This is a genomic window from Paraburkholderia sp. FW306-02-B (genome assembly GCF_058782725.1).
In genome coordinates this window covers 114,856-172,526 of sequence record NZ_JBYSXZ010000004.1, presented here as the reverse complement: position 1 = coordinate 172,526, position 57,671 = coordinate 114,856, and the positions used below count along the sequence as shown (strand labels likewise).

The window sequence follows — 57,671 nt, the reverse complement described above, 5'->3', positions numbered from 1 at the left end:
TTCCCGAGCGATGGCCGTGGTGATCGACTCGCTCCGTTATCGTCCGAAAACGAACTAGGCCTCAGTGCTGTGCCGGTCCGGCAGATGAGCATGCCCGGCACGCGGGCGCTCGCCATGGACCACCGCAATGACTGCAGGCAGCCGTTGCACACGCCTGTCTCCGCCGACGACACATGTCCGTCATAGCGACGCACTTCCCGCGTATCACGGGCAAGCATCCAGCGTCTCGGCCTCCTCAGTAGGGTACTTTGCATCGCCCCGTCGACTGGCACCGAACTTGCCTAATGATGCGCGTGTCGCAGCTTGGGACGGTGCCGGGCGCGAATCTGCAACCCAATGGAGAATGATTTATGAGCAATGCTTCGCCCGCTTCCGCCCCCGCCTCCGAGATCAGCGCGGGTCATCGTAAAGTGCTGGAGTGGCTGGAGTCGTCCGCTCCGAAGCGGATGTTGATTGGGGGTAAATGGGTTGAGGCCGTCTCCGGCAAAACATTCGAGACGATCAATCCCGCTACCGAAGAGCGTCTTGCTTACGTAGCGGAGGCCGATAGTGCAGATGTCGACGCAGCAGTAGCCGCGGCCCGACTTGCATTCGAATCGCCTTCTTGGGCGGGCATTTCGCCACACGCGCGGACACGCTATCTGCTGAAAATTGCCGATGCGGTCGAGAGCCATGCAGACGAACTGGCGGTACTCGAAACGCTCGACAACGGTATGCCGCTTGCCGCCAGTTCCGCGCGGGTCTTTCAGGTCGCGGAGCTATTCCGCTACTACGCTGGCTGGCCGACCAAGATTTACGGTACGACCAATCCGACAGACAGCCACCGCTTCATCTACATGTTGCGAGAACCGATCGGTGTCTGCGGCCTGATTAACGCGTGGAATGTGCCGCTGGTCATGGCGGCCATGAAAATCGCGCCGGCCCTCGCGTGCGGCAATACGGCGGTGCTAAAGCCTGCGGAACAGACGCCGCTGTCTACCCTGCGGCTTGCTGAATTGATCGACGAAGTGGGCTTGCCGCCGGGCGTCCTGAACATCATTCCCGGTTTCGGCGCGACTGCGGGCGGCGCACTGGTGGCTCATCCCGGGGTCGACAAGGTCGCTTTCACGGGATCGACGGCCATCGGTAAACAGATCATGCAGTCGTCGGCGAGCAACATGAAGAAGGTGACGCTCGAACTCGGCGGCAAGTCGCCGAACATCATTTTCCCCGACGCGGATCTGGACACGGCGCTGGCCACAGCGGTGGCGACATTCTGCGGCAACTCCGGCCAGATCTGCTCGGCCGGCACGCGGCTGTTCATCCAGGAGAGCCTGCACGATGAGGCGACAGAGCGCATTGCGCAGATCGCCGCCACGTACAAGGTCGGGTCGCCTTTCGATGCGGATACCAAGCTCGGGCCGCTGATTTCGTCGCGGCAGATGGAACGGGTGTTGTCTTACGTGGACGCGGGTAAGACCGGCGGTGCGCGATTGAGTCTGGGTGGCGACCGGGTTGGCAGCAAGGGCTATTTCGTGGAGCCGACCGTCTTCAGTTCAGTTTCGAACGACATGAAGATCGCAAGGGAAGAAATCTTCGGACCGGTGCTGTCGATTATCCCGTTCAAGGACGAGGACGATGCGGTCTTCAAGAGCAACGATACGGAATACGGTCTCGCTTCCGCAGTCTGGACGAGCGATATCGCTCGTGCGCATCGAGTCGCCCGTTCGCTGAAGGCGGGACGAGTCTGGATCAATACCTATGCGGAAGGCGACCCCGTGATGTCGATTGGAGGCTACAAGCAATCCGGGTTTGGCCGTGAACTGGGATTGGAGTCTATCGATGCCTACACGCAAACCAAGTCGGTTTATATGCGACTGTAGACGCGGCTGACTGAGTAAACGGGAGTTGAAACTAGGGCCGGCCATCCGAAAGATTGGGCGCCCGGTATATCGGCAGAAGTCAAAATCGCCTTCGCACAATGCTTATCGTTAAGGAAACTATGTGTGCGAATCGGTGAGACAGAAAAATCGCGCGCAGACGGGATTCAATTGGCGGTTCACTAATAACATCTGGAGACATTAAATTGAAGTGGATATTTACGCGTTTGAGCGGAAAAAAAACGGCTGCTCTATCGACCCTCGTGGCCGCATCATGCCTCGTAAGTCTTCAGGCTAGCGCCGAGGACTGTGAAGTCAAGATCGGAGTGACCGGCCCGATGACGGGCGGCGGCGCGAGTTGGGGGCTGTCCGAGAAGGCTGCCGCCGAGTTCGAGGTTGCCTGGACGAACGCAAACGGCGGCTTGCAGATGGGCAACCGTAAATGCAAAGTCTCCCTGATTAGCGTCGACTCGCAGTCCACTGCTGCCGGCGGCGCGGCGGCAGCAAATTACCTCGCGAGCCAAGGGGTCCATGCGGTCGTCGGTCCTGTCATCTCACCGGAAATCACGGGCTTCAAGCCCGTTGCCAAACGCAATGGCCTGGTGAACTTCACGCCGTCGTTCGCGGCGGATGTGATAAGCCCGGAGTATCCCGGAACGTTTCACGAAGTACAGTCGCCGCCGGTCTGGGCGCCGGCCGCAGTCAAGGCAGCCAGGGATCGCTTCAAGCTGAAAACCGCGGTCGTCGTCGGTCCGAACGATCAGGGGGGAACCGACCCGGGTAAAGCGCTTGCCAAGGTCTATAACGACACGGGTATCAAGACCACCACCGAGTGGTACCAGCGAGGTACGGCGAACTTCTCGCCGATTGTTGTCCGCCTGATGGGCATGAACGTCGATGCCGTGGAATTGGGCGGAATGCCGCCCGGAGAGGCCAGCATCCTTGTCAAGCAGATGCGGGAAGCTGGCTTCGCGGGTGCTTTTGGGCGACTGGGCGCGGGCGGCGATGTCGTCATCGGCAATTCCGGAGGCGAACAGCAGCAGAAAGCGTTCTACTGGTTCGACCATGTTCCCACTGAAGATCCCGGCATCAAGAAATTGAATGGCGACTATCAGCGTTTGATGAAACGCCCGATTCCCGAGATGGCGCTCTGGTACAACGAACAGATCGCGGCTGAGATGTTGCTCAAGGCAGTCTCGCTGGCCGGCACCGACCAGGACGGCGAAAAGATCGCCGCCGCGCTGCGAAACATGGCGCCTGAGTCGCGCTACGTAGGCAAAGCGGGTTGGCGAGGAATGAAGCAGTACGGCATCAATCAGGAACTGTCATTCCCGGTCGCGATGAACTTCATCGTGGACGGCAAGCGGACGTCCCAGCAGAAAATCGACATTCCCACTGAATCCGCCAAGTAGTCTTCTATCACGAAAGCAATCCCGGCTGCCCGCCTGCATTGCGGGCACGGGTTCGACGACTTTTCCTCATCCTATTCTGTTCAGGAGCGAACCATGGCATTTACCGCAACCGGCGATTCCGTCGGCATCTACAAGCATGTTCCGCAACTCGCACGTATTCGCACCGACGTGCTCTTAGGCGATGTCTGGAAGCAGCCCGAAATGGCATTCCGCGACCGGATCCTCGTGACGCTCGGCGTGCTCGCGGCTGGCGGCAAACTCGAGGAAATGAAAACATGGATGGCGCGCGGCGTCGAGGCGGGCATCACGCTCGACGAGTTGCGCGGCCTCATCGTGCAGGTCACGTTCTATGCGGGCTGGCCGGCCGGATTATGCGCCGGGAAGGCGGCACTCGAGTTGTTCGAATCCGCAGAAAAAAAATAGGCGAGACATCGCCATGAAAATCGGATATATCGGCTTGGGTTCGATGGGTTCCGCGCTTGCACGCCGTCTCGTGGCCGCGCATGACATCATCGTGTGGGATATCAATAGCGCGGCCACGGCGGCTTTTGAAAAGCTCGGCGCAACCGTGGCGCCTTCCGCCGCCGAACTGGCACGACAGTGCGACGTCATCTTGCTATGCTTGCCGCGCACGTCGGACGTCCACGCGTTGATCTTCGGCCAGAATGGTCTCGCCGAAGGTCTGGCCAGCGGAAAACTGGTTATCGACCAGACCAGCGGCGTGCCAGATCAGACCCGCGAAATTGCCGCACGGCTCGCCACGCAAGGTGTCGCCATGATCGACGCGCCCGTCTCCGGCGGCGTCATGGGTGCCAGGGCGGGTACGATATCGATCATGTTTTCCGGTGCCGCAGACGACTGCGACAGAGCATTGCCGGTGCTTCGCGATATCAGCCCGAACGTGTTTCATTGTGGCGACCGCGTCGGCGACGGTCAGGCCATGAAGCTCTGCAACAACTTGCTGAGCGCGGGCTGCCGGGTCGCGACATTCGAGATCGTGGCGATGGGCAGAAAGATGGGCCTGTCTCTCGCGACGATGACCGAAATGATCAATAAGGGCTCGGGCCGGAACCGCACCACCAAAGTGACCTTGCAGGAACTCAGCGAGGGTCGATCGGTTTCGAGTCATTTCGCGATGGCGCTGATGTTGAAGGACATGAACCAGGTGATTCGACTCGGCATGGACTGCGGCGCACCCACCACGCTCACGAATATTGTCCGCGGGATTCTGCAGACGGGTGTCAACATGATGGGCGAGACCGCGCAGTTGGAGAGGGTGATCGATCTCATCGAGAACATGGCTGGAACGCAGATCAAGGATGCAGCGGATACGGCACTGCCTGAACCCGGTGCACCGCAGAGAGATGCCGGCAGGCGGGAATTGCGAGTGGGGTATGTTGGACTCGGTACGATGGGCGGCGCACTCGTGCGGCGCCTAATGCTCTCGCGTACCATGCGCGTGTTCGATGCCAGCGCGGATACGGTACACACTTTCGAAAAAGAAGGCGCCGCTGCCGCTAAAGATTTGCCCTCGCTTGCACATGAGTGCGACGTCATATTTATCTGCGTGCCGACATCTGCGATTGTGCGGGAGGTGATTTTCGGGGAGGGCGGTCTGGCTGCGGGACTTTCACCGGGAAAGATCGTCGTCGACCAGACTACGGGAGATCCGAATGTAACGATCGGGATTGGTGCCGATTTGCAGAAACTCGGTGTAGAGCTGGTCGACGCGCCGGTTGCAGGCGGCGCGCGCGGCGCCGCGGCGGGGACGATCGCCATCATGGCGGGCGGCGTACCCGATGCTATCGCGACCGTATGGCCTCTTTTCGAATCGATCAGTCCAAATGTCATTTATTGCGGGGCACTGGGTAACGGACATATCGCCAAGCTTGTCAACAACGCGGTCGCGACGTGCAATTGCCTTCTCACCTACGAAGCGGCCTCGCTTGCAGTCAAGTACGGCCTCAAGCTTGCGGACGTGTCGACCGTCATCAATAAAAGTACGGGGTGGAGCGCCGCTTCGGAGCGAATCCTGCCATCCCTATCGGAGGGGACGGCAACTGCTGGCTTTCAGCTCGGATTGATGGTGAAGGACCTGAAACTCGCCGGTGTCATGGCGATTCAATGCGGCGCTCCAATGCTTGTTGCACGGACGGTATGCAACTTGTACGAGGCGGGCGCCCATATCCTCGGCAAAACCGGGAACATCGACGAGATGTCGCGATTCTACGAGTCAATGTCGGATATTCAATTCGCCGGTGCGTGATCAGGAAGCCGCGCTACTCGAACGTCGCATTAACCGGGTGTGTAATCACCTGCTACATACGCGCGGCGGCGCGAAGCAGCACGTGTGCGCGCCTCCCGGGCGTGTTGGCGGTATCACTAGGAAAGGCAATGAAAATTCTTGTTGCAGTCAAAAGAGTGGTTGATGCGAATATCAAGGTAAAAGTGAGATCGGACGGTACCGGCGTCGATATTGCAAACGTCAAGATGTCGATGAATCCGTTCGACGAAATTGCAGTGGAAGAAGCTGTGCGTCTGAAGGAGGCGGGTGTGGCGACGGAGGTCGTCGCAGTCTCGTGTGGGGTTGCCCAGTGTCAGGAGACTTTGCGAACCGCGCTTGCCATCGGCGCGGACCGCGCCATTCTTGTCGAGTCGAATGAAGAGCTACAACCGCTTGCGGTTGCAAAGTTACTGAAATCGTTGTTCGACAGGGAGCAGCCGCAACTGGTGATTCTCGGCAAGCAGGCCATCGACGACGACTCGAATCAGACAGGCCAGATGCTCGCGGCGCTGGCGGGTCTGCCGCAGGCAACGTTTGCATCGAAAGTGACGGTTGCGGATAGCATGACCGTCGTCGCTCGTGAAATAGATGGCGGCTCGGAAACTCTCGAATTGAAGTTGCCAGCGGTAATTACCGCCGACCTCCGTCTGAACGAGCCGCGTTACGTGACGCTGCCGAGCATCATGAAGGCCAAGAAAAAGCCGGTCGTGACCATGAAGCCCGAAGAACTTGGCGTCGACATCAGCCCGCGACTGAAGACGCTAAAGGTGAGCGAGCCGGCGAAGCGTTCCCCGGGTGTCATCGTGCCGGACGTCAAGGCGCTCGTCGAAAAGCTCCGAAACGAAGCAAAAGTAATCTGAAGAGAAAAGACATGACGATCCTCGTGATTGCAGAACACGACAATGCTTCGCTCAAGAGCGGAACATTCAATACGATGACGGCCGCAGCAGTTGTCGCCCGTTTCGCTGAGAACGACATCCACATCCTGATTGCCGGACACCGGGCACAAGGTGCGGCCGAGGCCGCGACGAAGATTGCGGGCGTGTCCAGAGTGTTGCTTGCCGATGCCGCGCAACTCGAGACAGGTCTCGCCGAAAATATCGAAGCTACGATAATGAAGGTCGCGCATGAGTACTCGCACATTCTCCTTCCAGCGACGGCGTACGGAAAGAATCTCGCGCCACGCATTGCGGCAAAGCTCGATGTCGCGCAGATCAGCGACGTTACCGCCGTGCTGAGCGCGGATACTTTCGAGAGACCGATCTACGCGGGTAACGTCATCGCCACCGTTCAGTCGGTCGATGCGGTAAAGGTGCTCACGGTGCGGGCCACGGCGTTCGAAGCAGCGGCGGCCGAGGGCGGCGATGCCACATTGGAGCGGATTGAGGCGGTGGACGCGCAGTTGTCGGCGTTCGTCAGCCGTGAGATCGCGACGTTGAATCGTCCGGAACTCACGGCAGCGGAAATTGTAGTGTCGGGCGGCCGCGGCCTGGGCAGCGCGGAGAATTACACGGCGCTACTCGACCCACTGGCCGACCAACTCGGCGCAGCATTGGGCGCCTCGCGCGCCGCAGTCGATGCGGGCTATGTCCCGAACGACTATCAGGTTGGCCAAACCGGCAAAATCGTCGCGCCGCAGCTTTACGTGGCGGTCGGTATTTCGGGCGCTATCCAGCATCTCGCCGGAATGAAAGACTCTAAGGTAGTCGTAGCCGTGAATAAAGATCCGGAAGCACCCATTTTTAGCGTCGCCGACTATGGACTGGTTGACGATCTGTTTGCGGCGGTACCCGAAATGGTGAATGCGCTGAAGGAGACGATCTAGCCCGCTGAAGCTCACTCCAGCAGGTGGAGCACGCCGGCAAATGTTTGGCGGCGTGATTGTCCAGCTTGATCTGAAAACACGGTCTCTAGCAGAACCGGCCACCTGGCAGGCCGATCAGAGGACGAACGGTTCAATGCGAAGGAATGCCCGCCGTCTTACCACCATCAACCGCGAGAACAATGCCTGTAATGAAACTGGCGTCTTCGGACAGCAAAAACGCGACCGCCGCTGCGACCTCTTCCGGTTGACCTTCACGACCGATTGGGTGAGCCGCACGAATACGACCGGCATTTTCTGGATCTTCGAACATGACTTCTGTCATTGGCGTACGGATCATGCCGGGTGCGATTGCATTGACACGGATCCCGATGGGACCCAGTTCGAGCGCCATGGTCTGACTGATACCGACGATTCCATATTTCGACGCGGAGTAGGCGAGTCGATTCGGCACACCGCGAATCCCGGCCGCGGAACTCAGATTGACGATGGAACCTGGGGCCTGCGCATCCTTCATTGCACGGGCAAAGGCCTGGCAGACGTTGAAGGTTCCGTCGAGGTTGACCGATAGCACATGACGCCATGCTTCGGGTTCGACGGTCAGCACGCTGCCTACGCCACGGATGCCGGCACAATTGACGAGTCCCCAGAGAGGTCCAAACCGCTCGATCGCGCCAGACACCAACGTGCCTGTCTGCTCGCGATCTGAAATGTCGACGCTCACGGCATTCACCCGGTCGCTTCCTTCGAATTCGGCCACAACCTTATCGACGTTTTCCTTGTGTACATCGGCGGCGACGATGAATGCGCCTTCGTCGAATAATCTCCTGACGCAGGCTGCGCCGATACCGCTTCCGGCCCCGGTCACTATGACGGATTTGTTTTCAAAACGTTTCATTCTGAAGCTCCTGATTAGACGGTCCGATTCTCACCAGTCTCTACGCGACAGTCGCGACAAGGGTCCAGACAGGTCAAGTGTCCAGACCCTTGTCGTTAGCGCGTGAAAAGCGTTACGGTCTAGAATTTATGGCGTAAAGCGAGCCGGACCAGGACTTGATGGTTGTTCGACGAGTCGCCCAACGAGTCGATATCGGCGACGGCCGGTGTGCCGAGCGACGACGTTCCTGACGCGTGCTGCCAACCCACGCCCAGATAGGCATCGGTCCGCTTGGACAGGAAGTAGTCTGCGAGGAAGGAAACCTGATGATAGTGCTGATTGCCGACCGTTTTGCCCTCCGCAGTCGTGACTCCCTTGCCGATCGCATAGTTGTACGCCACGCCAACGAAGAGAGCAGGACCGAACTGGTATCGAGCCGCCACGTCATAGTTGTTGAAGCGGGCCATGCCGTTTGATAGCGCGGGTCCCAGGTTAGCGTACTGAACGTTAGAGAACGATGCGGCCAGTGTCATGGATCCGATGGTGTAATTGGCCGCGGCCATTGCCACCTGATAGGCTTGGGCACTCGCGTATCCCTTGTTCAGCGACTGCGAGAGTACCGTGGCGCCATTGGCATTTCCGGTGAAGAAGCCGGAGCCGGGAGTTGTAGAGGTTGGATTCTTGAAGTACTCGAAAGCCGCGCCGAGCTTTAACGGGCCATACGCATAGGCCGTACCCAACGAGTATCCACTGTTGCCGGTCACGTTTCCAGCGACCCCGCCGGCGCTATATTCACCGCCGAATGTGAAACCGTGATAACTCTGGCTCATGTAGCGAACCGTGTTATTAACCCGCAACCCGTTGCCGGCGTTGTCGACGTCACCCGGATGGGTGGCATAGTCGCCGCCCAGCAGATTCGATCCGGTAAGTGGGGCTGGGAAATAGAAGATCATGTCGTACTGACGGCCGAACGTCACGTTTCCGAAGCGGTCGCTACTGAGCCCGACGAATGCCTGGCGGCCGAACTGGGCGCCTCCCTGCGCGGCCGTGCCGTTGTTCAGATTGACGCCGGATTCGAGAGTGAAGATGGCGCGCAATCCGCCACCCAGGTCTTCGCTACCCGTCAGTCCCCAACGGCTACCCATGAGACCGCTCAGCGACTCGAGGAAGATTCGCTTGCCACCGCTCGCACCACCGGTGTTTGTCTGGTACATGATGCCTTCGTCGATCACTCCATACAGGGTCACCTGACTCTGTGCGTAGCTAGCGGTCGCCGGCAGTGCCACCACGGCGCAACAGAGAATCGATCGTTTCATATTGAATTTCATGCGGGTTGTCTCCAAACGGATTTGATTAGTTATACGACGTTGAAATGGCTTTTTTACCTACTCGTCAAGTCTTCTTGACGGGCACTAAACGCAACGACCATGCCAACGAGAGTCAAAATGGATTGATCATTAGGATGGTCATTGGTAAGCAGGCGTCGCAGAGGGCAAAGACGCTATTCTCATTGTGTCTAGAACAGAAGTAAGATTACCTAATCAATATAAGTGGATATTTATAAATGGAAGTTCTACGAAATCAGGGGTTGTTACCTGGGTTTGACCGAACGATCAGCACCGTTATGTCTCCGCTGGCGACAGCAGGCGTGCATCCTGCGAACACTTTGTGACCTCACGTACACCGGGTTTCGCGCGATCGGGCAGGCCGCGTGCGAAACGGAAAGTACGAGTGAAGGGGATGGCTCGAACCGATGTTCTTTATCGGTTCGGGCACGCGGAGCATCACGTGCGGAATCGACGGCGAACCGGCGCGATGAAGACCCGAACGGTGGATCCGTGCGGGTGTTCGTCGCGAACGAGGTTCAGGGCAAGTGGGACAGTGAGATGCGATATACTTTGGATGCCGTGCCGTGAAATAGCGCAGCCTTCTCACTGGGTGAAGCTTCTCGCACGATATGTTTCAAGGCATTCCAGATCGGAACGAAGCCGCCCGATCGTCCGTCAGGAGGATAGTTGCTTTCCATCATGCAACGGTTCGCGCCGAAGGCTTCGACACAGGTTTCGACGTGCGGGCGCCACTTCGCAGCGAGTTCCCGGTAGCCGATCGTATCTTCACGCTCTTCAAACCGGAAACCCCAGAACGGCATGCCCAGGCCACCTATCTTGCAGTAGATATTCGGTCTGCGCGCCACCTCGACTATCGCATCGCGATACTGGCGGAATACTTCCGCGCGGGCTTCGTCGTTCTTGTCCATCGCCATGGCATGTCCGCAGTGGTCCAGGACAATCGTAGCTTGCGGGAATGAATCCGCGAGGTCGGTGAGATCGTGCAACTGGTGATGGAACATTGCGGCGTCGAACGTCAACCCGCGTTTCACGAGTTGTGCGAAGCCGGGCCGGAATCCAGGGTGCTTCATGATGCCGCTCGGCGGCCGGTGAGTGATGAAGCGATAAGGTGCTTCGGTCGGGTCTTCGATCGTGACTTGACGCACGCCCCGAAAGCGCTCGGGTGCGAGTTCGAGTGCGCGGTCGAGCAGTTCCGCAACCGGGTCACCAAAGCGGAGGTCGGCATAGCCTACAATCGCCGCGGCGACCCGGCATTCCCCATATACGCCGCTCGCGCACATTGCGCCCACGCCATTGGCAAACTCGACTTCACCGAGCGGGCGCAGCAACTCCGGTCCGTCCGGACGAGCAAACGCTTGCGTCTCAAGATAAACCGACGCCACCACACGATGTCCCGCGCGTACGTCTTCGAGGTAGTCGTTGAGCATGTAGCGTAACGGCGGCCGGTCGAACAGATGATGATGCGAATCGATAATCGGGATCTCGGGATCCAGAATGGGCTCGTCGCGACCTTCGTACAACTGGCGGTGGATTTTCGGTGGGGTGTTGGTTTGCTTCATGAGTTAGAGATACTCCTCTGCGAGCGCAATGTCGCGGATCTCGTCCACGGTGCCACTGCGGCGCACTTCGCCGTTGCGGATGACGTAGGCGCGATCCACCAGTTTGAGAGCGGGGCGTGCCATTTGTTCGGTCATCAGGATGGTCGTGCCGCGTCGCTGCAATTCGCGAATAGCATCGCTGATATGACCGATCCAGACAGGCGCAAGGCCGAGGAACGGTTCGTCGAGCAGAAGCAGCTTCGGCATCGTGCTCGCCGCGCGAGCGATGGCCACGATCTGCTGCTGGCCGCCGCTTAGCTGATTCGCAGGTTGATCGGCGCGCTCGACCAGAAGCGGAAATATCTTCTGAATCCATTCGAGGTTAGCCCTCGCCTTCGCAATCGGAATACCGATTGTGCCCGACAGCACATTTTCGGTCACACTCAGCGAACTGAAAACGCGCCGGCCTTCGGGCGAATAGCCGATGCCAAGACGCGCTCGAGCAGGGCACGACACGCCGGCCAGATCCTGCCCATTGAATACGATTCGCCCGGCTGCGGTCGGCACCAATCCGACGACGGAGTTGATGAGACTCGATTTGCCCGCGCCATTCGATCCGACCAGCAGCACCGATTCGCCCTCTTTCACTTCGATCGACACATCGTTCAATGCCTCGATACCACCGTAGCGAACGCCCAGATTTTCGATTGTCAGCATGTTCATTCCTCAGTAACGCCCAGGTAGGCGTCGATCACGTCGCGACGGGACAGCACTTCGTCGGGCGGTCCTTCGGCGAGAAGACGTCCGGCTTCGAGCACGAGAATGCGAGGACACAGACGGCGGACCAGATCCATATCGTGCTCGACGATCAGCACGCCGCAACCGAGTACCGTTTGCGCGTGCTCGATAAAGCGGTCCACCTGCGTGCGTTCGCGGCGTTCGAGTCCGGCCGCGGGTTCGTCGAGTAGAAGAAAGCGGGGCCGCGCCGCAAGTGCCATGATCAGCCCCAGCATTTTCTGCAAGCCATAGGGGAGCTTGTCGCTGGCCTCGTGTAGATGAGGAGCGAGACCGAACTCGTCGAGCAGCGTGTCGATGCCGAGTGACGGGCCATCGGTGCGCGAGCCGAAGCGCTCGGCACGAAACAGATTCTCCTCGACGCTCACACTGCGAAACGTGTTGGTTTGCTGGAAGCTGCGCGCCACACCCAGCTTGCTGACGGTGTGGAACGGCTTGGCCGTGATCTCCCGGTCACCGAGAAAGACCCGCCCCGACGTCGGCGACAACATACCGCATATGACGTTGATCATGGTCGTCTTGCCGGCGCCGTTCGGGCCGATCACACCGACGACTTCGCCCTGCGGTACTTCGAACGAGATGCCTTCGAAGACTTTTAGACCACCAAAGTGCTTTGAGGCGCCGTCGATGCGCAGGCTGCACGTCCCGACTCTGTCGTTGGTGGCAGATGGAAGAACGCGAGGCAACACGCGAGCCGAACTCATGCTTTTCTCCAATGAACCGGTTTTACTTGCGGCGCGCCCCGGGTTTTCCGGTTCGTAGCCAGCTTGACAAATGTGCCGACGAGACCGCCGGGCGCCGCCATCATGACGACCAGCAGGAGCAAGCCGAACATGCCTCCGGAGAGATCAGCGTAACCACTGAAGATATTCGTCATCACGATAAGCAGCGCGCTGCCCACGACGATACCGAGCATCGAACCGCGCCCGCCGACGAAGGCGTAGGCAATGTAATTGTTGATTGACCATGACGCGAACGAACTCGGATGAGCTGTTGAAAGCATGTTGACGAGTGCGAAGCCGGCGAGTCCTGACACGCCCGCCGACGCCACGAACCCGATGGTTCGATACTTCCAGACTGCAACGCCGAGACTTTCGGCCAGCGTTTCGTTTTCCTCGATAGAAGTAAACTCGGCGCGAAAGCGTTGGGTCACGGCAAGCGTAATGAGCGTTGCAACAAGACACACCGCCACGGTCACCACGATCAGCATAGTGGGTGAGCCAAGGTCTCGGCCGAACAGGGTGGCGGGCGGCACCCCGGCGATGCCATCCGCGCCGCCGGTCAGCGTCGGCGTCTCAAAGATCACCAGTTGGAGGATCTCGTTGAAAAGAAACGTGACAATGATGAAATAGACGCCTTTGAGTCGTAACACCAGCGCGCCCAGTGGAACCGCAAAAAGCGCCGGCACGATGAACGAGAGGCCCATTAGCAGGAGCAGATCCGTCGTTCCGCTTTTGGCCAGCATGGCCGACGCATAGCCGCCGATTGCCATGAACGCAGGCACGGTGAACGACAGCAGACCCATGCGCAGCGTGATGTAGACGGCCAGAGCCGCGCTCACACCAATCGCGCATTGGTATGTCAGCGAATTCAGAAAGGTATTCGCCGTGAGGAGCGGAATGGCGGCAAGCGGAAGGAGCAGTGCCACACCCCAGATGTCCAGCTTAAAGTCGCGATGACGGTTTGATTTCATAAGAATGAGGTCGCATGAAGTAGGGGAATGGCGAATCAGGCCTTGCGTGCGACTGTGCCGAGCAGCCCTTGCGGACGCACCAGCAGGATCAGCACGACCAGCAGAAAGAGGGCGAGCGCTCCTTGGGAGCCGCCGAGATAGACACTCGAATAGGCTTCCACGAGTCCGACGATGAATGCGGCAATCATGGCGCCCGTAACGCTACCCAGTCCTCCCAGAATCACGACCACAAATGCTTTTCCCAGCACTGCTTCGCCGCCCGTGGGTTCGAGAGCCAACATCGGCGTGACGAGCGCGCCGGTGAGGCCGGCCAGCGCCGTGGCAATGGCGAATGCCATCGGGAACATCCGCGCGGGTCGGATACCTTGTGCCTTCGCGACCGGCGCATCGTCAGCCATCGCACGCAGCGCAATGCCGTAGCGGGTTCGGAAAACGAGGTAGTAGACGCCCACGATCGCCGTCGCGCAAACCGCCATCACAATCAGGTTCGGATAGGGGATATAAAAGCCCGCGCCGCGCAACGAACCCGAAATGGGGAATTTGAAATCGACGGGTTCGGCTCCGTAGACGAACGTCACGCCAGTGGTCATGATCTGGTAAATGCCCAGCGTGATCAGCATGGTGGCCAGGTGGTCGGTGACGTATTTCTCGACGAATAGCGCCTGAATGACGTATCCGATTACGCCGGTCGCCGCAGTCGCCAGCAGCACGGCAACCACGAAAGGCAGTCCGAGCGAATGCGACAACGAAAACGCGAAATAGCCTCCGAGAATATAGAAGCCGCCGTGAGCAAAGTTGACTACGCCCATGATGCTGAAGATGAGCGTAAACCCGATGCTAATTAAGGCATACTGAGTGCCTAGAGTCAGGCCGTTTACTCCGGCCGCAATGACGCTTTCCAAGGTATGTCTCCATCTTTATGTTGTAGTTGAGCAGACGCTCAAGCCTGGGCGCTAATTCGCAACAGTCGTGCCAACTTTTCTTCCGCTGGAGTGCGTCGTGGCGAGGCCTTATTGCCACACAATCTGTCCATGATGAAAACAGGTGTTCGTGAAAACGACGTCACTGATTTTCATATGCACATGCGGCCATGGGACTCCCCGCTTTGTCCGGCACTCGGATGACAAGATAACTATCCACTTCTGCTTGCGCAAAAACCCTCACCTATCGTCTCGATGTGCATAGGATCTTGATCTAGGCACCCGAGTGATGAAGTTGTGTTTGACAGCGACACTGCTGTCGAGCGAAACGACAGCCGCGTACATTTCCGCACGCCGACGGCAGCGCCTCCGGCAACACCCCAAGCCACCTGTAACGCCGCGCCAACCGGTCTCTGCCCACCCTCACGGCCCCCTGCGACCTGACAGCTTCCCAATGCGATTCTGTTGGCATAGGAGTTGCAGTATCGAGTGCTGAATGTCACGGAGATCACGATGGAAGACACCGCACCGCTGCCTTTGCCATTGCCCAACGCCGACTCGCTTCCCTATTGGAATGCGGCACGGGAAGGCAGGCTGACGATCCGCAAGTGCTCTGCATGCGAATCGCTTCACTTCATGCCGCGCTATCTGTGTCCGGTCTGCTGGTCCGACCGGCTCGAATGGGTCGACAGCAAAGGCACGGGTAGCGTACATAGCTTTTCGATCATTCGCCGGGCACCGATGGCGGCCTTCGCTGCCCGTGTGCCCTATGTCGTCGCACTGATCGAACTGGATGAAGGGCCGCGCATGGTGGCCAACGTGATTGGCGAGGACGCGCTGTCAGTGCGCATTGGGGACCGTGTCAGCGTGACGTTCGAGGATCGTGGCGACGGCGCGATGCTCCCACAATTCAATCGCGTACCGGCTGAAGGTTAAATCCATGAAAACAGCGGCATCGCTCAAGAATAAAGTCGCCATTGTTGGCGTGGGTGAATCGGAGATCGGGCGCGTTCCTCACATGTCCGGACTCGGCCTGAACGCACAGGCAGCGAAACGCGCACTCGACGACGCGGGTCTGCAAGTGTCGGATATCGACGGTGTACTGACTGCGTATTCGTTTACCGAGCCTTATTTCATGCTGGGTTCGGTGATCTGCGAATACCTGGGTATCAAGCCGAGATTCAACGCGTCGCTTATCACGGGCGGTGCAAGCCCAGGCGTGATGCTCAAGCATGCAGCGGAGGCGATCGCGTCCGGTCAGTGCGAAACCGTACTGGTTTGCGCAGGTGAGAATCGCGCGACGGGTCAGACGCGGGATGCTGCGGTTGCCTCGCTGATGGCGGTGGGGCACCCGTACTTCGAGCAGCCCTACGGGGCGTCGATTCCCAGCTTCTACGCCATGATCGCGCAGCGTCACATGCACGTATACGGAACAACGCGCGAGCAAATGGCATCGGTGGCGGTCAATACGCGCTCGCACGCTCTGCTACATCCCAATGCTCACATGAAGAAGCCTTTGACAATGGACGAGGTGCTCTCGGCGAAGCCGATCGCCGATCCGCTCGGCATGCTCGACTGCTGTCTGATCTCAGACGCGGGTGGTGCGTTTATCGTCACCTCCGCCGAGCGCGCCGCGGACCTCAAGTGCAAACCGATCTACCTGCAAGGAATCGGCGAGTACCACACGCATGAGCATCTGATGTGCGCACCGAGTCTGACCGAGTTCGGTGCAACGGAGTCGGGGCGTATTGCATACCAGATGGCGGGGTTGGAGCCGCGTGATATCGACGTGGCTGAACTATACGACTGCTTCACCATCGTGCCCATCATCGAACTGGAAGAACTCGGTTTTTGCGAACCGGGCGAGGGCGGTGCTTTCTTCGCTGGCGGTCACGCGCGAATAGGCGGCGCACTACCGGTCAATACGCATGGCGGAATGCTTTCGCATGCGCATGCTGGCGCGGCGGGTGGTCTCTTCGGCATCGTGGAGGCAGTTCGTCAGCTGAGAGGGGGATTGGGAGCGCGTCAGGTGGAGGGGGCGGAAGTTGCTCTCGTGCATAACGAGGGGGGCATTCTGTCTTCTCATTGCACGGTCATTCTGGCCAACGCCAAAGGCTAACCTGGTGCTGCCCCACTACCTGTTCCCTGAATCCTGAAATCGAATAGCAGACTATCCATGACACGAGAAGCCTTTATCTGCGACGCCGTGCGTACCCCTTTCGGGCGCTACGGCGGCGCACTGTCCTCGATTCGGGCCGATGACCTCGGTGCGATTCCCCTGCGCGCTCTGATCGCACGCAATGCCCATGTCGATTGGGCTGCTGTCACTGACATCCTATACGGCTGTGCGAATCAGGCGGGCGAGGACAACCGTAATGTCGCCCGCATGTCGGCGCTGCTCGCCGGCCTGCCGGACAGCGTGCCCGGCGCAACGGTCAACCGCCTGTGCGGCTCGGGTCTCGATGCCGTCGGGACGGCCGCACGCGCAATCCGATCTGGCGAAGCCGGTTTGATGATTGCGGGCGGTGTCGAGAGCATGAGTCGCGCACCATTTGTCATGCCGAAAGCCGACTCGGCCTTCAGCAGGACCACGGCGGTGCACGACACGACCATCGGCTGGCGCTTCGTGAACCGGCTCATGAAAGAACAGTATGGTGTCGACTCCATGCCGGAGACGGCCGAGAACGTTGCCGTCGATTACGGTATCGAGCGTGAGGCGCAGGACCGCATGGCACTCGCGTCCCAGCAGAAGGCAATCGCGGCACAACGGCGCGGGTTCTTCGACGCTGAAATCGTTCCGGTCAGCATCGCGCAGAAGAAGGGCGAACCCGTCGTCGTGAGTCGCGACGAACATCCGCGCGATACTTCGCTGGAGGCGCTGGCGAAACTGAAAGGCGTAGTCAGGCCCGACGGAAGCGTGACGGCCGGCAATGCCAGCGGTGTCAATGACGGCGCCTGTGCGCTGTTGCTCGCGGACGAAAGCAGTGCAAAACGAAACGGGCTAACGCCGCGCGCGCGAGTGGTTGGCATGGCGACGGCCGGTGTGCCGCCGCGCGTGATGGGCATCGGGCCCGCGCCGGCTACGAGGCGGGTGCTGAAGCTGATCGGCATGACGCTCGATCGAATGGACGTCATCGAACTCAACGAAGCATTCGCCGCACAGGGCCTTGCCGTGTTGCGCCAGTTGGGGCTCGAAGACAACGACCGACGCGTGAACCCGAATGGCGGCGCGATCGCACTCGGCCACCCGCTCGGCGCGTCGGGTGCCCGGCTCGTGACGACCGCCGTCAACCAGTTGCATGCATCTGGTGGCCGCTTCGCGCTTTGCACGATGTGCATAGGCGTCGGGCAGGGCATTGCGCTGGTGCTCGAAAGAATCTGACCGAACTCGAGCAGGTGCGATTTCAGATCCGCGCCCGTAGCTGCGACGGTCCTGTGCGCTGAGCCCGGCCCGTCTCCCTTGAACCTTTGCGTACTGGCTCTCGCGAGAGCGAGCGGGTTTGCTCGTGCCTGCTTTTCACACGGTTGATTTAGCGTGCCCGCGCCAGTCCGCCATCACAGCTTTAAATCATAAGGAGCAGCGCCCATGAAGATTGGCGTGCCCGCCGAAACCACGGCCGGCGAAACTCGTGTGGCCGTGACCCCGGAAACGGCAAAAAAACTGAAGGCCCAGGGCCACGCCGTGTGCGTGGCGTCCGGCGCCGGAATCGCGGCGAACATTCCCGACGACGCTTATCGGGAAGCGGGCGCGGAGATCACCGATCAATCCACGGCGCTGGGCTGCGAGATGGTTCTGAAAGTGCGCGCGCCCAGAGAAGGCGAGTTCGCGGCCTTTCAGCGCGGCGCAGTACTCGTCGGCATGCTCGACCCGTTCGATGCCACGGGCGCAGCACGGCTGGCGGCCGCTGGGCTCACTGGATTCGCGCTCGAAGCCGCGCCGCGCACGACGCGCGCGCAGAGTCTCGATGTGCTTTCCTCGCAGGCGAATATCGCGGGCTATAAAGCCGTTCTCTTGGCCGCCTATTCCTATCAACGCTTCATGCCGATGCTGATGACGGCCGCTGGCACGGTGAAAGCAGCTCGAGTGTTGATTCTCGGTGCGGGCGTGGCCGGTCTGCAGGCCATTGCAACCGCCAAACGACTGGGCGCGGTGATCGAAGCGTCGGACGTGCGTCCCGCCGTGAAAGAGCAGATCGAATCGCTCGGCGCCAAGTTTCTCGACGTGCCCTACGAAACCGACGAGGAACGCGAAGCCGCGCAAGGCGTCGGTGGCTATGCCCGGCCGATGCCGCCTTCCTGGCTTACGCGTCAGTCGGCGTTGGTCCACGAGCGCGCCAAACAGGCCGATATCGTGATTGCAACCGCTCTGATTCCCGGCCGCACTGCGCCGACGTTGATTTCCGCCGACACGGTCAGGGCAATGAAGCCGGGCTCGGTGATCGTCGATCTGGCGGCCGGACGCGGTGCAGCGTCTGATGGCTACGTCGGTGGCAATTGCCCGCTCACCGAGCCGGACAAGGTCGTCGTGAAGCACGGTGTGACGATTGTCGGTCACACGAATTTACCGGCTATGGCTGCGGCCGATGCCTCCTCCCTTTACGCGCGGAACATGCTCGATTTTCTAAAACTGATTTTCACCAAGGAAGGCACGCTCAACATCGATCTCGCGGACGACATCGTTGCAGCAACGCTCCTTACGCGCGATGGCGCCGTGACGCGCATGGCGGCATAAGGCTCATGAGGAAAAAGACAATGGAAGTCATCAACCACACCGTCATCAACCTGATCATCTTCGTGCTGGCGATCTACGTCGGCTACCACGTCGTCTGGAACGTCACGCCCGCGCTGCACACGCCGCTGATGGCGGTGACCAACGCGATCTCGGCGATCGTGATCGTCGGCGCGATGCTGGCGGCAGGCCTCACCGTGGGCGACACCGGCAAGTTCTTCGGCACGCTGGCTGTCGCGCTCGCCGCAGTGAACGTGTTCGGCGGATTTCTCGTGACGAGGCGAATGCTGGAGATGTTCCGCAAGAAAGAGCCGAAGAAGCTGATCGCCGATAAGACCGCCAAGGAGAACGCGTAATGAGTCTGAACGTCGTCACGCTGCTTTATCTGATCGCGTCGGTCTGTTTCATTCAGGCGCTCAAGGGGCTGTCGAATCCGAAGACGGCGCGCACGGGCAATACCTTCGGCATGGTCGGGATGGCGATTGCGATCCTCACGACCATCGCGCTGATCGTCAAACAGGCGAACGCGCTCGGCTCGAACCTCGGCTTGGGGCTCGGCCTGCTGCTGGTTGCGCTGGTGATCGGCGGCGCGATCGGCGCGTTCGTCGCCGCGCGCGTCGAAATGACCAAGATGCCGGAACTGGTCGCGGCGATGCACTCGCTGATCGGTCTGGCGGCCGTGTGTATCGCCTACGCGGTGGTGTCGGAACCGGCGGCCTTCGGTCTGGTCGATCCGGAGAATACGCTGCCGGGTTTCCTGCCTTACGGTAACCGGATCGAACTGTTTATCGGCACATTCGTCGGCGCAATCACGTTCTCGGGATCGGTGATCGCGTTCGGCAAGCTGTCGGGCAAGTACAAGTTCCGGCTGTTTCAGGGCGCACCGGTGGTCTACGCAGGGCAGCACCTGATCAACCTGTTCCTTGCGATCGGGATGCTCGGCTTCGGCGTGATCTTCTTCCTCACGCAATCGTGGTTGCCGTTCATCATCATGACGTTGATCGCGTTCGTGCTGGGCGTGCTGATCATCATCCCGATCGGCGGCGCGGATATGCCGGTGGTCGTGTCGATGCTGAACTCGTATTCGGGCTGGGCGGCGGCAGGCATCGGCTTCTCGCTGAACAATCCGATGCTGATTATTGCGGGCTCGCTGGTGGGCTCGTCGGGTGCGATTCTGTCGTACATCATGTGCCGCGCGATGAATCGCTCGTTCTTCAACGTGATTCTCGGTGGCTTCGGCAACGAGGCGGGCGCGGCTGCGGCGGGTGGGTCGGCGGAACAGCGTCCGGTGAAATCCGGCTCGGCTGACGATGCATCGTTCATGCTCGGCAATGCCGAAACCGTGGTGATCGTGCCGGGTTACGGTCTTGCGGTCGCGCGTGCCCAGCATGCGCTGAAAGAGCTGACCGACAAGCTGGTGGAGAAGGGCATCGAGGTGAAGTACGCGATTCACCCGGTGGCCGGCCGGATGCCTGGGCACATGAACGTGCTGCTCGCCGAAGCCGAAGTGCCGTACGACATGGTCTTCGAAATGGACGACATCAACGGCGAGTTCGGTCAGGTCGACGTGGTGCTGGTGCTCGGCGCGAACGACGTGGTGAACCCGGCGGCGAAGAACGATCCGAAGTCGCCGATCGCGGGCATGCCGATTATCGAGGCGTACAAGGCGCGCACGGTCATCGTGAACAAGCGGTCGATGGCGGCGGGTTATGCGGGGCTCGACAACGACCTGTTCTACATGGACAAGACGATGATGGTGTTCGGCGATGCGAAGAAGGTGATCGAAGACATGCTGAAGGCGGCATGAGCTCGTGTCACTCGCAGCAACATAAAGTGTATTCGCCGAAGACAGCGTTGAATTCGCCCGATCGGCCTCACCCTTCAAATCACGCGTCGCCGTGGAAACCAAAAAAATGGCGCAGTCCTTGCTTAACTAATGTTCCCGAGTTTAGAAGTCCTGCTGGAGACAAAAACATGCCAATTCAGACGAGTGTCGACGGACCGATTGCCTACGTCACGTTGAATCGCCCAGAGGCGCTCAATGCCCTGAGCTTCTCGCTGCTACAGGACCTGTCCGACGCATTCGATCAGGTCGCGAAGTCGGATGCGCGAGCACTCGTTATCACGGGTCGCGGCGACAAGGCCTTTTGTGCCGGCGCCGACATCACGGAATTGATGGATCGAGATCTCGTTGCCGAGCGCGATGGTGCGCTCTTCGGCCAGGCGGTGTTCGCGAGGCTTGACCGATTGCACATTCCGTCCATCGCCGTGATTCACGGTTACGCATTCGGGGCCGGCCTCGAATTGGCAATGGCGTGCACGTTCCGCATTGCCACCGCCCGCGCCAAAGTCGGGCTGCCGGAGATCAAGCTGGGCCTGATTCCGGGCTATGGCGGTACGCAGCGATTGCCGCGGTTGGTCGGGCCCGCCAAGGCGCTCGACATCATCATGTCGGGCCGAACGGTCGGCGCTGAAGAGGCGGAGCGTATCGGCCTCGTCAACGCGATCGTCGAGGGCGGCGATCCCCAGGTGCTAGGTGCGCAGTACGCCGAGCAGTACACGGGCTTCAGTCTGTGCGCGTCCGCCCTCGCGCGCGACGCCGTGCGCCGCGCAATGGACGTCGATCTCGGCGAAGGCTTGCGCATCGAGGCGGATCTTTCCACGCTCGCTTATCGCACCGCCGATGCGGCGGAGGGAATGCGCGCCTTCGTCGAAAAGCGCTCTGCGAAATTCAAGGACGTTTGACGTTCGCAACGTGACCGCACCCCGAGGTTGTAAAAGCGCAGCGGGTTGTATTGACTGTGGCCGCAAGGTCTCAATGACACCGGAAATGCAATGAACGTACTGGAAAGAATCGACCTGGGTATTCAACTCAGCGACGACGAAAAGATGATCGTCGACAGCGTGAGAACACTCGCGCGTGAACAGATCGGACCGCGTGCGGCGGAATACGATCGCACTGGCACCTTTCCGCAGGCGAACATCGACGCGATCAACTCGCTCGGCCTCAACGCGATGTTTGTGCCAGAAGAGTATGGCGGCGCGAAGTTGTCGTTTACCTGCTATGCGCTGTGTGTGCGAGAGATCTCGAAAGCGTGCGCCTCGACCGGCATCATCTGGGCGACCAATTTTCACGCGATCAAACCGCTGATCGAATACGGCAGCGCGACCAGCAAACAGCGGTTCCTGCCGGCGGTCGCCGGAGGCGCGCTTGCATCGTTGGCGATCACGGAACCCGGCGCGGGCTCGGATGCCACCGGTATGCAAACGACATTCCGCGAAGAAGGCGACCACATCGTGATCAACGGGGGGAAGACGTTCATCACGAACGGCGACGTCGCCGACCTTTACCTGCTTTTCGGCAAGTGGGCGGGGATTGACGATCCGAAGCGCGCGATCTCGGTGTTGATTCTCGAGAAAGGGACGCCCGGACTCACGGTACTCGGGACCGAGCACAAAATGGGTACTCGTGCCTCCGGCACGGCGGCGCTCGCATTTGACAACTGCCGTGTGCCGCGCGCAAACCTGGTGGGCGAGCCGGGCGATGGCTTGCGCATTCTGCTCGGCTCGCTGAACCGGTCGCGGCCGAGCGTCGCAGCGCACGCACTCGGCATCGCGCGCGCGGCCTTTGAAGACGCGACCGACTATATCAACGAGCGCAAACAGTCGGGTCGCAAGATCATCGAGTTTCAGGGTATCCAATTCATGCTGGCTGATCTAGCCGCAGAACTCGCGCTGTGCGAGTCATGGCTATGGCGCGTGTCCTCGATGATCGACGCGGGCGAGACCGACTTCGGCATAGAAGCGTCGATGCTGAAGATGCGGGCCTCGGACGCTGCCATGCGCATTACCACCGACGCCGTGCAATTGCTCGGCGGCTATGGCTACTGCGCCGATTACCGTGTCGAGCGGCTGATGCGTGACGCGAAGATCACGCAGATCTGGGAGGGAACCAATCAGGTTCACCGCCAGTTGATCGGACGAAGCTTCATTCAGAAATAGGAGACGCATATGACGCAAATCAGAACAGTCGGCGTGGCCGGCAGCGGCACGATGGGTTGCGGCATTGCCATCGTCGCCGCGCGTGCCGGCTTCGTGACGCGCGTGTACGACACGCGGCAGGACGCACTCGAGCGCGCCCGCAAGCAGACCGAAGCCTTCCTGAACAAGTCGGCCGAGCGCGGCAAGATTCCCGCCGATGCCGTGCCTGAAATCATGTCGCGCTGGCACGGCACGACCAAGCTCGATGATCTGGCGGATTGCGATGTCGTGATCGAAGCGGTGTTCGAAGATCTCGAAGTCAAGCATCAACTGTTCAGCGCACTGGACAAAATCTGTCCGACGCAGACGCTATTTGCGTCGAACACCTCGACGATCTCCATTACTGAAATCGCCGGCGGTTCAGGACGGGCGGACCGTTTCGTGGGCATGCATTTCTGCCTGCCCGCGCAATTGATGAAGCTTATCGAAATGTCGCCGGGACTAAACACCAGCGAAGAGACGTTCGAGCGCGCGTGGGCGTTCGCCGAGGCGCTCGGCCAACGTCCTGTCAAAACGCAGGATACGCCGGGTTTCATCCTCAACTACTTCCTGATCCCGTTCAACAACGACGCGATCCGGCTCGTGGAGCAGGGCGTGGCCGAGGCGGCGGATATCGACAAGGCAATCAAAACGGCACTGGGCTATCCAATGGGGCCGATGCAACTGCTCGATCTGGTCGGCATGGACACGCAGCGCCTCTTGTGTGAAGCCATGCATGGACTGACGCACGAACCCCGTGCGGCCTGTCCGCCGCTGGTTCGCAGAATGATCGCTGCTGGCTGGCTGGGCAAGAAAACCGGCCGTGGCTTCCACACCTACGACAACACGAAGATGTTCGGAGCATGACGATGACTTATCGAATCATTCGGAAGGGTGAAAGCCGCTCGTTTGAGGAAGGTCATGCCTTCCTGGATGCCGCGCGTGACGCAGCATCGGCGCGGGTGTATCTCGGTGAAAAAGCTGGCGCAGCCTTTGCCGAGGAGGTGCGGAGCGGTTGGCGCGCGGCGGAAGTGCCGTTCGTCGCGATCGAACTGGGGATGGAATGCCTCGCCGAGTACACCGACGATTCGGCGCGAGCCGATCTCGAAGGCGGTGCAGCGCCGAATGTCTTCGGGTTTGCCCGCTTCAAACTCGGTGATGCCGCGCCCACCAATCTGATCGAACTGGTCAAGCCGGCACAGGCGGACAGCGCCGCGCTGGAACAGGCCAAAGCGACATTCGAAGCGGCCGGTCTTGCAGTGGCGGTCTGCGGCGACTTTCCTGGGCGGATCGTTGACCGGCTCGTTCGGCCCTACTACAACGCGGCGTTGCGCCGCCTCGACGAAAAGCTGGCGAGCGCTGCCGATATGGATATGACGCTTCGCCTCGGTCTCGGCTACCCGGAGGGGCCGATTGCATTGCTCGAGCGTACTGGCCTGCAGTATCACTATGAAGTCACGCAGTCGCTTTACGAGGCGCTCGGCGACAGTGCTTATGCGCCGGCTCGCCGCGCGCAGGTGGCGTATCGCCGTGCCCGGGACGGGGAGTAACAATGCAACCGCTGCGCGGTGTAAAAGTGGTCGACCTGAGCACTCTCCTGCCTGGACCCTTATGTACGCTACTACTGGCTGAAGCGGGCGCGGACATCATCAAGATCGAGCGGCCCGCGGGCGATGAAATGCGCAGTTACGAGCCGAAATCCGGCGCGGACAGCGTGAATTTCGGGCTTTTGAATCGCGGCAAAAAATCGGTCGCGCTCGACTTGAAGCGTACGGCTGATCGGGAGGCCGCGCTTGCGCTCATCGACGAGGCGGACATCGTGGTCGAGCAGTTTCGGCCCGGTGTGATGAGCCGGCTCGGTCTGGACTACGACTCGGTTTCAGCGCGCAATCCGCGGCTCGTTTACTGTTCGATCACCGGCTATGGTCAGAGCGGACCGAAGTCAGGTACAGCGGCCCACGATCTGAATTACCTGGCTGAGACAGGCATGCTGGGGCTGTCCGCCGATAGCAACGGTGCGCCCGTGCTCCCTCCCGCCTTGATCGCGGACATAGCGGGCGGTACCTATCCGGCCATCATGAACATCTTGTTGGCGCTCAGGCAGCGCGATCAGACCGGCCACGGCTGTCATCTGGACATATCGATGGCCGATAACCTGTTCACGTTCATGTACTGGGCGCTCGGCAATGGCTGGACCGGCAATGGCTGGCCCGTACCGGGCGGCGAACTCGTGACTGGCGGCACAGCGCGCTATCGGGTGTACCGGACTCTCGATGAGCAATATCTTGCGGCCGCGCCGCTCGAAGAGAAGTTCTGGCAAAACTTTACACAGGTGATTGGCGCGCCGGATCTGGCGGCCTCGGACGGGCTGAATCCCGAGATTCAGAAGCAGGTTGCCGCAGTGATTGCAAGTCAACCTGCGAGGGTATGGGTCGAACGCTTCGCGGGTGTGGACGCTTGTACGGTTCGCGTGGTCAGTCTCGAGCAGGCCGTGGCCGATCCACACTTCGTACAGCGAGGCTTATTTGAGCACAAGGTCCGGCTTTCGAGCGGCGATGTCATCAGCGCACTGCCTGTTCCGTTAGCTGAAGCTTTTCGTGACACAGAGAAACTCAAGGGGACACCGCTGCTCGACAGCGGACCGCCAACGTTCATCTATTAAGGAGGAGCGCGATGTCTTCAGGCAGGCGAGGGCTTTATTGGGAAGACTTCGAGATCGGCAAGGTTTTTCAGACGCCGGCTCGCACAATTACGTCGACGGATATCGTCAATTTTGCCTGTCTGACAGGCGACTTTAACGAAGTCCACACTAATTGGGAATACTGCAAGACCACACCGTTCGGCGAGCCGATTGCCCACGGGCCGCTGGTCTACGGGATCATCGGCGGTTTGCAGTATGCAAGCGGCATCAACGACGGGACGCTGCTTGCGCTGCTGCAGATCGACAAGTGGCGCATGCTCGTTCCGGTCAAGCACGGCGACACGTTGCATGGCGAAGCCAAAGTGATCGAGCGCAAGGAGTCGAGCAAACCGGACCGCGGCACGGTCAAAATGGAGCGGCGCTTCGTGCGGCACGACGGCACGGTCGTCCAGGAAATGGAGGTGACGATTCTGTACAAAAGGCGGCCGCCGGAAGAAGCCGCCGCATAACGTTCCGCAATCAGATCGGGAGGATACGTAATGACGAATAGGATACCGCGCACTTGGTTAATAACGGGCGCAGACAAAGGACTCGGCTTCGCTACTGCGAAAGCCGCGCTGGAACAGGGTGACCAGGTGGTCGTGACAGTATTTGCCCCGGACGGTAGTCACGGTCTGTCTCAGGACTATCCCGACCGCTTGCGGGCGTTGCATCTCGACGCACGGGATCACGCGCGTTTTGACGACGTGGTTGCGCAGGCTGACCAGGCGTTCGGCGGTATCGACGTGCTCGTCAATAACGCGGGTTACGGCCTTCTCGCCGTCGCGGAAGCAACACCCGCGGACAAATATCGCAACATGTTTGAGATCAACTTCTTCGGACTCGCCGAAATGACGAGAGCGGTGCTCCCGGTGATGCGCCGTCGGCGATCGGGGCACATTGTCAACCTGTCGTCGAAGGCGGGATTCGGTGCATCGGCGGGCTTCGCGTTTTACAGTGCATCCAAGTTCGCGGTGGAGGGGTATTCGGAAGCGCTGGCGATGGAAGTCAAACACCTCGGCATTCATGTGACAATCGTTGAACCAGGTGGGTTCCGCAGCGATTTTGCCGGGCCGTCACTCGTAAGCGCGAAGAACGAAGATCCGGATTATGCGGAAACCAATCGCATGATCAACGACTACGTCGAGCAGCGCCACGGCAAACAGCAAAACGATCCCGCGAAATTCGGCCCCGCTTTGTGCCGTCTGGTCGATGCGAAAGAACCGCCGTTGCGGCTGCCGCTCGGCGAAGACAGCCTGCAATTCATTCGCGACGATATCCGCGCCATTTCAACCGAGCTGGATCGCTGGGAGGATCTTTCCCGGTCAACTGCAGTCGACGCATAGGGATCGCGTTAAGCTGAACGGCCCTTACCGCCTTTGAACGAGGCAGTAAGGGCCGTGGCTTTTGGTGTGCGGGGTGGCTGAAACGTTTGCACAATGCTCAGTGAGCAATCCCTTGGCCGCCGTCTACATAAATGGTCTCGCCCGTGAGGAAACTGCAGGCTGGGGCAAACAGCATCGCCACCAGCGATCCCACTTCAGCGGCCGAGCCCGGGCGCCCCCGTGGAATGCGTTTCTCGAGGTACGCCATGAGGGGGCCCGCGGCGATTGAATCCGCATTCAAATCTGTCTGGATATAGCCGGGCGCCACGTTCATCACCCGGATGCCCTTGTTGCCCCATTCGACGGCGAGGCAGCGCGTGATCGCACCGACAGCGGCCTTGCTTGCGCAATAAGCAAGGTTGCGTTTCACACCGAGCTTGTCAAAGAACGAGCCAATATTGACGATCAATCCGCCGCCCGCCGCAACCAGATGCGGGTAGACCTTCTGGCAGGCTGTCACCACCGAGGTAGCGTTCATGTCCATCACGCGGTGCCACTGTTCGAGCGCTAGCTCGGCGGAAGGTGCGTCGATATGCAAGCCCGCGTTATTGACGAGACCCGAGATGCGCCAGCCTTGTTCGGCGAGGTCGCTAAATACCCTCGACAGAGCTTCGGGCTGTGTGACGTCGGCCGGACGTGCAATCAGGCGTGAAGCCACGTCGCCGGTCGTGCTCTCGAACTCGGGCAGTGCGCCGGAACGCGACAGGCAGACGACATGGTGACCCTGCTCGGAGAGCGAGAGCGCGATGGCCGCGCCAATACCTTTGCTTGCTCCTGTCACTACAATACATTCGCGTTTCATTCGGCCCCCTCAGGGCGATGTAGATAGGTCAGCAGGGAACGATGGCTTGTGCAAAGGCCCCGGGAGATCGTGAGGCGATTCAGTGTTTTCATTATCTCGATCCTCGTCGGTCAGGCCGCCTTATAGCGAACAGGCATAGGTTGCAATTGCCCGTTCTCGACTTGCAACATCAGCTCGCGCTTGAGAATCTTTCCGCTGGCTGTGAGTGGAAAGGCCGGTAGCGCCAGAAAGTACTCGGGCATGTCGAACTTGGAGAGTCCTTCTCGCGCGAGATGTGCCAGGATTTCATCCGCGTCCGGTGTCACGCCGTTGCATATGATGGCAAGGCACACCTTCTCTCCCAGACGCGGATCGGCAACGCCGAATGCCGCGGCTTTTTTGATGGCAGGGTGGCGGTGAGCATACTCTTCGATGTGGCCCGGATGAATGTTGTGACCCCCACGTATGATTAGATCCTTCTTGCGGCCTACGATCTCGAGGTTGCCCGCATCGTCGAAACGGCCGAGATCGCCGCTCATGAACCAGCCGCTGCTGTTGAAAGAGGTCTCCGTCGCTGTCTGGTTGTTGAAGTAGCCGAGCATCAGCAGCCCACCGCGTCCGCCAATCTCTCCGACCTCGCCGGGCGCCGCCTCGAGGTCCGGGCTATCAGGCTGCCACAACCGGATCTCATAGCCGAAGCACGATTTGCCGCAGGTGCCGGTAATGGTTTCGACGGTGGCGGTCGGCTTCGTGTACTGGTGTGAGCCGTTCTCCGTCATGCCATAGACATTCTGAGGCTTCGCTCCCAACGCCAGCAGCGTGCGCGCCGTCTCGGTCGGAATGAGACTCCCGGCCATGTAGAAAACCTTGACCGCACCCAGCCGTGTGGCGCAGCGCTTCTCGGCTTCCTGCAGCAGATCCATCGCATGGGTGGGCACGCCCATGACGTAGGTTGCACCGGTCTGTTCGATCCAGTCGAACGCCGTCACGCCTGCCGAAGGGTCGAACATCACAAGTTCGCAACCTGCGACGAGCACCTGTTCGAGGCCGACCGTGGCGACGTGATGGCTCATCGGGCTGAGCGTCAGCAACACCGTATTCTCATCCTGGCCCCAGTCGGCGACCAGCGCGCGGCCATTTGCGAGCAGCGTGTTGTCGCTGTGCATCACGCCTTTCGGCGTGCCGGTCGTGCCGCTCGTGAACGCAAGGTACACCACCTGGTCCGGGTTGGTGCTCGGCGGCGGCAGCGGGATTCGCGATCCCTGGCCGGGATAAGGCATGGGATGGATGCCGCCCGCAGGCAACTGGACGTCTTCAGCATGCAGCGGCGGCAAAGCGTAGACGCGCTTCATGTGCGCGAGGTCGGTCGCGCGCGCGAAGATGTTCGCGGTATTGGCGTCGGCGCCCCAGCCCGGCTGTGCGAAGAGCGCGCGGCAATCGATACGTCCCAGCATCGTGACGATGTCCATCACGGTGTAGTTCTGGTGCAGCGAGGGGTTGCAGACATAGCCATTGCGCGAGCACGCCAGCATGATGACCACGGTTTCGATCCGGTTTGGCAACCAGATCGAAACCCGGTCGCCGCCACGCAGGCCGCTGTCGTGAAGATCGGCAGCCACCGCGTCGGCCCACGCGACGAGCGCACTCCAGGTCAGCCGCCGCGAGCCGTCACGCACGGCGTAGGCACTGCCTCGCTCGGCCGCATGACGCCTCGCGAGGGAATACATAGTGTCGTTCTGCCAGATCCCTTTGAGATAGTGCCGTCGCGCGGCTGCCGGATCATGCAGGGTAAGAAGATGCGACATGGTGGGAACTCCGAAGTCTCGCGATTCAATGACCGAAGCGATCGGCGTCGGGACTGCGGCGCTCGGCGAAGGCTGCCGCGAGTTCGGCGTGTTCGTCCGTCTCGAGGTAGCCTCGCAGCAAAAGGTCGTGCGCCATGCGCGAAAGCCCTGACACGCCACCGTGTCGCGCATTGAATGCTGCCTTGATTGATGCGAGTGCAAAGGCGCCGCGCTCGGCGATTTCCAGTGCAAACTTGCGAGTGGCCTCCGGCAATTCCGCATCCGGCACCACCTGGTTGACGAGTCCCCACTCCAGCGCTTCGCGGGCGCTCAGTTTCGGGTTGCGATACCACATTTCTTTGGCGCGCTTTTTCCCCACGAGGTCTTCCAGATACCAGGTGCCGTAGCCGGCGTCGAAGCTGCCCACCATCGGGCCGACCTGGCGGAACACGGCGCTTTCCTTCGCGATTGTGATGTCGCAGACCATCTGGAGCACATTGCCGCCGCCGACGGCATACCCGTTGACCGACGCGATCACTGGCTTTTGCAACCTGTCGATGCTCTCGTACATTTCGAGCGTCGGCAGTACTCCGGCATAGAGCAACGAGTCCTCCATCCCTTCCTTGCGGCCACCCGTACAGAAGAACTTGTCGCCGGCGCCGGTAAGCACGATCACGCGGGTACGCGTTTCGCGTCGGATCTCGTTGATGCAGTCACGAATTTCATGGCACATGCGCGCTGTGAACATGTTGCCGTCCTGAGGACGGTTCAGCGTGATGAAGCCAATGGGCCCCTCTTCGTGATAAATGATTTCCTCGAACTGCATCGATATCTCCTCCGTTAAGATGGTTCAGGTGCGGTAGCAGGTCGGCTTCAGGACAAGACCGCACGATGCCCTCCCTTCTGCAAGGTGCATGCCATTCGCGTCAACGCGGGGTTTTGTCGGTGCTTACCCTCACTTCTTCCACACGCTGTCCGTTGGACCATCGCCCTAGCCCCCGACTGGCGGGGTTGCGGTCAGCCAAACTGAATGATTCATGAGCGAGAAAGATAAGTCCTAGCGGAAATCGGGGGTAATTCGGAGCTTTCAGGGTGATAGGCTTGTGTCCACGGCGAGTACAGATCAATCAGCCAAAAACACCGATGCTCGCGGTGCAGACACAGGAACAAATGATGGAGACACGAGAACTGGTTCGGCAACGCGCATCGGCTGCGACACTCCGGGGCGTATTGATTCTGACGGCCGACGGAAAGGAATTGATTGCCAGTGGTATTGTCGAGCAGCGCGAGATGGCCACGCGCATCATTGCCGGCTGGCACGAGGCGCGACGCCGCGAGCGGCGGCTCTTTTCTGTGGAAGGCCCTGACGCTTCGCCCGTCGTGGTCGTCGTCCTGCCGGCCACCGATGCAACCATTCTGATTGCGATGGTTCGCGAAGGTCGCGACGCGCTTTTTGAGTTCGTCGGTTCGGTGGATTTCGCGAGCGATATTCTGGCGCACTTCCTAACGAACCCGTTCGAGGCGCTCACGGTCGTCGATCGTGACGGCATCCTGCGATATATGAGTCCCGTCCACGAACGCTTTTTTGGCATGAAAGCGGGTAGCGGAATCGGCCGCCCGGTGACCGAAGTGATCGAGAACACTCAACTGCATCAGGTCGCGGCTTCCGGAAAAGCGGAGATCGGCTCGTTGCAGGAAATGCGTGGCGTGACACGCGTCGTGACGAGACATCCGATCATGAATGGCCGTGGCGAGACGGTGGGCGCGATTGGCCAGGTGATGTTCAAAGGCCCTGAGCAACTGCAGGCGTTTTCGACCGAACTCGCCAAGCTCAAATCCGAAGTGGCGTATTACCGGCGCGAACTTAAGGATCTGAAAACCCGTAGCTATGGTCTCGATCAAATCGTCGGCGAAAGTCTCACAATGCAGCGCCTGAAACAGCAGATCATCAAGGTCGCGCCGCTCGACGTACCCGTCCTACTCACGGGTGAGAGTGGGACCGGCAAGGAAATGGCGGCTCATGCAATTCATAAACTGAGCGGCCGGCGCGACGCCAACCTCGTCATGGTCAATGCTGCCGCGCTTCCGTCCACGCTGGTTGAGAGTGAGCTTTTCGGTTACGAAGGCGGTTCGTTTACCGGTGCGGAGCGCAAAGGCCGGCGCGGTCAGATCGAACAGGCGGACGCCGGCAGCCTCTTCTTCGACGAAGTGGGTGACATGCCTGCCGAAGTCCAGGTGAAACTATTGCGTGTGCTACAGGACGGCTCATTCCAGCGGGTCGGTGGAAGCGAGCAGCGGCACTCCAATTTCCGGCTGATCAGCGCAAGCAATCGCAATTTCGAGGCGATGATCGACGACGGCACGTTCCGGCTCGATCTGTTCTACCGGATCGGCGCCGTGGTCATCCGCATGCCAGCTCTGCGTGAACGTCTCGACGATATTCCGTTGCTCGCGGATCTCGCGCTGAACCATTTTGCGGAGCGGCATGGCCATCAACCTAAACGCCTTTCGGACGAAGCAATCGAATTTTTACAGACTCAGTCGTGGCCGGGCAATGTGCGGCAACTTATGCACACCGTGGAACGCGCGGCCATTTTCAGCGAGTCGGATGTGATTGGCACGGCGGACTTCGGGCTGCTCGAGTCGGCGTCTGTCGAATTGTCGACGATGATGCCCACGCGGAGTTTTGTCAGCCACGACCGGATCGCGGCACCCGCCGCCATGCCGGAATCCCTGAATGTCAGCAGTGCGGTGGAGCAGGTCGAAGAACAGATGATCCGCAAGGCGATGACACAGTACGACGGCAACAAGAAGCGCGTGGCGACCAGTCTCGGCATCTCGCGATCCTATCTGTACAAGCGTCTCGCGCAGATGGGTCTCGGCGTCTGAGCGCACACACACATCGTTGCGCGAGACGAATGGGACGGGCGACTCGACGGTCAATTTACGATACCGCCCAGATCGCTCGTCGGTTTTCTCAGACGCGCGCCGCTTACTTCCCGGCTGCCGCATGCACGAAGTCAGGCCGGCGGTTTTCCAGCGCCGCGTCTAGCCCCTCGCGGAATTCCGGACTGGACATGGCCAATGCCTGGCCGAGACCCTCGAAGGCAAACATATCGTGAAGGGACGTCTCGAAGCTTCGCGCCATCAGTGTCTTGGCAAGCCCCATGACTTCTGCGGGCCCTTCGGCGAGTCGCACCGCCCGTTCGAGTCCTACCGACTCAACTTCGTCGTCCGGCACGACCTTGGCGACGAGTCCAAGTTCCAGTGCTTCCTGTGCCGATATCGTCGCGCCACTGAACAGCAGGTTCTTCGCGCGCGCCATGCCGATCAGACGAGGTAGGTGATACATGGTGCCGATATCCGGCAGCGCGCCGATCCGGAAGAAGCCGGTGATGAATTTGGCGCCTTCACCGGCAATCAGCACGTCGCCCGTCAGCGCGAGGCCCATCCCGCCTCCGACGGCGGCGCCGCGAATGCCGACGACCACGGGCTTATCCAGCGTGATGAGCGGCGTCAACCAGCGGCTGAGATTGCGGAAGCGGCGATGCACGGGCCACGGATCGCACGCCGTTTTCAGCATCTTCAGATCGCCGCCGGAGCAGAAGGTGGGGCCATCGGCCGTGAGAAAAACCGAGCGTACGGACCGATCGTTTTCAGCACGTTCGATTGCGTCGCCAAGCTGTTCCCGAAGCTCGCTCGTGAGGGAATTGCGGTTCTCCGGACTGCACAGTCTGATCACGAGCACAGGCCCCTCGGTCGTTGCGCTCACCAGTCGTTTTGTCATCGATCGCTCCTTGAATGTCTCTCATTGATAGACCCCGCTTTATGCAACTGCCATGCCAATACATGTCGCGCCTCGGTCACTGGCGCAGGATGGAATAAGTGTTCTCGCCGAAAACAGTCACGTCCACTGGGCAAACACTTCGGTCGCTCGGCGCGCGCACGGAATAATGAGCCCGCATACGAATGGCTGCATTCGCATCAATCGGCACGGACCTTGCCTTGGTGAATGAGGACCAGGGTCGCCACGGCGGCGTCCCAAGGACGGTTTGAACCAACGGAGAGGACTTGATGTTTACGAATGACACACTGAAGGGGCGCGTCGCGCTTATTACGGGAGGCGGAAGCGGTATTGGGCTGGAAATCGCCACGGCGTACGCGAAGCTGGGTGCATCGTTGATGCTTGTCGGTCGTAACGAGGAGCGTGTTCAGGCCGCTGCACAATCCATTACCGAAGCGGGCGGTATCGCTGTCGCTCGCAAGACGGACGTGCGCAACTACGACGAGGTCAAAGCGACTGTCGAGGCGACAGTGGAGAAATTCGGATCGCTCGATATCCTGGTGAACAATGCCGCAGGCAACTTCGTTTGCCCGACCGCAGAATTGTCGCCCCGAGGCTGGAGTACCGTGATCGACATCGATCTGAATGGTACTTTCCACGGCTGCCACGCAGCGTATCCGCATCTCAGACAATCGAAGCACGGCGGTTCGATTATCAGCATCATCACGATGCTCGGTGTGACCGGCTGGCCGCAAGCCGCGCACGCCGCCGCGGCGAAGGGGGGCATTCTGTCGCTTTCGCGAACGCTTGCGGTCGAGTGGGGCGGCGACGGCATTCGCGTGAACACCATCTCACCGGGTCCGATCGGCGACACGGAAGGCGTACAGCGGATGTACATCGAAAGCGGCCGCGGTGAGCTAGAAGCGAAAAAGACCGCGCTTGGCCGCTTCGGCAAGAAGGAGGACATCGCGAATGCCGCTGTTTATCTCGCGTCGAGTTTGGGATCGTATGTGACTGGCGAGAACCTGATCGTCGACGGTGGCCGCTGGTTGAAGTACGTAGCCTCATAACAGAAGGGCGCTTCCGGTGGCGGCGATACGGCGGTCTTACAAGACCGCCGTATCGCCGCTTTGCTGTCTGCACGTTGAATGTGACGCAAGCAGGAGTCGCGAGCGCGGCCGTCGAGCCGCGCGTGTCGCTTCAGATTACCCCTTCGTGCCGCAGTTTCTCGCGCTCGTCGACGTTCATGTCGAGCCATGTGCGAAGGACGTGGTCGCTGTCTTCGCCGAGGCGAGGCGGCGCCTTGCGGAACGTCTGCGCATTGCCGTCCACATGGATGCCGAGGCCCACTTGCGGAATGCGCACACCGTCGCGTGTGGCCGCATAGAAGAACCCGCGCCGATGCAGTTCCGGATCGGCAGCGACCTCGTCCACCCGGTTGATGGGTCCCGCCGGAATACGTGCCTCCCGGAACACTGCGAGCCAGTAATCACGAGGCTTCGTACCGATGATCGCCTGAATTCTCTCGACGATTTCCGTGCGAAGCTGCCGGCGCTCGCTGTTGCTCGCGTAGCAGGCGTCCTTGCCGATCTGCGGCTCCCCGAGGGCAGCCCAGAAGCGGGCCCAGATTCCGTTGTTGCCGAGACCGATGGTGAGTGGCGCGTCGACGGCCTGGAACACCTGATACACGGCGATGACGCTGTCGCGACCGCCGGAGCGATGCGGGACTTCACCCGAGCCGAGGTAAGGCACGATGCGCGGCGTCATGAAGCGCGTCATGCTCTCGACCATCGACACGTCGATGCAGTGGCCCTCGCCGGTACGATTGCGATCGACAAGTGCTGCGAGCACTGCGAGCGCGGCGTCGGTGCCGGAGAGGAGGTCGGCCGCGGGCGTGCCGATTTTTTGCGGGTCGGTGTGCGCCTCGCCCGTGAGGTCCATCACGCCGCTATAGCCTTCGGCAATCAGGTCGTAGCAAGGCAGTTCACTGCGCTCGCCCTCCAGTCCGAATCCGGAGATGGACGCGTGAATGAGTCGTGGGTTGATGCGACGCAGACTCTCGTTATCGACGCCGAGCTTGCGTTGTACGGAAGCAGTCCGATTGATCACGAGGACATCGGCACCAGCCACCATGCGTTTGAGCACCTCCAGTCCCGCGGGTTTGCGATAGTCCAGCGTCAGACTGTGCTTGTTGCGATTGACGCTGAGGAACCACAGCGACTCGCCATCGAGAAACGGCGGGCCCCAGGCGCGTACGTCGTCGCCCTGACCGGGCTGTTCGATCTTGACGACGGTCGCGCCGAGATCGGCCAGGAGCAACGTGGCGTAAGGGCCGGCCACTGAGGTGGTCAGGTCGATTACGCGCACGCCATCGAGCAGTTTCAAGCGGGCGCCTTCGCGCGGAGGCGGCAGATGGTCGAAGTCGGTCATGGTCTCTGAGTTGGGTTTCTGTCTGGCGGAATCAATGGCAAGTCCCGTGCCATTACTTTCGTCGTGCCCATAAAAACACCCTTCGGAGTGCGGGACGTAGCGGCGCAGCGCCCGCTAGCGTGATGCGACACCATGATGCGTTCAACTCGTGAGAGCACGGCGCTCACGAGTTGAACGCGATCGCCCACCTTGCCCATGTGTATTCGACGAGGCCACCCGCGTTGTCGCGCCACGCACCTGTCCTTTCGATAGACACCCGACGCGCCCCATCGGTGTGTGCAGTGCAGGTGCTCCCTTGAGCACAATGGCCGCCGCTGCGCCCTTCGAAGGAGACCGAAGACGAATACGACCGACGCGAACCAAGTGCATTTGCATATGGCATGCATGTTGCACCTCAAAGCTCCGCCGTTCTGGCGGCCGCGTCGAATTACCTCGATGAAATCCCTTGCGATGAGGGAAGCGATCCCGTCGATAGCGTCGGCGTTCGTCCGTGACGAACCAACACACTTTCATTGAACGGATCAATAGACCTCGCGTGCCATAGGGCGCCCGTGTCATTCAGGAGCAGAGATTGAAAGAGCAAATACAGAGAGTCGGCGTAGTGGGCGCGGGCGCCATGGGAAGGGGCATTGCTCAGGTCTGTGCGTTGGCAGGCTGTAGCGTCCAATTGTTCGACGCCAACGAAGAGGCCGTGTCCGCTGCGGTCGGCCATGTCGGTGACGACCTGCTGAGCGCTGTTGCGCGTGGCAAGCTCTCTCAGGCCGACGCAAACGCGGCTTTGCAAAGGGTGGAGACTGCCCGGGCTCTCGATGATCTGGCAGGTTGCGACATGGTCGTCGAGGCCATCGTCGAGCGACTCGATGCCAAACAGCAATTGCTGCAAAGTCTCGAGGCCGTGGTTGGAGCTGAATGCGTCCTCGCAACCAATACCTCGTCGCTCAGCGTCACCGCGATCGCGGCGGTGTGCGCGAATCCCGGGCGCGTGGCGGGTTGGCACTTCTTTAATCCGGTGCCACGTATGAAGCTGGTGGAAGTGATCGGCGCGCCACGTACCGAACCCGAGGCGGTACGCCTACTCGTCGATCTGTCTGAGCGGGTCGGTCATCGCGCAATCGTCGTGTCGGATTCACCGGGTTTCGTCGTCAATCACGCTGGACGTGCGTTCGTGACAGAAGGGCTCAAGCTCCTCGCCGAGAACACGGCGGACCACGAGGTTCTCGATGCGATCCTTCGATCCTGTGCGGGGTTTCGCATGGGGCCGTTCGAGCTGCTGGATCTGACAGGGCTCGACGTGTCGGTTCCTGTGATGGAGTCGATTCATGCACAGTTCTATGGCGACGACCGCTATCGGCCTGTCACGCTCGCGCGCACGCGTCTGCTTGCCGGGCTGCTCGGCCGGAAGACCGGGCAAGGTTTCTATCGTTATGACGGGAAGGGGGCGAAAGTGGCGACGGTCCGGCCACCTGTGGCAGCCGTGGCACAGCCCGCGGTCTGGTGGCCGGCCAGTGGCGACGAGGCGCTCCCCGAGTCCATCGTTGCGCTATTGAGGGAGTGCCGCCGCGTAGAAACACCGACCGAAGCCGATGTTCTGCTGCTTGCGCCGCTCAAACAGGATCTGTCGTCGACAGTGGCGGAACTGCAGCTGGATGCAGCGAAGGCTGTCGGCATCGATCCAGTGTTCGGCGGCGCAAATGGTGTCACGCTAATGGTCACTCCGGGGACCAGCGCCGCGAGCATCGATGCCGCGCGGTCGATCTTCGCGGCGCAATCTGTCCACACCTTCGTGATTGCAGATTCGCCGGGGTTCGTCGCTCCGCGCGTCGTCGCGTGCATCGTCAACCTGGCGTGCGAAATGGCCCAACAGGGCATTGCATCACCGCAGGATATCGATGCGGCAGTTCGAACCGGTCTCGGCTATCCGGTCGGACCGTTCGAATGGGGCGATCGACTCGATCCGAAGCGTGTGCTAGCGATTCTCGAAGGCTTGTACACCACGTTCGGAGATCAACGCTACCGTCCGTCGCCCTGGCTAGTGCGTCGGGCGAAGCTCGCGTTGTCGCTTGCCACCCCGGATCGTTCGACCACTCTAAGTTAGGCATCGCACCACGGCATGTCGGTATGGGACACACGCCATGTCGTTGGCGAACACAGTTCTTTCCGGCAGCGCTTCATGGCGGGCCCTACAAAGGGGTTCGGCGCATGGTATGCGACTTGCCTTATGAAATGCAGGGCTGACCGGGCGGCTTCATCGATCGGCGGCTGCGTTCGCTGCCACGCGAATCAACAGTATCGCCCAAAGCAGTTCGTATAAAAAGTCAGGAGACGGAGATGGGTAAATGAACAGCAACGCAAACCGGATCGAAGAGCCCGCCGCGCTGGCGGATTCAGACAACCATCTGTTCCGCAAGATAACGACCCGCATCGTTCCCATTCTCTGGCTCGTCTATTTCTTTAACTATCTCGACCGCACGAACGTCGCGTACGCGCATTTGCGCATGAGAGACGATCTGGGCTTTAGCGACGCAGTCTTCGGCCTTGGTGCGAGCCTCATCTTCATCGGCCTGATCGCGTTCGAGATTCCCAGCAATATCATTCTGGCGCGCATTGGCGTGCGCAAGACGTTGTTCCGCATCATGATCCTGTGGGGTCTGTGCAGCGCAGCGATGAGTTTCGTGACGACGCCCACAGAGTTCTACATTCTCCGGTTCATGATCGGCGTCTTCGAGGCCGGCCTTGTGCCTGGCGCGCTCTACTACATAACGCTCTGGTACCCGACGCAGCGCCGCGGGCAACCCTGCGCGATGTTCTACACCGCGCCGAGTTGCGCAGGGATCGTGTCGGGGCCGCTCGCGGCCGGATTCATGACCTATCTGAATGGCGTCGGCAACTTCAAGGGCTGGCAATGGCTTTTCATCATGGAAGGCCTACCTTGTCTCGCTCTCGCGTTCGTCGCGTATCGCGTTCTTTCGGACAGCCCGGATAAAGCGAACTGGTTGAGCCTCGACGAACGCCGCCGCGTGCAGCATCTCATCCAGGACGCCAATGTCGCGCATCACACGCTCGACCGTCAGGATTTCCTGACCGTCGCACGCGACCCGCGTCTCTGGGTGCTCGGCCTGACGGGATTTTTGATGCTCATTCCGCAGTTCGGCCTGACCTTCTGGCAGCCGACTCTGCTCAAAGGGATGGGGCTCACGGTCATGGAGGTGGGCATTTATTCGGCATTGCCAGCTATCTGTGGCGTGGTGGCCTCGGTGCTGGTGGCGAAGCATTCCGATTCGAGCGGCGAGCGTTGCTGGCATTACATCATGTCTGCGCTCGCTGCAGCGTCCGGGCTGCTGCTGACGACATTGTTCCCGGCCAACACGCTGTTGACCCTGCTGTGCCTCTGCCTGACCTGGGCAGGTTTCGTGAGTGCCTACGCGATGCTCTGGACCTTTCCTGGGCGGATCTTCAGCGGGCGGGTGGCCGCCACCGGACTCGCGATCATCACTGTCATTCACGGCAGCGCCGGGATCGTGGGACCGTATGGCCTTGCGTTGATGAAGACGGCAACGGGCGGATTCACCATCAGTCTCTACACCGGCAGCGTGCTTCTGGTTGCGTCGACGTTGATCTTCTACCCGTTTTTTTCGCGCAGATCGACGCTACAACTCGAACGGGCCCGACTCAGTGAGGTCGGCAACGAGCCATGATGAGCAAGACTCTGTACGAAAAAATCTGGAAGGCACACGCCGTCCTCGAAGGCGAAGATGGACAGACACTGCTGCACGTCGGACGTCATATCGTTCAGGACGGGTCCAACCACGCATTCGAAGCTCTGCGACAACGCAACTTGCGTGTGCGCAGTCCCGAGCAGATGTTCGCGACGCCGGATCACGGCGTGTCCTCCAGAGGCCGCAATATGGACAACATCGCGGAACCGGACCAACGACGCGCGGTGCACGCGTTATCAGCAAATACAAGAGAATTCGGCATCGTGCATTTTGGGCTTGACGATCCGCGTCAGGGCATTGTGCATGTCGTCGGCCCGGAGCAAGGCATCTCTCAGCCGGGCATGCTCCTCGTTTGCGGGGACTCGCACACCTCGACTCACGGCGCGCTGGGTGCGCTGGCTTTCGGGCTTGGCGCCAGCGACGTTTTTCATGTGCTCGCAACTCAGACCATCTGGCAACGGCAGGCGAAGACATTGAGGGTTTCGGTCGAGGGCACGCTGTCCGACGGCGTCACGGCGAAGGACCTGATCCTGGCGATCATCGCCACGCTCGGCGCAAACGGTGCCGCCGGCTATGTCATTGAGTACGCGGGTCCGGTATTGCGGGCAATGTCCATCGAACAGCGCTTGACGGTTTGCAACATGTCGATCGAAGCAGGGGCGCGTGCCGGCATGGTCGCGCCCGACGACACCACGTACGCTTATCTCGCGGGCCGCCCATTCGCGCCGGGTGGCGCGAAGTGGGACAAGGCTCTGGCCTGGTGGCGCACGCTGCCGTCTGAGCCGGACGCGGTGTTCGACAAGGAGGTTTCGCTCGATGCCAGTACGCTGGCGCCGATGGTGACGTGGGGCAACAGTCCCGAAGACGCATTGCCGGTCGGCGGGAGGGTGCCCGATCCTTCCGAGGAGCCCGATCTCGAACGGCGGGCCTATCAGACGCGGACGATCGACTATATGGGGCTCGTGCCCGGTATGGCGCTCACGGATATCCGGATCGATCAGGTATTCATCGGTTCGTGCACCAACGCGCGAATCGAAGACCTGCGGGCTGCATCGAAACTCGTGAAGGGCGGCCGTGCGGTCGTGCCGGCTCTGGTAGTCCCAGGCTCGACGCAGGTCAAGCTCGCCGCAGAGTCCGAAGGGCTCGACCGCATCTTCCGCGACGCCGGATTCGAATGGGGTGAGTCGGGCTGTTCCATGTGCGTGGCGATGAACGGCGATCGTGTCGCACCGGGGATGCGTTGCGCATCGACGTCGAACCGGAATTTCATCGGGCGTCAGGGTACCGGTAGCCGCACGCACCTCATGAGCCCACCGATGGCGGCCGCCGCCGCGCTGACAGGGCGCATCACCGACGTGCGCAAGTTCGAGGTCTGATATGGAACCGTTCGTCACGCTGGAAGCCATCGCCGCGCCCATGGATCGATCAAATGTCGACACGGACCAGATCTTGCCCGCGCGTTTCCTGCGCCGGCCGCGCAAGGACGGTTATGGACATTTCCTGTTTCGGGACATGCGCTTTCGCGAGGACGGTAGCGAGGTCGCGGACTTCGTGTTGAACCAGACACCGTTTCGCAGCGCTCGCATTCTTGTCGCGGATCGCAATTTCGGGGGCGGATCGAGTCGAGAACAGGCGCCTTGGAGTCTGGTGGATTACGGCATTCGCTGTGTGATCGCCTCGGACTTCGGCGAGATCTTTTATCGCAATTCATTGAAGAGCGGGTTGCTGCCCGTGGAGTTGAGTATCGACGTCTGCATCGCGATACGCGAGCAACTTCGCACCAATCCGGGCGTGATGCTGCGTGTGGATCTGATCCAGCAAGTCGTGACCGCGCCCGACGGTGCCGCATACGATTTCAGGATCGATCCGTTTCGCAAACGCTGCCTGCTCCTGGGTCTCGACGAAGTTGGCCTGACCTTCCAGTACGACGGCCAGATCGCCGCTTTCGAGCAGTCCTACCGTCAGCGGTTCGACTGGCTTTTTTAATCTTTCAAGTACGTATCAGTTTCCCTTCACGCAAGCAGAAAGGTCAAACGACATGCCATTCTTTAAATCGCTTCCCGACGATGCGGGTCCCCCCAGCATCTTCACAAAGTACCCGGATATCTACGGCCCGTGGTCGAAGATGAGCGAGGAGATGATGAACGGCCCTTCGCCGCTGAGTCAGGCGGAGCGCGAACTGATTCTTGCCTATGCAGCCGGCGTCGCGGGTTGCGACTTCGTCTATGTGGCGCATTCGGAAGTCGCTTATGAGCGCGGTATCGAAAACGGTCTGATCGAGCGCCTCATCAGGGATCCAGACAACACCATGGTCGAGCCGGAGCGCCTGAAGCCGTTGTTGGCCTTCGTGCGCAAACTGAGTGTGACGCCAGGAGAGATCTGCCAGGCCGATGCTGATTCGGTGTTCGCGGCAGGGTGGGACGAGCAGGCGCTTCACGACGCCGTTGCGATAACGGGTCGAGCCGCCTTCATGCAACGACTCGTTCAAGGGTTCGGTTTCATCCCCATGACGCGTGAGCATGCCGTGAAACGCGCGAAGAAGCGAATCGAGCACGGTTACGTCAATCTCTATAGTGCGTTCCGCGAGCCGAAGTAAGCGCTCTTCCGTCACAGCGTCAGTTATTCAAGTCAAGTTACCATGTTCAAAGAGCTCGAAGCAGACTTTCCCACCCATCGACCACGCACTGAGGGCGCAGAACTGGCGCTTCAGGGTATCCGTATTGTCGACTTCACGCATTTCATCGCGGGTCCTTTCGCGACCATGATTCTCGCTGACATGGGCGCTGACGTGATCAAGGTCGAAGCGCCCGGCAAAGGCGACGATTTCCGGCAATATCCACCGATGGTGCCGGAGTTCGGCGGCGGCGTTCCCTACGCGTGGACCAATCGCAACAAGCGCAGCATCGCGCTGGACCTGAAATCGTCCGAGGGCCTGGCATTGGCGCGCGAACTCATAGCAAAAGCAGATATCGTCGTGGAGAATTTTTCCACAGGCGTTATCGAGCGCCTGGGTCTCGGCTATGAAACGTTTCGTGAAAGCAACCCAGGGCTGATCTTCTGTTCAGTCTCAGCGTATGGCCGCAAAGGCGCATTTGCCGACCGGCTGGGATTCGATCCGATTGCGCAGGCGGAAAGTGGATTCATCTCCATGAATGGATACCCGGACCGTGAAGGCGTGCGAGCGCTGTCGCCGGTCATGGACATCAGCACAGCGATGATGACCAGCAACGCGATTCTCGGTGCGTTGGTGGCGAGGGCGAGAACCGGCAAAGGACAGGCAGTGGAAGTCGCGCTGTTCGACACGGCGGTCCTCATGACCGGTTATGCCCCACTGCAACAACTGTACACGGGCAAAGGGCCGGTCAGGCCCGGCAATACCAGTCCGGATACCTGTCCGTCGGGCGTGTTCAAATCGGCAGATCATTCTTTTCTCATCAATTGCGGGAATACGCAGATCTTCCAGCGATTGATGAATCAGGTGGTGGACCTTCCGCAGGTTGCCAGCGATCCCGCGTACGCGACGAACAAGGACCGGGTCGCAAGACGCGAAACGCTTTTCGGTATCTTGCAGGAGGAGTTCGCGAGGCAGCCATGGGAGTACTGGCAGACACGTATGCGCGCGGCGAACGTGCCGTGCGGCGAGTTGCGCAATGTCGGCGAGGCCATTCGTTCACCGGAAGCGCAGGAGCGCGAAATCGTGACGCGAATTCCTCATCCGGAGCTAGGCTGGGTGCCGAATATCGCGTTGCCGATCCGTTATGCGCAGACGCCGCTGGCCGATCCGGTGGCGGCGCCGCGAGTCGGCGAGGACACGCTCGACGTACTCGGTGAATGGCTCGGTTGCAACCAGGAGCGGCTGGACACGCTGGCCGAAGCGGGCGCCTTCGGCGCAGCCGCGGCGCAGGGCGCTAGTAAGTGACGTTCTGAGTTCCGTGCGGGCGCGGTCGACTTCGGCCGCGCGCCGCTGTCATTTCACTGAGAGTGGCGCCCTCGGGGCGAGCGCACGCGTCGAGGGCGGAGTCCGGCGGCCTGTCGATAGCCGCTGATAGCGGCATTAGCGTGCGCGATTCGATTCGCCCACTTTACTCTTCCCGTTCGCCCGCTTCGGCGTGGAAATGTTCTGGCCAGAAACGCTGGATGACTGCCCGTTGTGTCGAATACGCGTAACAACTGTTGGGCCGGACGGCGACCGTCGTAGGGTCTACCGCAGTCTGGCCTATTCTTCTCGCGCCATTGATCGCCTGATATGCAGTGGTGGCCAGCGGAATCAGCATCTCCATCAGATGAGTGCAGCTCGCCGCGCCGCGGAGTTTCTGCTTGACGATGCTCGACCATCCAGCCGCAATGCGTTCTCCGACTAAGCCAGATAGCGTGGTTTCGGCCTCCTTGCACAGATCGTATGGCGTGGCATCGGACGAGGCTTCGATGCTATGGATGAGAAATTTATCGTCGATAGTCATGCGAATCGAAAGATCGTGCAGCGCCATGCCGGCGGGCAATGGTTCGGAACGGGCGATCAGTGCCATGGGAAATGGCTTGGTATCGACGAGACGAGCTTCTATGTCATAGAGGCCGTCGTCGCGGCGATGCCCGCGCATGTCGATCACACGGTGGTGTATTTCACGTCGGGGAGCAGGATCCGACAATGGCATTGGGAGACCTCGTTGTTGGAATGTCGTAAGCAAAGGAGACGCAATAAGCACGCCAAATCGAGCAATCTCTCTTCTAAGTATCTATCTCTGCGGCTACGGCTTCCGATCTTTCATTTGCCGAACTGGTGGGTCACGGCGACTACACCGACTGTCGTCGGCAAAGACATGCTTTGTTCCCGATCCCTTCGCAACTCCACCTCTGAAGCCTTTGATCCGACAACGGCATAAAGGCAACCCCACCGTTTTTTGAGCTTGTGATTGGCCGATACCGGCGCACCCGTCGCGATTGGACGGGCGCGTGAACATGCGCATGCCCCGGAAGCTAAAACCATCGCACTTCTCCAGCGAAAACTGGCATCTCATTTGCTTTAAAGGGGAATGGCTGCCGACGCGCAGCCGGCGCACTAAATGAATCCGGCATGGGCCTTCCGACATGCGGAAACGTGGAGGCCATCCATGCCTTCGGAGAGCGTGTCGAACCAGGATGGTGGTTTCACATGCTTGCAACTGTCGAGAGTGTCGAAATTGGAAAGCTACGATTACATTGTTATTGGAGCAGGTTCAGCAGGTTGTGTAGTGGCGCGGCGTCTATCGGATAACCCGAACTTGAAGGTGCTGCTGCTCGAAGCCGGCCCCGCGTCGGAAGACTTCTGGATTCGCACCCCGGCCGGAATGGGACGGCTGTTCAAACACGACGAGTACAACTGGAAGTTCTTCACCGAACCTGTACCGACCCTGCGCAACCGACAGATCTATTGGCCGAGAGGCAAGACGCTCGGAGGCAGCAGCGCGATCAACGGAATGGTCTACGTTCGCGGCAACCGTGGCGATTTCGATCACTGGGCGAGTCTTGGCAATGCGGGGTGGGGCTGGGACGACGTGCTACCGTACTTCAAGCGCGCCGAGGCGAACCAACGGATCGGCGATCCGCTGTGGGGTACGAAGGGCCCACTCGTCATCAGCGATCCTGCGGTCAAGCACCCCAGCGCCTTTGCGTTTCTTGAGGCAGCGCGCAGTATCGGCATTCCCACGCTGGACGAGATCAATGGCCTTGAAGAGCATGGCGCCGGTTTTTTGCAGGCAACGATCGCGAACGGCATTCGACAAACGGCGTACTCCGCGTATATCGCGCCAATCGCGCATCGTGCCAATCTCGTCGTACAGGCCAATACGCACGTGCGTCGCGTCGTGTTCGACAAAAAGCAGGCAACCGGCGTGGAAGTCATACAGGATGGTTCGACCCGAACCGTTGCCGCCAGTCGCGAGGTGATCGTTTGCGGCGGCGCGTTGAGCTCTCCGCAGGTTTTGATGCTCTCGGGAATCGGCGACGGCGCCATGCTGCAGCATCATGGCATTTCCACGCTGGTTCATGCACCCGGCGTGGGGCGGAACCTGCAGGACCACTTCGTGGTTCGCGTGCAGGCGCGCGCCACTCGGAAGAGTTCCTATAACCACGCGCTGAGCGGCTGGCGAAAATATTGGGAGGGTGCCCGGTACGTGACGACGCGGGGCGGCTACCTGGCTTTGGGTTCGTCTATGGCGGCGGCTTTCGTCAAGAGCGGACCGACTGTGCCTTATGCCGATCTGGAGATCAGCTTCCGCCCGATGACGTTCCGTTATCTTCCGACCGGAAGCGTCGAAGTTGACAACTATCCGGGCGTCAGCGCATCGGTCTACAACATGCGTCCCGCGTCGAAAGGCCAGATCACGCTGAAATCAGCCGACCCGTTGCAGGCGCCCGCCTTCAACCCGAACTACCTGGGCGATCCGGCTGACGTCGACGTCATGCTGTCGGGCCTGCATACGATCCGCCGTATTTATGCGAGCGAGCCTCTTGCGTCGCGAATCCTGTCTGAAATCGCCCCGGGCTCCGGCGTTGCCACGGACGAACAGCTAATCGATTACATGGAGCGCGAGGGGCAATGTGCCTTTCACCCGGCTGGCAGCTGCAAGATGGGCAACGACGATATGTCGGTAGTCGATGCTGCGCTGCGGGTGCGCGGCGTCGAGCGGCTGCGCGTAATCGATGCGTCCATCATGCCGACGGTGACATCCGGAAACACCAATGCGCCGAGTGTGATGATCGGTGAAAAAGGCGCCGACCTGATTCTGGCCGAAGCCATGCAGGCCAGGGCAGTGCCGGCCTGAATGGGGACGTTCGCATTTGCGGCGCAATAGTGCTTTCTCGTGTGAACGATGTAGACAGCGACACGCTCAAACGTCTTTATCGCAAGCGCTGCTGGAAAAATCTAACTCCACATGCGTCGTCCGGACTGCGCGGCCGCGCGTCGGAGTATCAATGATTCGCGGGCAGAAGTGCTCGGTTGAGGGAGGTCCATGGCCGAAGAACTATTGTTTGAAATTGAGCGGGGCATTGCCACGATCACGCTGAATCGTCCGGAAAAACTCAACGCCTTCACGGACGACATGCAGGAGACCTGGCTGGAAGCGCTGGAGGAATGCCGAACTAATCCGGAAATCCGGGTGATCGTCATGACGGGGACGGGCCGCGCATTCACCACTGGCGGCGATCTCGACACGTTCGCGGCCAGTGCGGCGCAATCGCCGGCCGCGATCAAAGCTCGGGTAGCTGAAGGCATACAGCGTCTGCCGAGGAAAATCGCGGAGATCGACAAGCCGGTGCTGGCAGCGCTAAACGGTCTCGCCACCGGCGGCGGCCTGGACATCGCGCTTGCGTGCGATATCCGCTTCGCGGCGCAGAGCGCGCGTTTTGCCGAGACGTATGTTCGCATGGGCCTGATTCCGGGTGTCGGAGGAGCGTATCTGCTGCCCCGCATTGTCGGTATGTCGAAGGCGCTGGAGATGTTCTGGACCGCCGATTGGGTGAGCGCAGAAGAGGCCGAGCGCATCGGACTTGTCAACAAGGTCTTCCCGGACGCGGAGTTGATGGACCGCACCTATGCGTTTGCAACGCGCGTCGCGGAAGGTGCGCCGCTTGCGGTGCAGTTGATCAAGCGGGTCATGCGTTTCGGGCTGGACAAGGACCTTGCGACGGCGCATGAAATTGTTGCCGCCAACCTGCCGATCGTGCGGGCGAGCGAGGACCACAGGGAGGCTGTGAGCGCTTTCAAGGACAAGCGCCCGCCGCGATTCACAGGTCAATGAAGAACGGGCCGACAGGCAGCGCCGGTAATCGCATCAGCGCGGGGCGGACAAGCTCGCCACGATTTCAATCATGCGGTCGAGCACCGGATCTCGCTGACCCTTCACCCAGCCAAACACGAAACGCGTAACGTAGTCGACCTCATCGAGCGGAATGACTCCGAGGCCGGGCGGGTAGGTAAAGTCCCGGCCCATTACCGCGAGGCCAATACCCATACCCACCGAAATAAGGTTGATCTGTGACGTGATCGACCGTACTTCCTGCACGATCTTCGGTTCGAAGCCAGCCTTCTGGCAAAGCGTGTAAAGCGGCCCATAGCCCGGACTGCTGCTCGAGCGCGGGACGACGACGAAGCGCTCACCAGCGAGTTCGCGGAGCGAAAGCGAGGTCCGTCCCGCGAGCGCATGATCGACCGGCAGGACGACCCCCAAGCCTCCCTTCTGTATCGGCAACCAGCCGAGCGCCGTATCTTCCTGCTCCAGCACACTGTCGGTCTGACGGTTCCAGAAGAACTCCGAACTCGGTCCAAAGTGCATGAAACCTGCGTGGATTCTTCCGGTGGAGAGCGCGTTGGGCTGTTCGAAAGTCGGAATCTCTAGCAGTGAAAGCGTTACGTCCGGATACGTTTCACGAAATTTCTTGATCGCGGCGCGGAACAGGGAGTGCAGCAGTGTCAGCGAGCCGTAGCCTATGTTCAGCACCCCGCACTTCCCTTCGCCTATCCGGCGCGTGACGGCCACCGCGTCGTCGATGTCGGTCATCACGTCCTGCAACCGCGGCAAAAGGGCTTTGCCCGCCGCGGTCAATCTGACGCCGTGCGCCATCCGTTCGAAAAGCGCCGTGCGAAGCTCACTCTCGAGATCGGAGATGATCTGCGACACCGCTGGACGGGTGATATGCAAACGCTCGGATGCGCGGCCAAAGTGTTGTTCTTCGGCCGCCGCTATGAAATACCTGAGATGTCGTAGTTCCATGATGGCACGCGGTAACTTATTACGCCACGTGAATGCAACTTGCGTGCCCTATGTCGACGTACCTTCCCAACATCCCACAACATGATCAAACCATCCTGTTTAGATTTTTACGAGGCTCGACTCGCGGCGGCGCGAGAGAGTCCGAAAGCGCCTGCCTGATCGAGACGCGCAATGTCTTCGGCGCTGAATTTCAGCTGGTCGCCCAGAATCCGATCGCGATGCTCGCCGAGCAGGGGCACGCGACGCTGCCGTGATGTCTCGTCGAGCCACGCGGGATTGACCGGCAAGCTCAGCGTGCCGCCCACGCCGTCTTCCACGTCGCATAGGGCGCCACGTTTGGCGAGGTAGTCGTCGCGAATCACTTCGGCCATGTCCAGAATCCCGGCAACGGGGACATCGACCTCGACCAGCTTGGCAGTGATTTCGGCGCGTGTGTGCGCCCGGGTGAATGTCTCCGTAATAGCGTGCACTTCGTGCTGCCGGCGCGAGCGCTCGCGATAGGTGGCGTAGCGCTCGTCGGTACCGAGCTCCGGGCGTCCCATCGCGACGCACAGACGGCGCCAGAATTCGTCCCGGTTGCAACCAATGTTGACGTATCCGTCCGAGGCCGGGAACGCTCCGTAAGGCACGCCATGGAAGCCATTGGAGCCGGCGAACGAGGCCGCCGACTCTTCTTCGAATTGGACGCGGCTGAGGGCGACAGAGACCATCGGCAGCATGCATTCGACAAGGCCGATATCTATCAGTCTGCCCACTCCATGGTGCTCCTGATTGCGCAGCGCCAGGAGAATCGCCGCGTGCGCAGATACGGCGCCCATGATGTCGCCCAACGCGAAACCGCACCACACCGGGTTCCCGGAGTGATCCCGCGTGAGACCGGTGGCGCCAGCCATGGCTTCGGCCACCATCGCGAGGCCTGCGCGGTCCGCATACTCGCCGGAATTCTCCATACCGAAGCCGGAAATACTGACGATCACCAGTCGAGGAAATCGCTGTTGCAAAACGCGCGGGTGCAAGCCGAGTCGTTCGAGCGCCTGCACGCGCATGTTGGTCACGAACACATCCGCCGTCTCCAGCAGACTCGACAGAATGGCAGAGCCCTGCGGATTTTTGAGGTCTAGCGCAATGCTTTGCTTGTCGCGGTTTAGCGACGCGAAGTACGCGGACACTTCGCGGTCGCCCGCATAGCGGATTGGCTCGCGATGTCGGCTTAGTTCGCCGTCGGGCGGTTCGACCTTGATCACCTGGGCGCCTTCGTCAGCCAGCATTTGGCAGCAGTAGGGACCCGCGATCAGATGAGATAGTTCGACGACTTTGATGCCTTCGAGAGGCAGCGGCATGGGACTCGTGGTTGACATGAAGACTCGACTCTCGTTGGTTAGGCAATGTTGGTCATTTTGCGTTTGTCAGTTGCGGGAGTCGAGTCGCATTTTTTATGAGCGACGGTAAGTTTTCGTGACGTCCTGCACGCAATGATGGTTCAAGTTTCATGCTGGCATACTTGCTGCGAGCTAAAGCGCCGCTGACACCGAATAATCCAGGAGGAGACCCTTGATGAGAACATTTCTAGTTGCTCTTTGTAGCTTCGCCGTCGCGAGCGTAAGCTCGCCTACTGTTATGGCCCAAACGAATCAGGAGCCGTTTAGGATCGGCGCGATTGTCGATATGACGGGCGTCTATTCGGGTATCGGTGGACGGGGAGGTGTCGCGGCGGTGAAACTCGCCGCGCAGGATTTCGGCGGGAAAGTCTTAGGACGGCCGATCGAGATATTGTCCGCTGACTACCAGGGGAAAGTCGACATCACGTCGACTCGGGTGCGCCAATGGTACGACCGCGACAACGTCTCTATGGTTATCGAATCGACCGATTCGGCATCGGCATTGGCGTTGCAGCGGCTCGGCGTGGAAAAGAAAAAAGTGACCATTTTTGCGGGCTCGGCTACTACCGAGCTTACAGGCAAGCAATGCTCGCCGTACGGAGTGCACTATGTCTACGACACCTACTCGTTGGCTAACGGAACGGCACGTGCGATCGTCGGGGAGGGCGGAAAGAGCTGGTATTTCGTCACTGCGGATTATGCATTCGGCCATTCTCTCGAGGCACAGGCAACCAAGGTCGTCAATTCGCTAGGCGGCCACGTGGTCGGCAGCGTGAACCATCCACTGTCTGCCTCTGACTTTGCTTCTTTTCTGTTGCAGGCACAAACGTCGAAAGCGCAGGTAATCGGTTTGGCCGACGCAGGCCGGGACACGCAGAACGCTATCCGGCAAGCCTCTGAGTTCGGGTTGATGAGTCACAAGCAGATCGTCGCTCCGCTGTTGATTTTCGACAGCGACCTGAAGGGAATCGGACTGAAGACGGCGCAGGGGCTTCAGTTCACGACTGCATTCTATTGGGATTACAACGACCAGACCCGGGCGTTCGCGAAGAAGTTCTTCGCGCTCACGCATATGATGCCGACCATGGTTCAAGCCGGCATGTATTCGGCCGTAATGCACTACCTGGGCGCGGTTCAGTCCGCTGGCACCTCCGACAGCGACAAGGTGATGGCCAGAATGCGCGCGACTCCGATCAACGACTTCTTTGCGAAGAACGGGCGCATTCTCTCGAACGGATTGATGCAGCACGACATGTATCTGGCTGAAGCCAAGAAACCATCCGAGTCGAAAGGCGAATGGGACCTGCTGAAGATCCGCTCGGTCATTCCGATGGACCAGGCGTTTGAGTCCGTCGAGCAAAGTGGTTGCGCGTTGGCGGCGCACTGAGCTGCCATTTACCTTTTTTGCCGGACCCATCGCAGGTCCTGACGTCGTGAGCCAGACGTCCCGATCTGCGACGGGTACGCGCTTGCTAGGTAATGTTGATATTGCGTTCCCTGAGCATTGCGCGGAAATGCGGAAGTGCGGAAAGGAACAGGCAGGCAGCGAGTGCCGACGCAATACCGGAGACGATAGCCAGCGAATAACCGACCATCTGCGGGTCTTTGAACACCTTGTCGGTGAGAATGGCGATCGCGGTCGGACCGACGCCGAAACCGATGGATTGGGCAAGGAACGTATGCAGCGATGCCACGAAACCGCGCAGCCGGCTCGGTGTGCTGAGCTGGGTCGCAGCGGCGAAGATGCTGACGGGAAAGCTGAAAAAGAAGATGGCAACGCCCGCAGTAATGAAAACGCCCGCAGCGCCGGGCGCGAATGGAATGGAAACACAGGAAATGAACACGAACAGTTCCGAGAAGCCCGCGATACGCAGGGCGGCGTCGGGGATGCCTCTACGTTCGAAAAACCGCACCACGAACGGCCCGAGCAGAACGCCGCTCGTCCCTACGATCACTGCAATCAATCCCAGCCGATAGCCTACGACCGAGGGGGCGACACCACGGCACCGAATGAGGAACGACGGCAGCCACGCGGGCGTTCCGAGCGTCACGATCGAATGCATGCCTATGCCCAGATACATGCGTCCGTAGAACGAACGGCGCTGCCAGATATAGCTCAGGCCTTCGAGGAGCGTGAACGGTTTGCCGTCGGCGGAATTGCGGATGGTGACGCTTCGCGCCGGTTCACGCACCGTTAGCAATATCACAGCTAATACTGTTCCAGTGAGGCCGACCAGAACGAATGCGATCTGCCACGTCGCGAAGTCCTGAAGAACCGGGATGGACCGACGGATGTTGCTGGCGAAATAGAGAACGAGGCCACTCGCTACTAGCGAAAACCCGGCACCGATGAACTGCCCGGCATTGAAAACGCTGATCGCGCGTGGCGCTTTGCTCGTCGAGAAGTAGTCCCAGATAAGGGAGCAACAGACGGGAAACACGCAGGCCTCGCTGGCGCCCACACCGAATCGCGCGACAAACAGTTCGATGTAGGTATTCGCGTGTCCGCACAGCGCAGTGAACGTACACCAGAGACAGATACCGATGATCAGGACATTTCGCCTGTTCGTGATGTCTGCGAGACGCCCGAACAACGGGGCAGCGATCAGATATGCGGAAACGAATGCGGTTCCCTGGACGAGACTGAGTTGCGTATCGGAGATGAGCAGAGTTCGCTTTATCGGGTCGACCAGAAGATTCAGGAGTTGACGGTCGACATACGCCAGCGCGTAGCTGAGGGTGAGAAGTCCCAGCACGTACCAGGACGTCGCGCTATCCAGTTTGGCGTGAACCGGTAGCTGGGTCCGGCCGGCTAGGTCCGCCACCTTCAGTTGCTCCGGGGAAATCGCAGGACGATCAGTACTCTTCATGGCGTCTCCGTAAACGCGCCTTTTGACGGGCGACAGATTCAATTTTTTGCGTACGGCTTTTCGGGCCGTTTTTTTTACGTGAGCAGACGCTGTCTGGAGGAGTCTTTGCGATCGGCTCACCGAGCAAAGTCGTACAGTGATATGAGGATCATGCTGGGTGAATGGCGTTTGCAACACTTATGCCAGTGATGGCCCGGTGCTGCTGTACTACGGTACGTCTGCAGTCTGGTGAAGAACTGTAGCGGGGCGTATTCACAGCGGACACTTGTGCGTGCGTCACGGACACGTATTCCCGGGGTTTGCGCATATGGACATATCCCGACCGGACGGGCCCGCAGCGTCGTCGTATGGTTCATTTACAGTGGCATACATGTTGCGTGATCAGAGCCTCCAATGAGCTCGCCAATCACTCTTGCGAAGAGCGACGTCGCGGCGAGCGTCTTGAATACCGAAAGGGGGAGAGGCATGGATCCGGCGATATCCGAGGAAATCGAAGCGGTGCGTGACATGGTCATTCGCTTCATGAAGAATGAAGTGGTTCCTGTCATGGACGGTTATGAGGCACGCGGGGAGTTCCCGCGTGAATTGATTCGGAAGGCCGGCGAGACTGGGCTGTATGGCGCCGTGTTTCCCGAATCGGTGGGCGGCAGCAATATGGGTTATCTCGCCGCAGCAGTAATTCAGGAAGAAATGGCTCGTCACGATGCGCGCTTTTCTTCGTGCAACAACCAGCAAGGTTCCACGTGTCCGAGCTGTATCTATTTCGGCGGAACGGCAGAGCAGATCAGAAAGTATGTTCCGGATCTCGTGGCCGGGAAGACGATCGGCATGATGTCGCTGACGGAGTCCGGTGGCGGTTCAGATGCTGAGGGGAATCTGAAGACTTTCGCACGGCGCGACGGCGACGTCTACCGCATCACGGGGCAGAAGATGTGGGCGTCGATGGCCAACGAGACCGATGTCGGCATTCTGTTTGCGAGGACCGATCGCGATGCGGGCGCGAAAGGCGTGACTGCTTTCATCGTTCAACCAAAGAAATATCCGGGATGGAAGGCTGAGCCCATTGCAATGCAGGGCTTGTCGAACGCGCTGCGTACCAACGTATTGTTTCTCGACGACTTCGTTGTGCCAGTGGAAGATCGTCTGGGCGAAGAGGGCGAGGGCTTCAAGATCATCATGCGCACGCTGCAGGCGGGCCGCGTGACGGTATCGGGCAAAGCACTGGGGGTTGCCCGAGCATGCTACGAGGACGCGCTGACCTATGCCAACGAACGCACGCTTCGCGGTCAGCCGCTCGGGCGCCTGCAGATGATCCAGTCCGACATTGCGGAAATGGCGACCGCCATCGAGGCTAGCAGGGCACTCGTGTATAAGGCCGCGCAAATGATGGACGACAGCCAGCCATCCAACCGCATGGCAGCCATCGCGAAATACCACGCGTCGCAAACGGCCAAATTGTGCGCGGACAAGGCGCAACAGATCTTCGGCGGCTACGGCCTCGCACGTGAATATCGTATCTCGTGGCTGAAGTCGTACGCCGATCTGTTCTTTGTCGGTGAAGGATCGGCAAACGTGCAGAAAATCATGATCGCCGAAGACGCGTTGGGATACAAACTGGCCGACCGCCACCACGGAAAAACCGGCTTACGCGACATCCGCAAGCACGACGTGGCCGACGAAACGGTCAAGGCGTGATGCGGCTTGCGAACGGGGTGTCCGCCGTACGGTGGCATCGAAATTGCAGCGATGGTGCCGAATCCGCTTCGCTGTGTTCCGTGCGTGACGCGAAGTGTCAACTCAACGAACGATGAGATTAGAGAATGCTAGAGAATTTGAGTGGTGAGACCCGGCTGTTTCCGATCATTGGTGACCCAATCGTATTCGTCAAGTCGCCGGCACGACTGACAAGTGGTTTTGCCGCACGAGGCCACAATGGTCTGTGCATCCCAATGCAGGTTCCTGATGGGGACCTGAAAGTCGTGATGCAAGGTCTGACCAGCACGCGTAATGTCGACGGGTTGCTCGTGACCATGCCGCATAAGTTCACCGCCTTCACTTACTGCTCAACCAGCTCCGAAACGGCGCGATTGCTGGGTGGTGTGAGCGTCATGCGGCGTAATCCAGACGGCACTTGGCATGGTGGCATGCTGGATGGTCTGGCCTTCGTTAAGGCGCAGGTCGACGAGGGTGCGAAGCCCGAAGGTGCTCGCGCGCTGCTGATCGGTGCCGGCGCGGCGGGTAGTGCGATTGCCATCGCGCTACTCGAGGCGGGCGTTCGCGAATTGGTCATTCACGATTCCAACGAATCACGCGTCAGCCAGTTGCTGGAAATCCTCGGGGATCTGGGCCGTGGCCGCGCCACTGCCGGGCCGGCAGATCCGAAGGGTTGCGACATGGTATGCAATGCCACCCCGATGGGTATGGCGGAAGGCGATCCGCTTCCCGTTGCCGCAGACCTGCTCGACTCGTCGATGTTTGTCGGCGATGTGATCGCGGGGCACGGCGTGACGCCATTCCTGCAGGCGGCCCAAGCAGCAGGCTGCAAGACGGCAAACGGCGTGCAGATGGTCGAGGCCGTGCAGGAAATGATGCTCGACTTCATGCTCGGAAAATGATCGCGCTGATCGAGCGGCCGGTTTTCCAATAAGAGGCTAGAGAACTCCTTGTTGAGTTCTCTGTCGCTTCGGTTACAGAGAGCTTTTTGTCGGACTCGACAGCGCAAACAACGCACAGGATGCGCGCTCAGGAAGAACGCTTGCCGGTCTTCCTGAGCCGATGCGAGGTCGCCGGCTGCATGTGGCGGCGAAGCGCGTCGATAAAACGCTCGAATGCCGGCAGATGGTGCCGCCGGCTAGGGTAATAGATATGGTAGCCGGGGTAGAGAGGACACCAGTCGTCGAGTACCTGCTGAAGCGCCCCGCTGGCAAGTTTCGGACGAACTTCTTCTTCCGGCAGGTAGGCGAGTCCCGCGCCCGAAAGGGTTGCTGCCAGTATGACGCGCAGACTGTTGAAGATCAGTTGGCCTTCTACGCGCACCTTGACATCCTGACCAGCCTTTTTGAATTCCCACACATAGAGGTTGCCATGTGTGGCCATACGGAAACTGATGCAGCGCTGGCCGGTCAACTCCAAGGTTTCCGCAGGGGGCGAATGGCTAGCAAATTAAGTCGGCGAGCCCACGACGACCATGCGCGTTTCCGGCGTGATCGGAAGTGCAATCATGTCTTTGGCGACGATATCACCGAACCGGCGTCGTCATCGTAGCGGTCCGCCGCGATGTCGCTCAAACCGTCGTCGACGGTAATCTCGAATGTCCCCCGGACTTGTCAGGCAGGAAACGGTCGATGACCGGCCACAACACGGCGGATGCGGCATATTTGTCGGCCGTTATGCGGATGGTTGCCGAGGGCCGGTCGCGTAGCCCACTCAATGCGCTGACTTCTGCTGCGATCTCATCCAGGCGTTGGCCGATACCGTTCAGTAGGCGCACTACGCGGCGGACAACCCGTGCAGGTAGGCCGCGTTACCTGTGTTCCCCGGGAGTGGCCACTCGCCGCACCAGAAGCGCGGCGCAAATGAACGCGCTGAGATTCATCGCCGCTATGACGAAACCCATTGGCGACGGCGTGCCGTCTGCAAACCAGGCGACGAGCGCCGATCCGATGATCCCGGTCCCGTACTGCGCCGCACCGACCAAAGCTGACACCGACCCGGCCACCTCGGGAAAGAGACCGAGTGCGCCCGCTATCGAGTTGGCGATGATCATGCCGCTCATCGAAATCATCAGGAACACCGGCACGACGAGTCCCGCCAGGCCGCCGAAACCCGTCGAAGCATCCACAGCAAGCAGGAGTCCGGCAACCGCAGCGACGAGCGCGGCGGCCCGCATCAGCCGATCGCTGCCGAAGCGCGGAATGAGTCGCGCATTCACCTGATTCATCACCATGATTCCGACGATGCCTACGCCGAACAGCAGGCCGTAGAACTGTGGCGAAACATGGTGGTAACTGATGTAAGCGAATGGCGAGCCGGCAATATAGGCAAACGTGGCGCCGTAAAAGAATCCGCCGGTGCCCATGTAGCCCAGTAATTTCTTATGACTGACGAGACTCGCGTAGGTCGCCAACGCGCGTGTCAGCGGTTCGCGGTTGCGGCGCTCCTGCGACAATGTTTCGGGGAGTGTGTAGAGCGCCGCAAGCGTCGCGACGCCGACGCCCACCAGCGTCCAGAAAACCGCACGCCTGGATGCAAGATGCAGGATCGCTCCACCGAGGCTAGGCCCAATCAGCGGAGCGATGGCCATCACGGTCATCAACTTCGACATCATCTGCGCAGCAACCGGGCCGGCATACAGATCGCGCACCATCGCTCTGGCAAGTACCACGCTCGCGCATGCCCCCGCTGCCTGCAAGCCACGAAAAGCAACCAGCATAGGCGCACTGATCGACAGCGCGCAACCCGCGGAACCAGCGATAAACATGACGAGGCCGATAGCGATCGGCAGGCGACGGCCGCGACGATCGCTGATTGGTCCCCACATCAATTGCCCGAGGCTAAAGCCGATCAGGTAGCCGGAAATCGTGAACTCCATCACGCCCGCGCTCGCATGTAGCGTCGCCGCCATCGCTGGGAGGGCCGGGAGGTAGAGGTCGGTCGAGATCGACGCGAACACCATCAGCAGGCTCAGGATCGCGAGGATCCGGATGCTGTGCCGGTTCGCGGTTTGGCGCGCGGCGACATCGGCCCGCGCCGGCGTGGCATCGTTGCCTTTATTGCCAGCGCCAGAGGGATGGGATAATGCGGAGGGAAAATCG

The 57,671-nt window shown here is 60.1% G+C and carries 51 protein-coding genes (1 of these 51 running past the window's edge); 33 read left to right on the top strand and 18 right to left on the bottom strand.

What is annotated here, in order from left to right:
* The 7 genes from AC3WOG_RS37585 to AC3WOG_RS37555 form a co-directional block, all read left to right on the top strand.
* Positions 1-58 carry the end of a LysR family transcriptional regulator gene (locus tag AC3WOG_RS37585; RefSeq protein WP_492582889.1) on the top strand. Its footprint begins 845 nt before the window's first position, so 58 of the gene's 903 nt are visible here — the last part of the coding sequence; its start codon lies beyond the left edge, outside the window; it ends in the stop codon at positions 56-58.
* A gap of 292 nt (positions 59-350) precedes the next feature.
* A complete protein-coding gene (locus AC3WOG_RS37580; RefSeq protein ID WP_492582888.1) occupies positions 351-1,862 on the top strand; it encodes an aldehyde dehydrogenase family protein in 1,512 nt (503 codons plus the stop codon).
* Positions 1,863-2,122: 260 nt separating this feature from the next.
* Complete coding sequence (locus AC3WOG_RS37575) at positions 2,123-3,271, top strand: ABC transporter substrate-binding protein (RefSeq protein WP_492582906.1); 1,149 nt, start codon at positions 2,123-2,125, stop codon at positions 3,269-3,271.
* A 93-nt stretch (positions 3,272-3,364) separates the two neighbouring features.
* Positions 3,365-3,694, top strand: a complete 330-nt coding sequence (locus AC3WOG_RS37570; RefSeq protein ID WP_492582887.1) for a carboxymuconolactone decarboxylase family protein — start codon at positions 3,365-3,367, stop codon at positions 3,692-3,694.
* Positions 3,695-3,707: 13 nt separating this feature from the next.
* Entirely contained in the window at positions 3,708-5,537 is a 1,830-nt protein-coding gene (locus tag AC3WOG_RS37565) for an NAD(P)-dependent oxidoreductase (protein ID WP_492582886.1), read from the top strand.
* Between the two features lie 128 nt (positions 5,538-5,665).
* Positions 5,666-6,415: an electron transfer flavoprotein subunit beta/FixA family protein gene (locus AC3WOG_RS37560; protein WP_492582905.1), complete on the top strand. Its 750-nt coding sequence runs from the start codon at positions 5,666-5,668 to the stop codon at positions 6,413-6,415.
* An 11-nt stretch (positions 6,416-6,426) separates the two neighbouring features.
* Entirely contained in the window at positions 6,427-7,380 is a 954-nt protein-coding gene (locus tag AC3WOG_RS37555) for an electron transfer flavoprotein subunit alpha/FixB family protein (RefSeq protein ID WP_492582885.1), read from the top strand.
* A gap of 130 nt (positions 7,381-7,510) precedes the next feature.
* Here AC3WOG_RS37555 and AC3WOG_RS37550 read toward each other — a convergent pair whose 3' ends face one another.
* The 7 genes from AC3WOG_RS37550 to AC3WOG_RS37520 all read right to left on the bottom strand — a co-directional run bounded on the left by AC3WOG_RS37550 (position 7,511) and on the right by AC3WOG_RS37520 (position 14,531).
* A complete protein-coding gene (locus tag AC3WOG_RS37550) occupies positions 7,511-8,275 on the bottom strand; it encodes an SDR family NAD(P)-dependent oxidoreductase (RefSeq protein WP_492582884.1) in 765 nt (254 codons plus the stop codon).
* Between the two features lie 119 nt (positions 8,276-8,394).
* Positions 8,395-9,570 (bottom strand): porin, encoded by a 1,176-nt coding sequence (locus AC3WOG_RS37545; RefSeq protein WP_492582904.1) that lies wholly within the window; start codon positions 9,568-9,570, stop codon positions 8,395-8,397.
* A 548-nt stretch (positions 9,571-10,118) separates the two neighbouring features.
* Positions 10,119-11,162: an amidohydrolase family protein gene (locus tag AC3WOG_RS37540; RefSeq protein ID WP_492582883.1), complete on the bottom strand. Its 1,044-nt coding sequence runs from the start codon at positions 11,160-11,162 to the stop codon at positions 10,119-10,121.
* Positions 11,163-11,165: 3 nt separating this feature from the next.
* The gene (locus tag AC3WOG_RS37535; protein ID WP_492582882.1) at positions 11,166-11,858 is read right to left on the bottom strand and encodes an ABC transporter ATP-binding protein; all 693 of its coding nucleotides are present in this window, start codon (positions 11,856-11,858) and stop codon (positions 11,166-11,168) included.
* 2 nt (positions 11,859-11,860) lie between these two features.
* A complete protein-coding gene (locus tag AC3WOG_RS37530) occupies positions 11,861-12,640 on the bottom strand; it encodes an ABC transporter ATP-binding protein (RefSeq protein WP_492582881.1) in 780 nt (259 codons plus the stop codon).
* On the bottom strand, positions 12,637-13,629 hold the full coding sequence (locus tag AC3WOG_RS37525) for a branched-chain amino acid ABC transporter permease (protein WP_492582880.1): 993 nt from the start codon (positions 13,627-13,629) through the stop codon (positions 12,637-12,639). The genes AC3WOG_RS37530 and AC3WOG_RS37525 overlap by 4 nt, the downstream gene beginning before the upstream one ends.
* 35 nt (positions 13,630-13,664) lie before the next feature.
* On the bottom strand, positions 13,665-14,531 hold the full coding sequence (locus AC3WOG_RS37520) for a branched-chain amino acid ABC transporter permease (RefSeq protein ID WP_492582879.1): 867 nt from the start codon (positions 14,529-14,531) through the stop codon (positions 13,665-13,667).
* 531 nt (positions 14,532-15,062) lie between these two features.
* Between AC3WOG_RS37520 and AC3WOG_RS37515 the strand changes: the two genes are divergently transcribed.
* The 13 genes from AC3WOG_RS37515 to AC3WOG_RS37455 all read left to right on the top strand — a co-directional run bounded on the left by AC3WOG_RS37515 (position 15,063) and on the right by AC3WOG_RS37455 (position 27,324).
* Positions 15,063-15,485, top strand: a complete 423-nt coding sequence (locus AC3WOG_RS37515; protein ID WP_492582878.1) for a Zn-ribbon domain-containing OB-fold protein — start codon at positions 15,063-15,065, stop codon at positions 15,483-15,485.
* A 4-nt stretch (positions 15,486-15,489) separates the two neighbouring features.
* Positions 15,490-16,668, top strand: coding sequence for a thiolase C-terminal domain-containing protein (locus AC3WOG_RS37510; protein WP_492582877.1), 1,179 nt, complete (start codon positions 15,490-15,492; stop codon positions 16,666-16,668).
* A gap of 57 nt (positions 16,669-16,725) precedes the next feature.
* Positions 16,726-17,931 carry a 3-oxoadipyl-CoA thiolase gene (gene pcaF / locus AC3WOG_RS37505; protein ID WP_492582876.1) on the top strand — a complete coding sequence of 402 codons (1,206 nt, stop codon included), beginning with the start codon at positions 16,726-16,728 and terminating at the stop codon, positions 17,929-17,931.
* A 204-nt stretch (positions 17,932-18,135) separates the two neighbouring features.
* A complete protein-coding gene (locus tag AC3WOG_RS37500) occupies positions 18,136-19,281 on the top strand; it encodes a Re/Si-specific NAD(P)(+) transhydrogenase subunit alpha (RefSeq protein ID WP_492582875.1) in 1,146 nt (381 codons plus the stop codon).
* Positions 19,282-19,301: 20 nt separating this feature from the next.
* On the top strand, positions 19,302-19,634 hold the full coding sequence (locus AC3WOG_RS37495; protein WP_028198874.1) for an NAD(P) transhydrogenase subunit alpha part 2: 333 nt from the start codon (positions 19,302-19,304) through the stop codon (positions 19,632-19,634).
* A complete protein-coding gene (locus AC3WOG_RS37490; protein ID WP_492582874.1) occupies positions 19,634-21,085 on the top strand; it encodes an NAD(P)(+) transhydrogenase (Re/Si-specific) subunit beta in 1,452 nt (483 codons plus the stop codon). Before AC3WOG_RS37495 ends, AC3WOG_RS37490 begins: the two co-directional genes overlap by 1 nt.
* 167 nt (positions 21,086-21,252) lie before the next feature.
* Positions 21,253-22,023, top strand: a complete 771-nt coding sequence (locus AC3WOG_RS37485; RefSeq protein ID WP_492582873.1) for an enoyl-CoA hydratase/isomerase family protein — start codon at positions 21,253-21,255, stop codon at positions 22,021-22,023.
* A 90-nt stretch (positions 22,024-22,113) separates the two neighbouring features.
* Positions 22,114-23,280: an acyl-CoA dehydrogenase family protein gene (locus AC3WOG_RS37480; RefSeq protein WP_492582872.1), complete on the top strand. Its 1,167-nt coding sequence runs from the start codon at positions 22,114-22,116 to the stop codon at positions 23,278-23,280.
* Between the two features lie 9 nt (positions 23,281-23,289).
* Positions 23,290-24,165, top strand: coding sequence for a 3-hydroxyacyl-CoA dehydrogenase family protein (locus AC3WOG_RS37475; RefSeq protein ID WP_492582871.1), 876 nt, complete (start codon positions 23,290-23,292; stop codon positions 24,163-24,165).
* 2 nt (positions 24,166-24,167) lie between these two features.
* The gene (locus AC3WOG_RS37470; protein WP_492582870.1) at positions 24,168-24,848 is read left to right on the top strand and encodes a 3-hydroxyacyl-CoA dehydrogenase family protein; all 681 of its coding nucleotides are present in this window, start codon (positions 24,168-24,170) and stop codon (positions 24,846-24,848) included.
* Between the two features lie 2 nt (positions 24,849-24,850).
* Positions 24,851-25,960, top strand: coding sequence for a CaiB/BaiF CoA transferase family protein (locus AC3WOG_RS37465; protein ID WP_492582869.1), 1,110 nt, complete (start codon positions 24,851-24,853; stop codon positions 25,958-25,960).
* A gap of 11 nt (positions 25,961-25,971) precedes the next feature.
* On the top strand, positions 25,972-26,448 hold the full coding sequence (locus AC3WOG_RS37460; RefSeq protein WP_492582868.1) for a MaoC/PaaZ C-terminal domain-containing protein: 477 nt from the start codon (positions 25,972-25,974) through the stop codon (positions 26,446-26,448).
* Between the two features lie 30 nt (positions 26,449-26,478).
* Positions 26,479-27,324 carry an oxidoreductase gene (locus AC3WOG_RS37455; RefSeq protein WP_492582867.1) on the top strand — a complete coding sequence of 282 codons (846 nt, stop codon included), beginning with the start codon at positions 26,479-26,481 and terminating at the stop codon, positions 27,322-27,324.
* Positions 27,325-27,421: 97 nt separating this feature from the next.
* On the opposite strand, the gene AC3WOG_RS37450 is transcribed toward AC3WOG_RS37455, so the two are convergent.
* From AC3WOG_RS37450 to AC3WOG_RS37440, 3 genes are all read right to left on the bottom strand, one after another.
* On the bottom strand, positions 27,422-28,165 hold the full coding sequence (locus AC3WOG_RS37450) for an SDR family NAD(P)-dependent oxidoreductase (RefSeq protein ID WP_492582866.1): 744 nt from the start codon (positions 28,163-28,165) through the stop codon (positions 27,422-27,424).
* 110 nt (positions 28,166-28,275) lie between these two features.
* Entirely contained in the window at positions 28,276-29,949 is a 1,674-nt protein-coding gene (locus tag AC3WOG_RS37445) for a class I adenylate-forming enzyme family protein (protein WP_492582865.1), read from the bottom strand.
* Positions 29,950-29,974: 25 nt separating this feature from the next.
* Entirely contained in the window at positions 29,975-30,754 is a 780-nt protein-coding gene (locus AC3WOG_RS37440; protein ID WP_492582864.1) for an enoyl-CoA hydratase-related protein, read from the bottom strand.
* A gap of 344 nt (positions 30,755-31,098) precedes the next feature.
* On the opposite strand from AC3WOG_RS37440, the gene AC3WOG_RS37435 reads away from it, so the two are divergent.
* Positions 31,099-32,817: a sigma-54 interaction domain-containing protein gene (locus AC3WOG_RS37435; protein WP_492582863.1), complete on the top strand. Its 1,719-nt coding sequence runs from the start codon at positions 31,099-31,101 to the stop codon at positions 32,815-32,817.
* Between the two features lie 103 nt (positions 32,818-32,920).
* On the opposite strand, the gene AC3WOG_RS37430 is transcribed toward AC3WOG_RS37435, so the two are convergent.
* Positions 32,921-33,715 (bottom strand): enoyl-CoA hydratase/isomerase family protein, encoded by a 795-nt coding sequence (locus AC3WOG_RS37430; RefSeq protein ID WP_492582862.1) that lies wholly within the window; start codon positions 33,713-33,715, stop codon positions 32,921-32,923.
* A gap of 287 nt (positions 33,716-34,002) precedes the next feature.
* Between AC3WOG_RS37430 and AC3WOG_RS37425 the strand changes: the two genes are divergently transcribed.
* On the top strand, positions 34,003-34,782 hold the full coding sequence (locus AC3WOG_RS37425) for an SDR family oxidoreductase (protein ID WP_492582861.1): 780 nt from the start codon (positions 34,003-34,005) through the stop codon (positions 34,780-34,782).
* A gap of 130 nt (positions 34,783-34,912) precedes the next feature.
* Here the strand turns inward: AC3WOG_RS37425 and AC3WOG_RS37420 are convergent, their stop codons facing one another.
* Entirely contained in the window at positions 34,913-36,142 is a 1,230-nt protein-coding gene (locus tag AC3WOG_RS37420; RefSeq protein WP_492582860.1) for a CaiB/BaiF CoA transferase family protein, read from the bottom strand.
* Positions 36,143-36,713: 571 nt separating this feature from the next.
* On the opposite strand from AC3WOG_RS37420, the gene AC3WOG_RS37415 reads away from it, so the two are divergent.
* The 6 genes from AC3WOG_RS37415 to AC3WOG_RS37390 all read left to right on the top strand — a co-directional run bounded on the left by AC3WOG_RS37415 (position 36,714) and on the right by AC3WOG_RS37390 (position 43,777).
* Complete coding sequence (locus tag AC3WOG_RS37415) at positions 36,714-38,237, top strand: 3-hydroxyacyl-CoA dehydrogenase (RefSeq protein ID WP_492582859.1); 1,524 nt, start codon at positions 36,714-36,716, stop codon at positions 38,235-38,237.
* Between the two features lie 241 nt (positions 38,238-38,478).
* Complete coding sequence (locus AC3WOG_RS37410) at positions 38,479-39,837, top strand: MFS transporter (protein WP_492582858.1); 1,359 nt, start codon at positions 38,479-38,481, stop codon at positions 39,835-39,837.
* Positions 39,837-41,234: a 3-isopropylmalate dehydratase large subunit gene (gene leuC / locus AC3WOG_RS37405; protein WP_492582903.1), complete on the top strand. Its 1,398-nt coding sequence runs from the start codon at positions 39,837-39,839 to the stop codon at positions 41,232-41,234. Before AC3WOG_RS37410 ends, leuC begins: the two co-directional genes overlap by 1 nt.
* A gap of 1 nt (position 41,235) precedes the next feature.
* On the top strand, positions 41,236-41,844 hold the full coding sequence (leuD, locus tag AC3WOG_RS37400; protein WP_492582857.1) for a 3-isopropylmalate dehydratase small subunit: 609 nt from the start codon (positions 41,236-41,238) through the stop codon (positions 41,842-41,844).
* Positions 41,845-41,896: 52 nt separating this feature from the next.
* A complete protein-coding gene (locus AC3WOG_RS37395; RefSeq protein WP_492582856.1) occupies positions 41,897-42,454 on the top strand; it encodes a carboxymuconolactone decarboxylase family protein in 558 nt (185 codons plus the stop codon).
* A gap of 42 nt (positions 42,455-42,496) precedes the next feature.
* Positions 42,497-43,777: a CaiB/BaiF CoA transferase family protein gene (locus tag AC3WOG_RS37390; RefSeq protein ID WP_492582855.1), complete on the top strand. Its 1,281-nt coding sequence runs from the start codon at positions 42,497-42,499 to the stop codon at positions 43,775-43,777.
* 163 nt (positions 43,778-43,940) lie between these two features.
* Here AC3WOG_RS37390 and AC3WOG_RS37385 read toward each other — a convergent pair whose 3' ends face one another.
* On the bottom strand, positions 43,941-44,510 hold the full coding sequence (locus tag AC3WOG_RS37385) for a DUF2889 domain-containing protein (RefSeq protein ID WP_492582854.1): 570 nt from the start codon (positions 44,508-44,510) through the stop codon (positions 43,941-43,943).
* Positions 44,511-45,035: 525 nt separating this feature from the next.
* Here AC3WOG_RS37385 and AC3WOG_RS37380 point away from each other — a divergent pair.
* Together AC3WOG_RS37380 and AC3WOG_RS37375 are read left to right on the top strand one after the other, a co-directional pair.
* Complete coding sequence (locus tag AC3WOG_RS37380; RefSeq protein ID WP_492582902.1) at positions 45,036-46,658, top strand: GMC family oxidoreductase; 1,623 nt, start codon at positions 45,036-45,038, stop codon at positions 46,656-46,658.
* A gap of 189 nt (positions 46,659-46,847) precedes the next feature.
* Positions 46,848-47,636 carry an enoyl-CoA hydratase/isomerase family protein gene (locus AC3WOG_RS37375; protein WP_492582853.1) on the top strand — a complete coding sequence of 263 codons (789 nt, stop codon included), beginning with the start codon at positions 46,848-46,850 and terminating at the stop codon, positions 47,634-47,636.
* A gap of 33 nt (positions 47,637-47,669) precedes the next feature.
* Here the strand turns inward: AC3WOG_RS37375 and AC3WOG_RS37370 are convergent, their stop codons facing one another.
* Both AC3WOG_RS37370 and AC3WOG_RS37365 read right to left on the bottom strand, forming a co-directional pair.
* Positions 47,670-48,608, bottom strand: coding sequence for a LysR substrate-binding domain-containing protein (locus tag AC3WOG_RS37370; protein ID WP_492582852.1), 939 nt, complete (start codon positions 48,606-48,608; stop codon positions 47,670-47,672).
* A gap of 107 nt (positions 48,609-48,715) precedes the next feature.
* Entirely contained in the window at positions 48,716-49,966 is a 1,251-nt protein-coding gene (locus AC3WOG_RS37365; protein ID WP_492582851.1) for a CaiB/BaiF CoA transferase family protein, read from the bottom strand.
* 196 nt (positions 49,967-50,162) lie between these two features.
* On the opposite strand from AC3WOG_RS37365, the gene AC3WOG_RS37360 reads away from it, so the two are divergent.
* Positions 50,163-51,374, top strand: a complete 1,212-nt coding sequence (locus AC3WOG_RS37360; RefSeq protein WP_492582850.1) for an ABC transporter substrate-binding protein — start codon at positions 50,163-50,165, stop codon at positions 51,372-51,374.
* A gap of 85 nt (positions 51,375-51,459) precedes the next feature.
* Here the strand turns inward: AC3WOG_RS37360 and AC3WOG_RS37355 are convergent, their stop codons facing one another.
* A complete protein-coding gene (locus tag AC3WOG_RS37355) occupies positions 51,460-52,899 on the bottom strand; it encodes an MFS transporter (protein ID WP_492582849.1) in 1,440 nt (479 codons plus the stop codon).
* Positions 52,900-53,322: 423 nt separating this feature from the next.
* Between AC3WOG_RS37355 and AC3WOG_RS37350 the strand changes: the two genes are divergently transcribed.
* Both AC3WOG_RS37350 and AC3WOG_RS37345 read left to right on the top strand, forming a co-directional pair.
* The gene (locus AC3WOG_RS37350) at positions 53,323-54,552 is read left to right on the top strand and encodes an acyl-CoA dehydrogenase family protein (protein WP_492582848.1); all 1,230 of its coding nucleotides are present in this window, start codon (positions 53,323-53,325) and stop codon (positions 54,550-54,552) included.
* Positions 54,553-54,677: 125 nt separating this feature from the next.
* The gene (locus AC3WOG_RS37345) at positions 54,678-55,472 is read left to right on the top strand and encodes a shikimate dehydrogenase family protein (protein ID WP_492582847.1); all 795 of its coding nucleotides are present in this window, start codon (positions 54,678-54,680) and stop codon (positions 55,470-55,472) included.
* 127 nt (positions 55,473-55,599) lie between these two features.
* Here the strand turns inward: AC3WOG_RS37345 and AC3WOG_RS37340 are convergent, their stop codons facing one another.
* Both AC3WOG_RS37340 and AC3WOG_RS37335 read right to left on the bottom strand, forming a co-directional pair.
* Positions 55,600-55,989: a LysR substrate-binding domain-containing protein gene (locus AC3WOG_RS37340; RefSeq protein WP_492582846.1), complete on the bottom strand. Its 390-nt coding sequence runs from the start codon at positions 55,987-55,989 to the stop codon at positions 55,600-55,602.
* A gap of 391 nt (positions 55,990-56,380) precedes the next feature.
* Positions 56,381-57,532, bottom strand: coding sequence for a multidrug effflux MFS transporter (locus AC3WOG_RS37335; RefSeq protein ID WP_492582901.1), 1,152 nt, complete (start codon positions 57,530-57,532; stop codon positions 56,381-56,383).
* Positions 57,533-57,671 lie beyond the last annotated feature (139 nt).

Bases quoted from the DNA above. Each gene is read 5' to 3' on its own strand.
- leuD (WP_492582857.1), top strand. From the start codon at position 41,236: ATGGAACCGTTCGTCACGCTGGAAGCCATCGCCGCGCCCATGGATCGA.
- AC3WOG_RS37515 (WP_492582878.1), top strand. From the start codon at position 15,063: ATGGAAGACACCGCACCGCTGCCTTTGCCATTGCCCAACGCCGACTCG.
- AC3WOG_RS37550 (WP_492582884.1), bottom strand. From the start codon at position 8,275: ATGAAACGTTTTGAAAACAAATCCGTCATAGTGACCGGGGCCGGAAGC.
- AC3WOG_RS37530 (WP_492582881.1), bottom strand. From the start codon at position 12,640: ATGAGTTCGGCTCGCGTGTTGCCTCGCGTTCTTCCATCTGCCACCAAC.
- AC3WOG_RS37425 (WP_492582861.1), top strand. From the start codon at position 34,003: ATGTTTACGAATGACACACTGAAGGGGCGCGTCGCGCTTATTACGGGA.
- AC3WOG_RS37395 (WP_492582856.1), top strand. From the start codon at position 41,897: ATGCCATTCTTTAAATCGCTTCCCGACGATGCGGGTCCCCCCAGCATC.
- AC3WOG_RS37450 (WP_492582866.1), bottom strand. From the start codon at position 28,165: ATGAAACGCGAATGTATTGTAGTGACAGGAGCAAGCAAAGGTATTGGC.
- AC3WOG_RS37420 (WP_492582860.1), bottom strand. From the start codon at position 36,142: ATGACCGACTTCGACCATCTGCCGCCTCCGCGCGAAGGCGCCCGCTTG.
- AC3WOG_RS37555 (WP_492582885.1), top strand. From the start codon at position 6,427: ATGACGATCCTCGTGATTGCAGAACACGACAATGCTTCGCTCAAGAGC.
- leuC (WP_492582903.1), top strand. From the start codon at position 39,837: ATGAGCAAGACTCTGTACGAAAAAATCTGGAAGGCACACGCCGTCCTC.
- AC3WOG_RS37485 (WP_492582873.1), top strand. From the start codon at position 21,253: ATGCCAATTCAGACGAGTGTCGACGGACCGATTGCCTACGTCACGTTG.
- AC3WOG_RS37510 (WP_492582877.1), top strand. From the start codon at position 15,490: ATGAAAACAGCGGCATCGCTCAAGAATAAAGTCGCCATTGTTGGCGTG.
- AC3WOG_RS37410 (WP_492582858.1), top strand. From the start codon at position 38,479: ATGAACAGCAACGCAAACCGGATCGAAGAGCCCGCCGCGCTGGCGGAT.
- AC3WOG_RS37535 (WP_492582882.1), bottom strand. From the start codon at position 11,858: ATGCTGACAATCGAAAATCTGGGCGTTCGCTACGGTGGTATCGAGGCA.
- AC3WOG_RS37385 (WP_492582854.1), bottom strand. From the start codon at position 44,510: ATGCCATTGTCGGATCCTGCTCCCCGACGTGAAATACACCACCGTGTG.
- AC3WOG_RS37495 (WP_028198874.1), top strand. From the start codon at position 19,302: ATGGAAGTCATCAACCACACCGTCATCAACCTGATCATCTTCGTGCTG.
- AC3WOG_RS37470 (WP_492582870.1), top strand. From the start codon at position 24,168: ATGACTTATCGAATCATTCGGAAGGGTGAAAGCCGCTCGTTTGAGGAA.
- AC3WOG_RS37560 (WP_492582905.1), top strand. From the start codon at position 5,666: ATGAAAATTCTTGTTGCAGTCAAAAGAGTGGTTGATGCGAATATCAAG.
- AC3WOG_RS37435 (WP_492582863.1), top strand. From the start codon at position 31,099: ATGATGGAGACACGAGAACTGGTTCGGCAACGCGCATCGGCTGCGACA.
- AC3WOG_RS37335 (WP_492582901.1), bottom strand. From the start codon at position 57,532: ATGGTGTTCGCGTCGATCTCGACCGACCTCTACCTCCCGGCCCTCCCA.
- AC3WOG_RS37455 (WP_492582867.1), top strand. From the start codon at position 26,479: ATGACGAATAGGATACCGCGCACTTGGTTAATAACGGGCGCAGACAAA.
- AC3WOG_RS37350 (WP_492582848.1), top strand. From the start codon at position 53,323: ATGGATCCGGCGATATCCGAGGAAATCGAAGCGGTGCGTGACATGGTC.
- AC3WOG_RS37565 (WP_492582886.1), top strand. From the start codon at position 3,708: ATGAAAATCGGATATATCGGCTTGGGTTCGATGGGTTCCGCGCTTGCA.
- AC3WOG_RS37500 (WP_492582875.1), top strand. From the start codon at position 18,136: ATGAAGATTGGCGTGCCCGCCGAAACCACGGCCGGCGAAACTCGTGTG.
- AC3WOG_RS37460 (WP_492582868.1), top strand. From the start codon at position 25,972: ATGTCTTCAGGCAGGCGAGGGCTTTATTGGGAAGACTTCGAGATCGGC.
- pcaF (WP_492582876.1), top strand. From the start codon at position 16,726: ATGACACGAGAAGCCTTTATCTGCGACGCCGTGCGTACCCCTTTCGGG.
- AC3WOG_RS37365 (WP_492582851.1), bottom strand. From the start codon at position 49,966: ATGTCAACCACGAGTCCCATGCCGCTGCCTCTCGAAGGCATCAAAGTC.
- AC3WOG_RS37390 (WP_492582855.1), top strand. From the start codon at position 42,497: ATGTTCAAAGAGCTCGAAGCAGACTTTCCCACCCATCGACCACGCACT.
- AC3WOG_RS37480 (WP_492582872.1), top strand. From the start codon at position 22,114: ATGAACGTACTGGAAAGAATCGACCTGGGTATTCAACTCAGCGACGAC.
- AC3WOG_RS37375 (WP_492582853.1), top strand. From the start codon at position 46,848: ATGGCCGAAGAACTATTGTTTGAAATTGAGCGGGGCATTGCCACGATC.
- AC3WOG_RS37475 (WP_492582871.1), top strand. From the start codon at position 23,290: ATGACGCAAATCAGAACAGTCGGCGTGGCCGGCAGCGGCACGATGGGT.
- AC3WOG_RS37370 (WP_492582852.1), bottom strand. From the start codon at position 48,608: ATGGAACTACGACATCTCAGGTATTTCATAGCGGCGGCCGAAGAACAA.
- AC3WOG_RS37445 (WP_492582865.1), bottom strand. From the start codon at position 29,949: ATGTCGCATCTTCTTACCCTGCATGATCCGGCAGCCGCGCGACGGCAC.
- AC3WOG_RS37545 (WP_492582904.1), bottom strand. From the start codon at position 9,570: ATGAAACGATCGATTCTCTGTTGCGCCGTGGTGGCACTGCCGGCGACC.
- AC3WOG_RS37345 (WP_492582847.1), top strand. From the start codon at position 54,678: ATGCTAGAGAATTTGAGTGGTGAGACCCGGCTGTTTCCGATCATTGGT.
- AC3WOG_RS37440 (WP_492582864.1), bottom strand. From the start codon at position 30,754: ATGCAGTTCGAGGAAATCATTTATCACGAAGAGGGGCCCATTGGCTTC.
- AC3WOG_RS37360 (WP_492582850.1), top strand. From the start codon at position 50,163: ATGAGAACATTTCTAGTTGCTCTTTGTAGCTTCGCCGTCGCGAGCGTA.
- AC3WOG_RS37430 (WP_492582862.1), bottom strand. From the start codon at position 33,715: ATGACAAAACGACTGGTGAGCGCAACGACCGAGGGGCCTGTGCTCGTG.
- AC3WOG_RS37525 (WP_492582880.1), bottom strand. From the start codon at position 13,629: ATGAAATCAAACCGTCATCGCGACTTTAAGCTGGACATCTGGGGTGTG.
- AC3WOG_RS37540 (WP_492582883.1), bottom strand. From the start codon at position 11,162: ATGAAGCAAACCAACACCCCACCGAAAATCCACCGCCAGTTGTACGAA.
- AC3WOG_RS37490 (WP_492582874.1), top strand. From the start codon at position 19,634: ATGAGTCTGAACGTCGTCACGCTGCTTTATCTGATCGCGTCGGTCTGT.
- AC3WOG_RS37465 (WP_492582869.1), top strand. From the start codon at position 24,851: ATGCAACCGCTGCGCGGTGTAAAAGTGGTCGACCTGAGCACTCTCCTG.
- AC3WOG_RS37570 (WP_492582887.1), top strand. From the start codon at position 3,365: ATGGCATTTACCGCAACCGGCGATTCCGTCGGCATCTACAAGCATGTT.
- AC3WOG_RS37580 (WP_492582888.1), top strand. From the start codon at position 351: ATGAGCAATGCTTCGCCCGCTTCCGCCCCCGCCTCCGAGATCAGCGCG.